Annotated in this window: 62 protein-coding genes, 5 pseudogenes, 1 riboswitch and 2 other annotated features (2 of these 70 cut by a window edge); of the genes and pseudogenes, 49 read left to right on the forward strand and 18 right to left on the reverse strand. The window is 36.8% G+C overall.

What is annotated here, in order from left to right; all coding sequences use genetic code 11:
• From ACEWFJ_RS03385 to ACEWFJ_RS03410, 6 genes and pseudogenes are all read left to right on the forward strand, one after another.
• Positions 1–325: the 3' portion of a PadR family transcriptional regulator gene (locus ACEWFJ_RS03385; RefSeq protein WP_473690417.1), read on the forward strand. The gene continues 191 nt to the left of window position 1, outside the view; only the last 325 of its 516 coding nucleotides appear in the window; its start codon lies off the left edge, out of view; the stop codon is at positions 323–325.
• 784 nt (positions 326–1,109) lie between these two features.
• Complete coding sequence (locus ACEWFJ_RS03390; RefSeq protein ID WP_473690419.1) at positions 1,110–1,445, forward strand: heme oxygenase; 336 nt, start codon at positions 1,110–1,112, stop codon at positions 1,443–1,445.
• A 361-nt stretch (positions 1,446–1,806) separates the two neighbouring features.
• Entirely contained in the window at positions 1,807–2,397 is a 591-nt protein-coding gene (locus ACEWFJ_RS03395; RefSeq protein WP_473692334.1) for a class I SAM-dependent methyltransferase, read from the forward strand.
• Positions 2,384–2,999: pseudogene (locus ACEWFJ_RS03400) on the forward strand (DedA family protein). The gene ACEWFJ_RS03395 and the pseudogene ACEWFJ_RS03400 overlap by 14 nt, the downstream one beginning before the upstream one ends.
• Before the next feature lie 19 nt (positions 3,000–3,018).
• Positions 3,019–3,720, forward strand: coding sequence for a response regulator transcription factor (locus tag ACEWFJ_RS03405; protein WP_473690421.1), 702 nt, complete (start codon positions 3,019–3,021; stop codon positions 3,718–3,720).
• Positions 3,704–5,224: a sensor histidine kinase gene (locus ACEWFJ_RS03410; protein ID WP_473690423.1), complete on the forward strand. Its 1,521-nt coding sequence runs from the start codon at positions 3,704–3,706 to the stop codon at positions 5,222–5,224. The genes ACEWFJ_RS03405 and ACEWFJ_RS03410 overlap by 17 nt, the downstream gene beginning before the upstream one ends.
• Positions 5,225–5,307: 83 nt before the next feature.
• On the opposite strand, the gene ACEWFJ_RS03415 is transcribed toward ACEWFJ_RS03410, so the two are convergent.
• Positions 5,308–5,619, reverse strand: coding sequence for a heavy metal-binding domain-containing protein (locus ACEWFJ_RS03415; protein WP_473690425.1), 312 nt, complete (start codon positions 5,617–5,619; stop codon positions 5,308–5,310).
• Positions 5,620–5,927: 308 nt separating this feature from the next.
• On the opposite strand from ACEWFJ_RS03415, the gene ACEWFJ_RS03420 reads away from it, so the two are divergent.
• The 3 genes from ACEWFJ_RS03420 to ACEWFJ_RS03430 all read left to right on the forward strand — a co-directional run bounded on the left by ACEWFJ_RS03420 (position 5,928) and on the right by ACEWFJ_RS03430 (position 7,084).
• Positions 5,928–6,653, forward strand: coding sequence for a YwaF family protein (locus ACEWFJ_RS03420; RefSeq protein ID WP_473690427.1), 726 nt, complete (start codon positions 5,928–5,930; stop codon positions 6,651–6,653).
• Positions 6,654–6,890: a hypothetical protein gene (locus ACEWFJ_RS03425; RefSeq protein ID WP_473690429.1), complete on the forward strand. Its 237-nt coding sequence runs from the start codon at positions 6,654–6,656 to the stop codon at positions 6,888–6,890.
• A 71-nt stretch (positions 6,891–6,961) separates the two neighbouring features.
• Positions 6,962–7,084 carry a DUF4023 domain-containing protein gene (locus ACEWFJ_RS03430; protein ID WP_429719272.1) on the forward strand — a complete coding sequence of 41 codons (123 nt, stop codon included), beginning with the start codon at positions 6,962–6,964 and terminating at the stop codon, positions 7,082–7,084.
• A gap of 250 nt (positions 7,085–7,334) precedes the next feature.
• Here ACEWFJ_RS03430 and ACEWFJ_RS03435 read toward each other — a convergent pair whose 3' ends face one another.
• On the reverse strand, positions 7,335–7,949 hold the full coding sequence (locus tag ACEWFJ_RS03435) for a DedA family protein (RefSeq protein ID WP_473692337.1): 615 nt from the start codon (positions 7,947–7,949) through the stop codon (positions 7,335–7,337).
• A gap of 196 nt (positions 7,950–8,145) precedes the next feature.
• Here ACEWFJ_RS03435 and ACEWFJ_RS03440 point away from each other — a divergent pair, with 196 nt between their 5' ends.
• From ACEWFJ_RS03440 to ACEWFJ_RS03455, 4 genes are all read left to right on the forward strand, one after another.
• The gene (locus ACEWFJ_RS03440; RefSeq protein ID WP_473690431.1) at positions 8,146–9,033 is read left to right on the forward strand and encodes a thioester domain-containing protein; all 888 of its coding nucleotides are present in this window, start codon (positions 8,146–8,148) and stop codon (positions 9,031–9,033) included.
• Positions 9,034–9,189: 156 nt separating this feature from the next.
• Entirely contained in the window at positions 9,190–9,456 is a 267-nt protein-coding gene (locus ACEWFJ_RS03445) for an ArsR/SmtB family transcription factor (protein WP_253630820.1), read from the forward strand.
• 463 nt (positions 9,457–9,919) lie between these two features.
• Complete coding sequence (locus ACEWFJ_RS03450) at positions 9,920–11,350, forward strand: alanine/glycine:cation symporter family protein (RefSeq protein WP_473692339.1); 1,431 nt, start codon at positions 9,920–9,922, stop codon at positions 11,348–11,350.
• 305 nt (positions 11,351–11,655) lie between these two features.
• Positions 11,656–12,837 carry a NupC/NupG family nucleoside CNT transporter gene (locus tag ACEWFJ_RS03455; protein WP_473690433.1) on the forward strand — a complete coding sequence of 394 codons (1,182 nt, stop codon included), beginning with the start codon at positions 11,656–11,658 and terminating at the stop codon, positions 12,835–12,837.
• 580 nt (positions 12,838–13,417) lie between these two features.
• Here the strand turns inward: ACEWFJ_RS03455 and ACEWFJ_RS03460 are convergent.
• The 4 genes and pseudogenes from ACEWFJ_RS03460 to ACEWFJ_RS03475 form a co-directional block, all read right to left on the reverse strand.
• The gene (locus ACEWFJ_RS03460) at positions 13,418–14,596 is read right to left on the reverse strand and encodes an NAD(P)/FAD-dependent oxidoreductase (protein WP_473690435.1); all 1,179 of its coding nucleotides are present in this window, start codon (positions 14,594–14,596) and stop codon (positions 13,418–13,420) included.
• A 44-nt stretch (positions 14,597–14,640) separates the two neighbouring features.
• Positions 14,641–15,081 (reverse strand): DUF1641 domain-containing protein, encoded by a 441-nt coding sequence (locus ACEWFJ_RS03465; RefSeq protein ID WP_253630818.1) that lies wholly within the window; start codon positions 15,079–15,081, stop codon positions 14,641–14,643.
• Between the two features lie 549 nt (positions 15,082–15,630).
• Positions 15,631–16,137 (reverse strand): ferritin, encoded by a 507-nt coding sequence (locus tag ACEWFJ_RS03470; RefSeq protein WP_098308918.1) that lies wholly within the window; start codon positions 16,135–16,137, stop codon positions 15,631–15,633.
• Positions 16,138–16,193: 56 nt separating this feature from the next.
• Positions 16,194–16,513: pseudogene (locus ACEWFJ_RS03475) on the reverse strand (MazG nucleotide pyrophosphohydrolase domain-containing protein).
• Between the two features lie 72 nt (positions 16,514–16,585).
• On the opposite strand from ACEWFJ_RS03475, the gene ACEWFJ_RS03480 reads away from it, so the two are divergent.
• Entirely contained in the window at positions 16,586–17,164 is a 579-nt protein-coding gene (locus ACEWFJ_RS03480) for an LOG family protein (protein ID WP_429719956.1), read from the forward strand.
• A 197-nt stretch (positions 17,165–17,361) separates the two neighbouring features.
• Here ACEWFJ_RS03480 and ACEWFJ_RS03485 read toward each other — a convergent pair whose 3' ends face one another.
• Positions 17,362–17,802 carry a Dps family protein gene (locus ACEWFJ_RS03485; RefSeq protein ID WP_098308912.1) on the reverse strand — a complete coding sequence of 147 codons (441 nt, stop codon included), beginning with the start codon at positions 17,800–17,802 and terminating at the stop codon, positions 17,362–17,364.
• Positions 17,803–17,994: 192 nt separating this feature from the next.
• Here ACEWFJ_RS03485 and ACEWFJ_RS03490 point away from each other — a divergent pair, with 192 nt between their 5' ends.
• The 4 genes and pseudogenes from ACEWFJ_RS03490 to ACEWFJ_RS03505 all read left to right on the forward strand — a co-directional run bounded on the left by ACEWFJ_RS03490 (position 17,995) and on the right by ACEWFJ_RS03505 (position 21,551).
• Positions 17,995–18,429: a DUF3920 family protein gene (locus ACEWFJ_RS03490; RefSeq protein ID WP_473690438.1), complete on the forward strand. Its 435-nt coding sequence runs from the start codon at positions 17,995–17,997 to the stop codon at positions 18,427–18,429.
• Positions 18,430–18,539: 110 nt separating this feature from the next.
• Entirely contained in the window at positions 18,540–18,953 is a 414-nt protein-coding gene (locus ACEWFJ_RS03495; protein WP_473690440.1) for a MarR family winged helix-turn-helix transcriptional regulator, read from the forward strand.
• Positions 18,954–19,001: 48 nt separating this feature from the next.
• Complete coding sequence (locus ACEWFJ_RS03500) at positions 19,002–19,700, forward strand: pirin family protein (protein ID WP_098308906.1); 699 nt, start codon at positions 19,002–19,004, stop codon at positions 19,698–19,700.
• Positions 19,701–19,902: 202 nt separating this feature from the next.
• Positions 19,903–21,551, forward strand: a pseudogene (locus ACEWFJ_RS03505) (M4 family metallopeptidase).
• 45 nt (positions 21,552–21,596) lie between these two features.
• Here ACEWFJ_RS03505 and ACEWFJ_RS03510 read toward each other — a convergent pair.
• Both ACEWFJ_RS03510 and ACEWFJ_RS03515 read right to left on the reverse strand, forming a co-directional pair.
• Positions 21,597–21,911, reverse strand: a complete 315-nt coding sequence (locus ACEWFJ_RS03510; protein ID WP_473690442.1) for a metal-sulfur cluster assembly factor — start codon at positions 21,909–21,911, stop codon at positions 21,597–21,599.
• Between the two features lie 219 nt (positions 21,912–22,130).
• Positions 22,131–22,931 carry a class I SAM-dependent methyltransferase gene (locus ACEWFJ_RS03515; protein WP_473690444.1) on the reverse strand — a complete coding sequence of 267 codons (801 nt, stop codon included), beginning with the start codon at positions 22,929–22,931 and terminating at the stop codon, positions 22,131–22,133.
• 145 nt (positions 22,932–23,076) lie between these two features.
• Positions 23,077–23,349 (forward strand) — a binding site (T-box leader).
• Positions 23,350–23,401: 52 nt separating this feature from the next.
• Between ACEWFJ_RS03515 and metG the strand changes: the two genes are divergently transcribed.
• Positions 23,402–25,036 (forward strand): methionine--tRNA ligase, encoded by a 1,635-nt coding sequence (gene metG, locus ACEWFJ_RS03520; RefSeq protein WP_473690446.1) that lies wholly within the window; start codon positions 23,402–23,404, stop codon positions 25,034–25,036.
• A gap of 213 nt (positions 25,037–25,249) precedes the next feature.
• Positions 25,250–25,864 (forward strand): DedA family protein, encoded by a 615-nt coding sequence (locus ACEWFJ_RS03525; protein WP_473690448.1) that lies wholly within the window; start codon positions 25,250–25,252, stop codon positions 25,862–25,864.
• Positions 25,865–25,948: 84 nt separating this feature from the next.
• Here the strand turns inward: ACEWFJ_RS03525 and ACEWFJ_RS03530 are convergent, their stop codons facing one another.
• The 3 genes from ACEWFJ_RS03530 to ACEWFJ_RS03540 all read right to left on the reverse strand — a co-directional run bounded on the left by ACEWFJ_RS03530 (position 25,949) and on the right by ACEWFJ_RS03540 (position 27,553).
• Positions 25,949–26,326, reverse strand: a complete 378-nt coding sequence (locus ACEWFJ_RS03530; RefSeq protein ID WP_429719260.1) for a DUF3938 domain-containing protein — start codon at positions 26,324–26,326, stop codon at positions 25,949–25,951.
• Positions 26,327–26,494: 168 nt separating this feature from the next.
• The gene (locus ACEWFJ_RS03535; RefSeq protein ID WP_473690450.1) at positions 26,495–26,638 is read right to left on the reverse strand and encodes a hypothetical protein; all 144 of its coding nucleotides are present in this window, start codon (positions 26,636–26,638) and stop codon (positions 26,495–26,497) included.
• 21 nt (positions 26,639–26,659) lie between these two features.
• Positions 26,660–27,553: a YitT family protein gene (locus ACEWFJ_RS03540; RefSeq protein ID WP_473690452.1), complete on the reverse strand. Its 894-nt coding sequence runs from the start codon at positions 27,551–27,553 to the stop codon at positions 26,660–26,662.
• Positions 27,554–27,758: 205 nt separating this feature from the next.
• Between ACEWFJ_RS03540 and ACEWFJ_RS03545 the strand changes: the two genes are divergently transcribed.
• From ACEWFJ_RS03545 to ACEWFJ_RS03560, 4 genes and pseudogenes are all read left to right on the forward strand, one after another.
• Complete coding sequence (locus ACEWFJ_RS03545; protein ID WP_098308893.1) at positions 27,759–28,052, forward strand: hypothetical protein; 294 nt, start codon at positions 27,759–27,761, stop codon at positions 28,050–28,052.
• A gap of 22 nt (positions 28,053–28,074) precedes the next feature.
• A complete protein-coding gene (gene yidC / locus ACEWFJ_RS03550) occupies positions 28,075–28,878 on the forward strand; it encodes a membrane protein insertase YidC (protein WP_473690454.1) in 804 nt (267 codons plus the stop codon).
• A 249-nt stretch (positions 28,879–29,127) separates the two neighbouring features.
• Positions 29,128–29,365 (forward strand) — a binding site (T-box leader).
• A gap of 68 nt (positions 29,366–29,433) precedes the next feature.
• Positions 29,434–30,761 (forward strand): annotated as a pseudogene (locus tag ACEWFJ_RS03555) (APC family permease).
• A 104-nt stretch (positions 30,762–30,865) separates the two neighbouring features.
• Positions 30,866–31,039, forward strand: coding sequence for a hypothetical protein (locus ACEWFJ_RS03560; protein WP_473690456.1), 174 nt, complete (start codon positions 30,866–30,868; stop codon positions 31,037–31,039).
• A gap of 22 nt (positions 31,040–31,061) precedes the next feature.
• Here the strand turns inward: ACEWFJ_RS03560 and ACEWFJ_RS03565 are convergent, their stop codons facing one another.
• On the reverse strand, positions 31,062–31,820 hold the full coding sequence (locus ACEWFJ_RS03565; RefSeq protein ID WP_473690458.1) for a TrmB family transcriptional regulator: 759 nt from the start codon (positions 31,818–31,820) through the stop codon (positions 31,062–31,064).
• Between the two features lie 52 nt (positions 31,821–31,872).
• Here ACEWFJ_RS03565 and ACEWFJ_RS03570 point away from each other — a divergent pair, with 52 nt between their 5' ends.
• The gene (locus ACEWFJ_RS03570) at positions 31,873–32,061 is read left to right on the forward strand and encodes a hypothetical protein (RefSeq protein ID WP_473692658.1); all 189 of its coding nucleotides are present in this window, start codon (positions 31,873–31,875) and stop codon (positions 32,059–32,061) included.
• Between the two features lie 189 nt (positions 32,062–32,250).
• Here the strand turns inward: ACEWFJ_RS03570 and ACEWFJ_RS03575 are convergent, their stop codons facing one another.
• Positions 32,251–32,880 (reverse strand): adhesin, encoded by a 630-nt coding sequence (locus ACEWFJ_RS03575; protein ID WP_440602998.1) that lies wholly within the window; start codon positions 32,878–32,880, stop codon positions 32,251–32,253.
• Between the two features lie 333 nt (positions 32,881–33,213).
• Here ACEWFJ_RS03575 and ACEWFJ_RS03580 point away from each other — a divergent pair, with 333 nt between their 5' ends.
• From ACEWFJ_RS03580 to ACEWFJ_RS03590, 3 genes are all read left to right on the forward strand, one after another.
• A complete protein-coding gene (locus tag ACEWFJ_RS03580; protein ID WP_090998954.1) occupies positions 33,214–33,516 on the forward strand; it encodes an MTH1187 family thiamine-binding protein in 303 nt (100 codons plus the stop codon).
• A 158-nt stretch (positions 33,517–33,674) separates the two neighbouring features.
• Entirely contained in the window at positions 33,675–33,920 is a 246-nt protein-coding gene (locus ACEWFJ_RS03585) for a YusU family protein (protein ID WP_098308883.1), read from the forward strand.
• 393 nt (positions 33,921–34,313) lie between these two features.
• Positions 34,314–35,231, forward strand: a complete 918-nt coding sequence (locus tag ACEWFJ_RS03590) for a proline dehydrogenase family protein (RefSeq protein ID WP_429706883.1) — start codon at positions 34,314–34,316, stop codon at positions 35,229–35,231.
• A 24-nt stretch (positions 35,232–35,255) separates the two neighbouring features.
• Here the strand turns inward: ACEWFJ_RS03590 and ACEWFJ_RS03595 are convergent, their stop codons facing one another.
• Complete coding sequence (locus ACEWFJ_RS03595) at positions 35,256–36,095, reverse strand: D-alanyl-D-alanine carboxypeptidase family protein (RefSeq protein ID WP_473690460.1); 840 nt, start codon at positions 36,093–36,095, stop codon at positions 35,256–35,258.
• Positions 36,096–36,178: 83 nt separating this feature from the next.
• On the reverse strand, positions 36,179–36,325 hold the full coding sequence (locus ACEWFJ_RS03600) for a YuzL family protein (protein WP_090916082.1): 147 nt from the start codon (positions 36,323–36,325) through the stop codon (positions 36,179–36,181).
• A gap of 261 nt (positions 36,326–36,586) precedes the next feature.
• Here ACEWFJ_RS03600 and ACEWFJ_RS03605 point away from each other — a divergent pair, with 261 nt between their 5' ends.
• The 10 genes from ACEWFJ_RS03605 to ACEWFJ_RS03650 all read left to right on the forward strand — a co-directional run bounded on the left by ACEWFJ_RS03605 (position 36,587) and on the right by ACEWFJ_RS03650 (position 47,086).
• Positions 36,587–38,968, forward strand: coding sequence for a 3-hydroxyacyl-CoA dehydrogenase/enoyl-CoA hydratase family protein (locus ACEWFJ_RS03605; protein ID WP_473690462.1), 2,382 nt, complete (start codon positions 36,587–36,589; stop codon positions 38,966–38,968).
• A 15-nt stretch (positions 38,969–38,983) separates the two neighbouring features.
• Complete coding sequence (locus ACEWFJ_RS03610) at positions 38,984–40,159, forward strand: acetyl-CoA C-acetyltransferase (RefSeq protein ID WP_473690464.1); 1,176 nt, start codon at positions 38,984–38,986, stop codon at positions 40,157–40,159.
• A 131-nt stretch (positions 40,160–40,290) separates the two neighbouring features.
• A complete protein-coding gene (locus ACEWFJ_RS03615; protein WP_473690466.1) occupies positions 40,291–42,075 on the forward strand; it encodes an acyl-CoA dehydrogenase family protein in 1,785 nt (594 codons plus the stop codon).
• Between the two features lie 133 nt (positions 42,076–42,208).
• Positions 42,209–42,931, forward strand: a complete 723-nt coding sequence (locus ACEWFJ_RS03620; RefSeq protein ID WP_473690468.1) for an MBL fold metallo-hydrolase — start codon at positions 42,209–42,211, stop codon at positions 42,929–42,931.
• Positions 42,932–42,934: 3 nt separating this feature from the next.
• Complete coding sequence (locus ACEWFJ_RS03625; RefSeq protein ID WP_473690470.1) at positions 42,935–43,492, forward strand: TetR/AcrR family transcriptional regulator; 558 nt, start codon at positions 42,935–42,937, stop codon at positions 43,490–43,492.
• 99 nt (positions 43,493–43,591) lie between these two features.
• Positions 43,592–44,167, forward strand: coding sequence for a permease (locus tag ACEWFJ_RS03630; RefSeq protein WP_473690472.1), 576 nt, complete (start codon positions 43,592–43,594; stop codon positions 44,165–44,167).
• A gap of 253 nt (positions 44,168–44,420) precedes the next feature.
• Positions 44,421–44,606 (forward strand): hypothetical protein, encoded by a 186-nt coding sequence (locus ACEWFJ_RS03635; RefSeq protein ID WP_429706869.1) that lies wholly within the window; start codon positions 44,421–44,423, stop codon positions 44,604–44,606.
• 13 nt (positions 44,607–44,619) lie between these two features.
• Complete coding sequence (locus ACEWFJ_RS03640; RefSeq protein ID WP_098308863.1) at positions 44,620–44,868, forward strand: spore coat protein; 249 nt, start codon at positions 44,620–44,622, stop codon at positions 44,866–44,868.
• Positions 44,869–45,101: 233 nt separating this feature from the next.
• Entirely contained in the window at positions 45,102–46,052 is a 951-nt protein-coding gene (locus ACEWFJ_RS03645) for an L-lactate dehydrogenase (RefSeq protein WP_473690474.1), read from the forward strand.
• A 20-nt stretch (positions 46,053–46,072) separates the two neighbouring features.
• The gene (locus ACEWFJ_RS03650) at positions 46,073–47,086 is read left to right on the forward strand and encodes a PTS sugar transporter subunit IIC (protein WP_473690476.1); all 1,014 of its coding nucleotides are present in this window, start codon (positions 46,073–46,075) and stop codon (positions 47,084–47,086) included.
• Positions 47,087–47,180: 94 nt separating this feature from the next.
• Here ACEWFJ_RS03650 and ACEWFJ_RS03655 read toward each other — a convergent pair whose 3' ends face one another.
• A complete protein-coding gene (locus ACEWFJ_RS03655) occupies positions 47,181–47,819 on the reverse strand; it encodes a phosphatase PAP2 family protein (protein WP_473690478.1) in 639 nt (212 codons plus the stop codon).
• Positions 47,820–48,421: 602 nt separating this feature from the next.
• A complete protein-coding gene (locus ACEWFJ_RS03660) occupies positions 48,422–48,868 on the reverse strand; it encodes a DUF3978 family protein (RefSeq protein WP_473690480.1) in 447 nt (148 codons plus the stop codon).
• A 369-nt stretch (positions 48,869–49,237) separates the two neighbouring features.
• Between ACEWFJ_RS03660 and ACEWFJ_RS03665 the strand changes: the two genes are divergently transcribed.
• The 11 genes and pseudogenes from ACEWFJ_RS03665 to sufD form a co-directional block, all read left to right on the forward strand.
• Positions 49,238–49,603 (forward strand): arsenate reductase family protein, encoded by a 366-nt coding sequence (locus tag ACEWFJ_RS03665; RefSeq protein ID WP_473690482.1) that lies wholly within the window; start codon positions 49,238–49,240, stop codon positions 49,601–49,603.
• A gap of 41 nt (positions 49,604–49,644) precedes the next feature.
• Positions 49,645–50,028, forward strand: a complete 384-nt coding sequence (gene gcvH, locus ACEWFJ_RS03670; protein WP_098308851.1) for a glycine cleavage system protein GcvH — start codon at positions 49,645–49,647, stop codon at positions 50,026–50,028.
• A gap of 210 nt (positions 50,029–50,238) precedes the next feature.
• Positions 50,239–50,583 carry a toprim domain-containing protein gene (locus ACEWFJ_RS03675; protein ID WP_098308849.1) on the forward strand — a complete coding sequence of 115 codons (345 nt, stop codon included), beginning with the start codon at positions 50,239–50,241 and terminating at the stop codon, positions 50,581–50,583.
• 11 nt (positions 50,584–50,594) lie between these two features.
• On the forward strand, positions 50,595–50,894 hold the full coding sequence (locus ACEWFJ_RS03680) for a thioredoxin family protein (protein WP_230574691.1): 300 nt from the start codon (positions 50,595–50,597) through the stop codon (positions 50,892–50,894).
• A gap of 142 nt (positions 50,895–51,036) precedes the next feature.
• A complete protein-coding gene (locus ACEWFJ_RS03685) occupies positions 51,037–51,381 on the forward strand; it encodes a hypothetical protein (protein WP_253631193.1) in 345 nt (114 codons plus the stop codon).
• Positions 51,382–51,507: 126 nt separating this feature from the next.
• Positions 51,508–51,615, forward strand: a riboswitch (SAM riboswitch).
• A 161-nt stretch (positions 51,616–51,776) separates the two neighbouring features.
• Positions 51,777–52,802, forward strand: coding sequence for a methionine ABC transporter ATP-binding protein (locus ACEWFJ_RS03690; RefSeq protein ID WP_473690485.1), 1,026 nt, complete (start codon positions 51,777–51,779; stop codon positions 52,800–52,802).
• The gene (locus ACEWFJ_RS03695) at positions 52,795–53,460 is read left to right on the forward strand and encodes a methionine ABC transporter permease (RefSeq protein WP_473690487.1); all 666 of its coding nucleotides are present in this window, start codon (positions 52,795–52,797) and stop codon (positions 53,458–53,460) included. Before ACEWFJ_RS03690 ends, ACEWFJ_RS03695 begins: the two co-directional genes overlap by 8 nt.
• 101 nt (positions 53,461–53,561) lie before the next feature.
• Positions 53,562–54,374 carry a methionine ABC transporter substrate-binding lipoprotein MetQ gene (metQ, locus tag ACEWFJ_RS03700; RefSeq protein WP_473690489.1) on the forward strand — a complete coding sequence of 271 codons (813 nt, stop codon included), beginning with the start codon at positions 53,562–53,564 and terminating at the stop codon, positions 54,372–54,374.
• Positions 54,375–54,474: 100 nt separating this feature from the next.
• Positions 54,475–55,287: a methionine ABC transporter substrate-binding lipoprotein MetQ gene (gene metQ, locus ACEWFJ_RS03705; protein ID WP_473690491.1), complete on the forward strand. Its 813-nt coding sequence runs from the start codon at positions 54,475–54,477 to the stop codon at positions 55,285–55,287.
• Positions 55,288–55,522: 235 nt separating this feature from the next.
• Positions 55,523–56,308 carry a Fe-S cluster assembly ATPase SufC gene (sufC, locus tag ACEWFJ_RS03710; RefSeq protein ID WP_429716193.1) on the forward strand — a complete coding sequence of 262 codons (786 nt, stop codon included), beginning with the start codon at positions 55,523–55,525 and terminating at the stop codon, positions 56,306–56,308.
• A 15-nt stretch (positions 56,309–56,323) separates the two neighbouring features.
• Positions 56,324–56,489: pseudogene (gene sufD / locus ACEWFJ_RS03715) on the forward strand (Fe-S cluster assembly protein SufD); it runs 1,128 nt beyond the window's last position.

The raw sequence follows: 56,489 nt of genomic DNA on the forward strand, positions 1-56,489 counted from the left end.
ACCATCGCGCAAGGTGTATTCTATTAATGAAAATGGTAAGCAATATTTTTATAAATTGTTATTGGACAACTTATCTTCAGCCGAGAGTGTTAATTATCAAGGCGATATAGGGTTAATGTTTATTGATTTTCTACCATTAGAAAAATCGTTGCCTGCTCTAGAGGAACGATTAAATAAAAATAAGAAGTTCATTCATATTTTTAAACAAACTCCAGCTCATGAGATGAGGATTGGAGTCAACCTGGCAATAGAACATAAAATAACAATGTTAGAAGCAGAAATTGCGTTTCTTGAAAAAACTGTTCAAACTCTTAGTTCTAACTAACCTCAATAATGCGAAAGACAAGGGAACCTCTATATAGTAGGTTCTTTTTTGTTATCCCGCATTAACGGGCAGTAAGACCCCCACCTCAAGAATTAGAGAGAGGCGTTGTCCAGCTCTAGCGGCTAGATTCTCCGGTCGTTTCGCCCCCTCGGACAAGGCAAAAAGCGCCTCTCTGTCGGGTGCTCCAACGTCCTGCGATTCTGGGCGAGCCGCTTCCGCTTTTCTACAGAAGATAGGTGGGGGATGAAGAAAACCCCCACTGACGGAAGTTTCACTTTATATATGTGAGTGTTTCTGCTGCATATCCTGTTGATATAATTACCCTAAATATAACAATTTAATTTATAGTCATGTTTTTATTAGTCACGGTTGACTAATAAAAATGTTGTGTATATAATAATCTTAATTAGTCACACGTGACTAATTATTTTAAAACTAAAGGAGTGACTTATATTATTTCTCGCACTGTCATGGACAGTTCATATACTATTTTAGTAGATGAATCGAGAGTAAGTTTTGATATTCAGAGAATCTATGAAGTCGTCCAACTATCGCAAAAGAAGTAAAATTTAGAAATACAGTAACTATTAGGGTAACACATGATGAATGAATGCTGTGACAAAGTCTACCGAATGACAGATGGTAAACTAGAGCAAGCTAATTATTATTTAGCAAGAAAGTAGAAACAGAGATCATTCTAGCATTAGGATGAATGAAAAAAGTATATATGTAATGTAGATATTCAATTCGAAGAAGTTTCTAAACATTAAGGAGGTTTTTGAAGATGATCGTTGTTACAAACAGAATTAAAACAAAAGTAGGATTTGCAGAAAAGATGGCTCCAGCATTTACTCGTCCAGGTGCACTGCAAAAAATGGAAGGCTTTGTGAAAGTTGAAGTTTTAATTACACAAAACTTACCTGAGCATGACGAAATCAGTGTAAACACGTACTGGGAAGATATGGATAGCTTTACGAACTGGAGAAATAGTGATGCTTTTAAAGAATCACATAAAAGACCAGAGCCAGGTTCTCACGAAGCACAGCAAGAATCACCGATTTTAGGTAACCAAATTATTGTTGCAGAAGTTGCAGGTGTAATGGAGGCACTTTCTGAGTAAATATGTTTTTTAATAGGAATGGATGTATCCGTTCCTATTCTATTATTTAAATGTGTGTCCCAAAACGAAAAAGTAGTATCTTTTTCGTTTTGGGACATTTTTATTTTCTTAAGAAAATCTTAAGAAACCTCCTCGCTATTTTTTAAGAAACGCTATTTATACTGTTTAATACAAAGTGAAAGTACAGAGTGTTGCAAGGAATTCGTCTATAGCATGAGTGCATAAAAAGAGGCTTGCAAGCCTCTGCACTTGTCACTGCAATTCTCTGCACTTTCTGCTTGCAAAAACCATACCTATACTTAGAGCTATCTTACACAATAGTGATTAAGTGAGGAGATATTTTATGCAGAGGGGATATTTTATGCAATTGATTACATTCTTAAGTGAGTTTATTAAGCACCCGAAAAACACTGGGGCGATTGCTCCGAGCTCGAAAATATTAGCGAAAAAAATGGTAGATGCTATCAATTTTGAAGAAGCGAAATATATTGTGGAATTAGGACCTGGAACAGGATCTTTTACAAGAGAAATAATGAAGAGAAAAAAGAAACATACTACATTGATTCTTATTGAAATTAATGAAGTGTTTTTCAAAGATCTACAGAAACAGTTTGAGGATGATCCAAGCGTTTTTGTTGTACATGGATCGGCTGAAAATATTCAAAAGTACATCAAAGAGTTAAATATAGAAAAAATCGACTATGTATTATCTGGATTACCGTTCACTTCTTTACCGGTGGAAGTATCATTGCGTATTTTAAGCAATGTTATGGAAGCATTACAAGAGAATGGTGAATTCATCACATTTCAATATTCGCTCGTAAAGAAAGCATTTATCCAGAAGTTCTTTCCAGCGATATCACTTAAAAAGGTGTGGTTGAATTTCCCGCCAGCTTATGTGTTTTGCTGTGGAAAAGAACAAGGGAGGGCTGTAGCGAATGGACTTACATGAATTGTTATTATATATTCAACATTACGGTTACGGTGCTTTGTTTTTTGTTTATGGTTAGGAATTATTGGGATGCCAGTTCCTGATGAAATGGTTGTGATGAGCGGTGGATTTGTTTCATCGATGGGTATATTAAAACCAATTCCAGCTTTTATGTTAACGTATTTAGGTGTTGTGTCAGGACTCTCTTTAGGATATATACTTGGAAAAATATTTGGTTCGAAAATTCTTGATACACTCATGAAAAAGAAGAAGATGAAGTATCTTTTAAAATCACAAGAACTACTGAATAGATACGGACGTTATGCACTGGTAACAAGCTATTTCATACCAGTAGTGAGACATATTGTGCCCTATTTAGTTGGAATCAATAAAATGCCATTTAAAACGTATGCCAAGTACTCATACGTTACAGGATTTGTTTGGACATTGTTATACTTTATAATTGGGTTTATTTTTGGAGGAAACATAGAGCGTATTGTAGAACTCACAACTAAGTATGGTGTGTTTTTGGAGTAGCTATCGCTGTTGCATTCGGTATTTCTTATTTATATATGCATCGAAAAGAATCGAAGGAATCATGCAATGAAGATTTGATAGGCTGAAAATGTTGGAGGGGCTATTGTGAGCAAAGAAACAATACTTGTCGTAGATGATGAAAAAGAAATTAGGGATCTCATTACGATTTATTTGAAAAATGAAGGGTACGAAGTATTACAGGCTGGGGATGGTGCAGAGGGATTAGAGCTAGTAAAGAAACATCAAGTGCACTTAGTCGTATTAGATATCATGATGCCAAAAGTAGACGGTATTCATATGTGTATGAAAGTAAGAGAAGTGGCTGAGATGCCGATCATTATGTTGTCTGCTAAAACACAAGACATGGACAAGATTTTAGGATTAACAACAGGGGCAGATGATTATGTAACTAAGCCTTTTAACCCATTAGAATTGATTGCGCGAATTAAATCGCAGCTTCGCAGATATATGAAAATGAGCGGGGGCTTTATACAAAACGAAAATGAAATTGAAATTGGGGATATGAAAATGAATGTTGCAACACATGAGGTGATTGTTGCAGAGGAAGAAGTGAAATTGACACCGAGGGAATTTTCGATTTTAGAGTTACTTGCCAGAAATCGTGGGATGGTATTTAGTGCGGATCAAATTTATGAGCGAATATGGAATGAACAGTCCTTTCAATCTGATAATACTGTAATGGTACATATTCGAAAAATACGTGAGAAGATAGAAGAAAATCCAAGGAAACCTCGTTATATAAAAACAGTCTGGGGAGTGGGATATAAGATTGAAAAGGATATTTAAGCCATTTAATTATATAAATAAAAAAATAAAAATGGTAATAAGTAAAATGATAAATGAAGTTCGTCGTAGTATTAGAATTCAATTAATTACTACGTTTATTTTTTGTGTCCTGTTAGGCTTTTTTACCACAAGATTATCAGCTCCATTTTTTGAAAAAGCAAATCAACATGCGGTAATTGATTATAGCAGTGGTATGGAGGAAATTAATGAGGAAGCAAAGCACACAGCAGAGACAATAGCGAGAGAAAATACAGTAGATGCGTTGCAAAACATGATTGATATGGAAAATCAAAATGCAGAACATGGACAGCATGCTTTAAAAGTGCTAGTTACGGATGAAACTGGTAAAGTTTTGTATAAAACAAAACACGCAGAGGAAGAGCAAATTAACTTGCACGATACAATCCGAAATGTGATGTCTTTTGCGATTAACCGTCCAATTGATGATAGTGGTTCAAGAGAAATTGAGGACTTGCATAAAGAATTTATCACTTTTTATCCAGTTACAATTGAAGGTAAGAATTTATATATGTTCGTGGGCGGTATTCCAAGAGGAGATGTTATATATAGCACGACAGAAGGGCCTTTTCCGTATCTTATTGGCGTTATCGTATTTATCTTTTCTTTCTTCTATATAACGAAGCGAAAGATGAAGCAAATTGAAGCGATGGCACAAGGAGTGAAAGAGATTGCGAAGGGAAACTTAGCGTATCGAATTGAGGAAAAGGGACAAGATGAACTGGCCTTATTAACAGAAAATATTAATCATATGGCAGAAGAGATTAGGGCGAATATTGAAAACGAACGGAAAATTGAAAAGCAAAAAAGTGAATTGATTACAAATGTATCGCATGATTTGCGAACGCCGCTTACTTCTATTATGGGGTATTTGCGTTTGCTTCGTGATGGCAAATATGAAAATGAAGAACAATATGATGAGTATGTAAGAATTGCATTTTCAAAGTCAGAGCAGTTAAAGAATTTAATAGAAGATTTATTTGAGTACACAAAGTTAACAAATGAGAAAATCACATTAGAAAAGCAAGAAGTATGTGTAAACGAACTTCTTGATCAATTAATCGAAGAACTTGTACCCCCAGCAGAAGAACATAATCTTTCGTTTGTGAAAGTATTTCCTGAAGAGCGTCTGTATGCCGCCTTGGATTCGGAAAAAATTGTTCGTGTGTTTGATAATTTATTAATGAATGCGATTAAATATAGTAAAGATGAGGGAGAAATTACAGTTTCACTTCAAAAGCAGCGTCGCAATATTTTCATTTCTGTTGAAAATCATAGCGAAGAATTTACAAAAGAAGAGCTTGAGAACGTATTTGAACGCTTTTATAAAAAAGATCAATCGAGAAGTAGGGTTTCAGAAGGTTCGGGACTTGGTCTTGCGATTGCGAAAAGTATTGTGGAGTTGCAGGGCGGAGAAATTCGAGCAGAATATGAGAATGGGATTGTTCGGTTTATTATTACATTACCGATTGTAGCGGCGGAGTAAAGGGTTTAAAAGTATGAATGGAGTTTCGCTTTATATATAAGAAACAGCACCTCGTTGATTGAGGTGCTGTTTCTTATATATATTTACACACATACAGCTGTACCGCTTACGGCAACCATTAACATTCCATCACGAACAACTTCATAGTCTACATCAACACCAACAATCGCATTTGCACCTTTTTGCTTCGCAAGATTTTTCATTTCTTCCATCGCAATATCACGTGCTTCTTTCAATTTACTTTCATATGCACCAGAACGGCCACCGACAACGTCACGAACAGAAGCGAATATGTCACGTACAATATTTGCCCCCATAATTGCCTCACCATTTACAATATCAATATACTCAATAATTTCTTTTCCTTGAATAACAGAAGTTGTTGTTACGATCATTACCGACACTCTCCTATAACATTTAAAAATTTATGATTGTTTCTTATGCTTTTATTATTACATTGAAACAGTAAAGTAACTATCTAATAACATTACATAAAGGTGACAGTTTCGTAAGGTTTCATAAGTGAAAAATGAAAGTGAAATTTTATTTAAAAGTTGGTGGGTGGTTCACGGCATGTCTATGAACTATTCATTTTGTTGGAAAAATGGATAACAAAACAAAGAAGGGGGATAGACTTAGAAGAGTTTGTCTTATACTAAGAATACTTAAGTATAAAATTAGCTCAGATAATGGAGTTATTGATATGCAAAAATTTTTTCAATTTCATTCAAAATTGGATCCATTTCGTCTTTTTTCCAGGGAGCACTTATTGACGCTCGGAATCATTTTAACCCTCGGTGTTCTTCTGGTTATTTTTAGAAAACAGATTCAAGAGCAGGGAAGAGAACGGCTTTTTCGTTTCTCTCTAGCGTTTCTCTTATTGGCTTTTGAAGTTTTTAATCATCTCTGGCTCGTGTATGAGAATGCTTGGTCGCCTAAAACAGCTTTGCCGCTTCAACTTAGTGATTTAGCTGTCATTTTGGCCATTGTGATGTTACTGACGCGTAGCCTCAGACTTTTTCAATTTATGTATTTTGCGGGATTAAGCAGTTCTATTCAAGCTATCATTACACCTGATCTTGGGAAATTTTCGTTTCCCCATATTCGATACATCGAGTTTTTTGTTTCGCATGGAGGCGTGGTGATAGCATGTTTGTTTATGGTGGTGGTCTGCAAATATCGGCCGACCATTCCTTCCATGTGGGTAACCATTCTCATTGTTAACCTTTATGCAGCTTGCGTATTTTTTCTTGATAAGTGGTTAGGAGCGAACTACCTGTATATCATGAAAAAGCCCAAAAGCGCTTCTCTTTTAGACTATCTCGGACCGTGGCCGTGGTATCTTCTCTCGCTGGAGTTAATGATGATTGTAAGCTTTTATCTTCTGTACAGTCCATTTTGGTTAACAAGGAAAATAGGAAGAAAGTAATTGAGTCGCCTTAAGAAGATGAAGGATTCGGCTTATATAGATAAGGAGTTTCACGTTATAAAGGGAAGTACTGTGAAAGTATTAGATAAGGAAAAACTACAATTTCAAGCAACGTTTCAATTGGACGGAGAGTATGGCGTGAAGAATTTCAGCTTAAATGATTATGTATTAGAAGTGGGGATGTCGCCGTTTCACCCTGAGAAAACATTGCCGCCAGTTCAGGTTAAATTAAAGTAAAACTATACTTCATGATTTGACATGCAATTGGTTATAGTAACAAAGGAACGATAATCAAGGAGGCTACTTTAGTGGATAACACAAGTAATTTTGTAGAGAAATTGCACGATACACAAGAGAAAGCTGAAAGAAATAAAAAGCGTCAAGGCAAGGGAAACCCAGGCAAAAAAAAGCCAAATAAAACGCATAAATAATCACGAAAAGTTCATGTGAAAAAACACCTCCGTATTGAGGAGGTGTTTTTTCTTTGTTTTTAGTCTCTTTCTCAGCTTTATCTCGTGGAAGTTTCACTTCATCCCGCATTAACGGGCAGTAAGAACCCCACCTCAAGATGCAGAGAAAAATGAAGAAGGTAGGTGGGGGATAACTGCCCGTAAAAGCCCGATTGGTTCAACTAACCATCAGTGGGGGATGAAGAAAACCCCCACTGATGGAAGTTTCACCTTATGTGCATCGCTTCGCATTTGCTTTTTTATTGCGCACATATAGAAAAACCAAAACGAAAAGCGCGAGAACGAGTAACACCAATAATAAGATAGAAGCATAACGGTGAATGGAATGGCCGATTAAATGCCAATCTTTCCCGAATATCATTCCTAATTTAATAAAAGTGAAACTCCATATGAATGCTCCCGTGTAAGCGTAAAGGCAAAATTTACGAAAGCTCAAACGGGTAATACCAGTTAAATAGGCGGTAACATGCCTAACTCCCGGAATAAAGTAACCAAAAATCAATAAAGGTGGACCAATTTTTTGAAAGAGAGTTCGTGTTCGAGCGATTTTATTTTCTGTAATGTGCAGTTTAGGACCAAATTTCTTTAAGAAGGGAAGTCCAAGTATTTTTCCTAATATATAACTAAGTGTAATACCAATTGAAGAGCCAACCCATGCAGTTAGTAAGGCAAGAGAAAATATCATCTTTTTTTGAAATATAGAGTACCCTACAAAAGTTAATAAAGTTTCATCGGGTATCGGTAATCCGATAATTCCTCCAACTAAAGCAATGATCAGTCCGAAATATCCATAATGGGAAATGATATAAGTTAAGTGCTGTTCTATTTGTAATCACCGTCCGTCTCATATGCATTAAGAATTACTATGTATTCTTCCTAGTTTCACCCAATTACATGTAATCATTACTATACGGATCATTTACTTTGCATGAAATAGCATGTATAAAAACGCCCCGTAATTAAATACTAAACATATTAAATTTGCTATTTTCTTTATTATAATCCAAAAAGGGGCTGTAAGCATGATTTTAAAACAACCGTATAAGTTCTGGATTGCCTTCGTGAGCGCGCTATTCATCATCACAAATCTCGTTTTTCCGCTTGAAAAGGCATTCGCAGAAGTGATGGATCATACGAAGTATCAAATGGATTGGAGTTATAGTAAATCTTTAAAGAAACCAATTCGAACTGAGCTCATTAAAACAGCAGATGGAAAAATTGCCTTTTGTTTAAATGTGCATTTAAAATCACCAAGCGGTCAGGATTTACCTGAAATAGGAAAAGCAGATATTGGGGTATACCGTGTATTACTCAATGGATATCCGGTAAAAAGTCCGCAAGAGCTCGGTGTATCGACTTGGGAAGAAGCGCATTATGCAACGCAGTTAGCTGTATGGAATGCGCTGAAGCAAATCGATATTAATGATTTAGATCATCGCAATAAAAATGTAGGAAAAGCAATGAAAGAAATTGTTGCAAAAGCGGAGAGCAGCCAAGAAGTGCAAGAGATTACGATGAATGTAACTCCAACAGAAAAACAAACAGCAACGTTAAAAAATGATTTCTTTGAAACCGATTTGTATACAGTGGAAACAAATGCGACAAAAGGAACGTACCAAGTGCAAGCAACGAATGCACCTGAAGGTGTAAAGTTTGTGAATGAAAATGGCGAAGCAAAAACACAGTTTAACGTAGGAGAAAAATTTCGTGTTTTAATTCCAAAAGCAACAAAAACAGGAGAATTTAGTTTTAAAGTTGTTGCAAACCTTTCGAGGTTACAAGCTATTAAATATAAAGGTACTCCTGCAATCCAAGATGCAACAGTTCTTTTAGAACGAGGAGAAGAGAAAACAAGTCCTGACTTGTTAGTAAATTGGGAAGCGCCAGCACCTTCTAAAAAGAAAAGATAATAACAAATCCCAACGCTTCGAGTTAGTATGAAACGTTGGGATTTTTAATTTCTAAAATTTTTTTAAAAACGACGGACATAAAATCGTATGTCCTTTCGAATAATATAGTGTAACGTTGTAAACACAATATTTATATATAAAGAGGAGAGAGGGAACATGATAGAAAAATATGAAGATATCGCTGAAATATTAAAGGTATTAGCGCATCCTGTGCGTTTATGTTTAGTAGAAACCATGCTTGCAAAAGGCCCTACGAATGTAACAACAATGTATGAAAAATTGGGAATGCCTCAAAGTACAATTAGTCAACATTTAGCCAAGTTAAAAGCTGCTAAAATCGTTTCGGGCACTCGAAAAGGGTTAGAAATTTATTATGAAGTAGTGGATAATCGTACGAAAACGATATTATTAAACCTTGTGTAATTTTCTTGTCTTTGTAGTAAACGAGTGAAACGGAAACTGTGGAACTTGCTACTTTCGCAAAAGACATAAAACACCCCCAATTTGGGGTATCACATTCCGATCACTTTTTCAGTCTAATGCTATTTTTTAACAGTCTAATAATTTATCGTAGATTTTAAAATATTTCTTAATAAAATATTAGGCTGTTAACCGAATAATAGAGAAAAGAAAACAAAAATCATAAAAAAAGCGCAATTCTTTTAGAAGGAATTGCGCTTTTTTTATGTGCATTATATTTTTATGTCAGAAAAACTAACATGACTTATTTTTATGAAAGCGTTTGTATTATTGAGTATTCAGGAGAAAAATAGAGGATTAACGAGATAAATTTATATGAAATTGTTGTTTTGTCGAAAAATGTTGATTTTTGATTGATTTTAGGATACAATTCAATTTATGTGAAAAAAAGGGAGGGGACAATATGATTAGCATTTTAGAAAAATTCGTCGGAGTAACGAATGATATTCTATGGACTTATGTTATTATTGCCATGTTAATTGGCTTAGGCCTTTATTTTTCTTTTAAACTTAAATTCGTTCAAATTCGTCACCTAGGGGAAATGGTGCGTTTAATGACTGATGGATTGACAGGGAAGACGCGTAAAAAAGGTAGCGTTTCTTCTTTCCAAGCTTTCTGTATGAGTTCTGCAGCCCGTATTGGGATCGGGAACTTAGCAGGTGTAGCACTAGCGATTTCTTTGGGAGGTCCAGGTGCGGTATTTTGGATGTGGTTAATTGCGCTTATTGGGGCATCTTCAAGTTTTGTAGAGAGCACATTAGCGCAAATTTATAAAATAAAAGATGGCAGCGGGTTCCGCGGCGGTCCAGCTTATTATATGGAAAAAGGTTTAAATAAGCGTTGGATGGGAATTGTATTCTCGATCTTAATTACAATTAGTTATGGACTGATTTTTAACTCAGTACAAGCAAACACAGTTACACTTGCATTTAAGAATGCATTTGGTCTTGACCGTTATATAGTTGGAATTGCACTTTCTCTTTTAGTTGCAGTTATTATTTTTGGCGGTGTTAAGAGTATCGCACGTATGTCAGAACTGATTGTGCCACCAATGGCAATTGTATATATTGGAATTGCATTGTTTGTTGTGCTTAAAAACATCACATTGCTTCCAGATGTATTTACAGAAATCTTCACGAATGCATTTGGTTTACAAGAAGCAGTGGGCGGCGGCGTTGGTGCTGCGATTATGATGGGTATTAAGCGTGGTTTATTTGCGAACGAAGCAGGTATGGGTAGTGCACCGAATGCAGCAGCAACAGCGGACGTATCTCACCCTGCGAAGCAAGGATATATTCAAACGATTGGTGTATTAGTTGATACGTTTTTAGTATGTACATCTACAGCATTTATCGTACTATGCTCTGGTGCTTACAAAACGCCAGGTTTAACAGGTATTGAGTTAACACAAGTTGCGTTAAGTTCACAAGTCGGATCTTGGGCAAGTGGTTTCTTAGCGATTATTATCTTTTTATTTGCTTTTAGTTCTCTACTAGGAAACTATTATTATGGTGAAACAAATATTGAGTTTATTAAAACGAGCAAGACTTGGTTAACGGTATATCGTATTGCGGTAGTTGGAATGGTTATGTTCGGTTCTGTTGCAGCTGTACAAATTGTTTGGGACATGGCTGATTTATTCATGGGATTCATGGTAATCACAAACTTAATTGCAATTGCACTTCTTGGTAAATTTGCATTTGCTGCACTTAAAGACTATGTGAAGCAGAAAAAGCAAGGGAAAGACCCTGTATTCCATGCAAGCTCTATCCCAGGATTAAAGAATGCGGAATGCTGGGAAGATTCAGTTGCTGGAAAAGAAAAACAAGTAGGTTAGTGGTGCAAAAAGAACATAGAAGAAAGATTCTATGTTCTTTTTTGGCTATTTTTCCCTTTAAAAAATATATTGCATTTCTGAAAGATAACGCTTACAATTTGCTTATGGATAGAACAAAATGATATCATTCTCATATTCCACATGAACTATGTAGTATATAAATTTGCACAATGCAAACGCTTACTAGTGTAGGCGGTAATTTATTTTTAGAGGTACTTATTTTTTTAATCTGAATTGTCAGACGTCTATCGTTCAACGACTAATAGGGAATAATAGATGAAACGAAAAAAATGGAGGATTCACGTATGAAATTTGTTATGTTTCTTGTAGGATTAATTGCTGTATTTTTCCTAGCGTTTCTTGTAAGTACTGATCGGAAAAAGATTAAATATAAGCCAATTGCTATAATGCTTGTTATTCAATTAGGATTATCATATTTCTTACTAAATACACAGATTGGATATTATTTAGTTAAAGGAATTTCTGACGGATTTAGTGCAATTTTAAAATTTGCGGACGCTGGAATTAGCTTTGTATTTGGCGGGCTTGTAAATAAAGGAGAATATACGTTTTTCCTTTCTGTATTACTTCCAATTATTTTCTTAGCGGTGTTAATTGGAATTCTGCAACATCTTAGAATTTTACCAGTCATTATTAAAGCGGTCGGCTTCTTATTAAGTAAGATAAATGGCTTAGGTAAATTAGAATCTTATAATGCAGTAGCAGCGGCAATTGTTGGTCAAGGGGAAGTATTTATTACAGTTAAAGATCAACTAAGTAAGTTACCAAAAAATCGTTTATATACACTATGTGCATCTTCTATGTCAACAGTATCTATGTCAATCGTTGGTTCTTACATGAAAATGATTGATCCTAAATATGTTGTAACAGCACTTGTTTTAAACTTATTTAGTGGATTTATTATCATTCACATTTTAAATCCTTACGATGTAAGTGAAGAGGAAGATATTTTAGAGTTACAAGAGGACAAGCACCAAACGTTCTTCGAAATGTTAGGCGAGTACATTATGTTAGGATTTTCAATTGCAGTTACAGTAGCAGCGATGTTAATCGGATTCATTGCATTGATGGCAGCAATTAACGGTCTATTTGATTCTATTTTCGGTATTACATTCCAAACAATCTTAGGATATGTGTTCTCACCATTAGCGTTCATCATGGGTATCCCAGCATCAGAAATGGTAACAGCTGGACAAATTATGGCAACAAAATTAGTAACAAACGAATTCGTTGCAATGCTTGATTTAGGAAAAGCAGCAGCTCATTTAACACCTCGTACAATCGGTATTTTATCTGTATTCCTTGTATCATTTGCGAACTTCTCATCTATCGGAATTATCGCAGGGGCAACGAAGAGTATCGATGCAAAACAAGCAAATGTTGTATCTTCTTTTGGATTAAAGCTTGTATACGGTGCAACGTTAGTAAGTATCTTATCAGCGATTATCGTTGGGGTAATGCTATAATATAAAAGAAAAAGCAATGAGCAGCGGGCTCATTGCTTTTTTGTTGCGTGCCCAGCTAAGCTGGGCACTGCTCACTGGTGAAAGTCCGGTCTAGGTAAGAATCAAGCCGCCTAGTAACTGACAGGCAATCGGGGGAGAAATTCTAAGATTGAAGCCCTGTGACAAAGTAACTTCTTACTAGAAATGCGAGCGAATTAGCAGACCGTAACATAAAGTGAACCGTGCCGCCTCGTCAAGAGCACCCTAGCAATAGGAGAAGTCGAGCCTAGAGTTAATAGGTGAAGACCATGGAAGATGTGAAGAACTTGGAAAGGCAACATCGAAGAATCCCTCGGGGTAAGGAGGACGGTATGCCTCACCCTTCTCATTCCTTGAGGAAGGGGAATTCTTTTGGAAGCATGTTAAAAAGAAAGAGGAGTACATAGATTATTTACAATACACAAAATCGTAACAAAGTAGACAGTATATTTAGAGATTTCAAAAGGTGTATGTCACTTTCTTGTTGAATAAGTTATGTAGAGAATTTTGATTAAATAAAAACCCGAATCATAGATAAACATGATTCGGGCTATCATTCAGATTAGTAAGCTAAGCTGAATAATCCTTTAATGTGTGATAAGTAACGAACGTTACTTGCTTCTTTCATTAATGATGCTGGTAAGCCTTTAAGTGGAGTTGAGCTTGCTCCGATTGAAGCAACAGCATCTTTACGTCCTAGACTTGCAAGTGTTCCAGAGTTTACTGGTGCGAACTCTTCGAATGCTTTGCCTTCTAGTGCTGCGTATAAGTTGTATCCAATTAACTCACCCATTTGCCAAGCGATTTGTGCAGTTGGTGGGTATGGACGACCGTCTGGAGCGAAGACAACAGCGCTGTCTCCAGCAACGAATACGTTTTTGTGAGAAGTAGATTGTAGGTATGCATCAACTGTTGCACGACCACGGTTTACTTCAAGACCTGATTCACCGATTAATGGGTTACCTTGTACGCCGCCTGTCCAAACGAATGTGTTAGCAACGATTTTTTGACCGTCTTTTAAGTCGATTTCATTGCCAGCAACGTTTGTTACAGGAAGACCTGTTAAGAATTTAACGCCGCGTGCTTCTAAGCTAGTAGTTGCACGTTCAATTAAATGGTCAGGTAATACTGGAAGGATTTTTGGACCTGCTTCAACAAGAAGAAGTTTAACTTCTTTTGGATTTACGCCGTGGCTTTTTGCAAGTTTAGGCATAATGTCAGCAAGTTCACCAACTAGCTCAACGCCAGTTAATCCGCCGCCGCCGATTAAGATTGTAGCATCAGCTTCGTTTTTCGTTTTAGCGTATTCACGAATACGGTCTTCAACGTGTTTGTAGATTTTGTTTGCATCAGCAGCAGATTTTAATACCATGCTGTTTTCTTCTAGTCCTGGAATACCGAAGTAAGCAGTTTTACTTCCTAAAGCAACTACAAGTGCATCGTAAGATAAAGTAGTGCCACCAGCTAGTTTAATTTCTTTGCTATCAACTGAGAATGACTCAACTGTTGCAATTTTAAGATCGATGTCTTTACCTTTGAAAAGTTTTTCAAGTGGCATTGCAATTGCTTGCTCAGAAACGTTACCTGCTGCAAGGCGGTGTAGTTCCGTAATAATTTGATGTGTTGGATATTGGTTGATAACTGTAACTTGTGCTTCTGATTTGCTGTAATGTTTACGTACATTTAAAGCTGCAAGCAGTCCGCCATAACCAGCACCTAAGATGACAATTTGTTTTGACATAGTATGATATCCCCCGTCTTTACTAATTGTTGTGTAAGAAAGAATTATTTATGATTGCGTTCTGCAGTAATTTGAAGATAAGCGTTTACAAAACGAAACATTTTTTGTGCTTGCGGATCTTTTAGCATTCTTAAAAGGCCAAAAAGACCGATAACTTCGTTGCTTTCTTCAGCGCGATCTTTCGCTTCGATAGCAGTTGCAGCAATGGCTTTCACTGTATCTTTTACAGGTTCTGCAAGTTCTTGGATTGCTCCAACAGTATCATTTTTTAATACTTCATCAGTAGCGACTGCTTGAGCGAAATCATAAGACTTTGTTAAAATGTTAACGAGCTCAGTTAACTTTGGAAGTTGTTCTACTAATGTAGTTAAAGACTCTTGAACTTCAGGCTTTAATAGCTGATCAAGTACATCAAGCTGTCCTTGACTAGCAGAAATTTGTAATGATTCTTGTTCAGGCTTTGTTTGAGTGATTGTTTCTGGCATCTCCAATTCTCCTTTACGATAGCAATACTTCTTAAATTTTTGGGAATGAAAGAAGATTCCCCATTACAGGTAAGATTTCTTCGTCCGTAACAACTCGAGGAAATTTGTAAAAATTTACACAAAGATTTAGAGCAAGCTGCTCTTAAAGTTACTATTGCCGGTGAATATGTCTTTTCAAACCGTTGCAATATTCGAATGAACTATAAGTAATCACCGAATCTGAAATAGTAAATTTTAAAAGGCTAGTTGCGTCCTCTAGCTTATGGACTTGTCCAGTAAAAGACTTTGCCTACCAACTGAGTATATTATATACTGTAATACACCTATGTTAACATAAAAATGATTATTAAGCATTCGATTTTAATGACTATAATCTAAGAACCTACAGGGCGTTATATCTGTTTTTTTATTCCAATTTTACAATGTAAGAAGCATAAATTGACGAAAGCGGTTGATTTATGCTTTTTTTGTTTGCGTACCCAGCTAAGCTAGAACAGAAAAGAGATGGCAAAGCCATCTCTAAGACATCTGTTTCAGTTTTCTACTCTACTACTCAGCTGGTGGAGTAAACGTGCGTTTTTCTAATTCAGCATCTAACATAAATAATGCATTTGAATCGTTTGTAATTCGCTTTAATTTTTGAATGGTGCTATCGAAAGATGCTTCTTCTTCAACTTGTTCGTCAACAAACCATTTTAAGAAGGTGATTGTAGCATGCTCGCGCTCATCCCAAGCAATATCAGATAGGTGATAAATTCGTTTTGTGACTTCGCGTTCATGTTCGAGACCGATTTCAAAAGCAGCTAAAATGGATTCGTACTCGTTATTTGGATGATCGAATCCAGTAATGATCGCACGCTCACCGCGATCATTAATATAATTGTAAAGCTTCATGGCATGGAAACGCTCTTCCTCTGCTTGTACAAGAAAGAAGTTGGCAAATCCATCATAGCTTTCTGATGTACAGTAAGCCGCCATTGCCATATACACATGGGCGGAGTAAAACTCAAAGTTCATTTGATCATTTAGTGCTTCACGTAATTTTGGAGATAACATAAAAAGACCCCTTTCATATTATTACGATATAATCATATCATAATTGAAAATAATTCTCATTTATATTCGAATCGCTTGGAGAGTTTCTTAACATGCGTTTCCATAATGTCTTGTAGATCTAAATTATATTTTTGCGCTAAAATAATAAGATTTCCTAACACATCTCCAATTTCTTCTTTTAACTCAATTGTTAATTCTTCTTCGCTTTTTTTCGTTCATCTGGACGATCACGACCAATTTCAATAGCACGCACGACGCGAGAAACTTCTCCCACTTCCTCCGCTAAAAAATTTACGCGAATAAAGGAATTATATTGTGCCCAGCCCCGCTCATAATAAAATTGTTCCACCCAGCTTTGAAATTCATTCGTGCTCATCCTTTTCCCATCCTCCCAATATGTAGTATGATTACATTGTAGCATAACAATATGTAGTTTTGGGGTGGAGTAATGAAACGTATTTGTGTATTTGCAGGATCGAATGTTGGAGAGCGTCCAGAGTTTCAAGCAGAAGCTCGACAGCTTGGAGAAATACTAGTTCAAAATAATATAGAGCTTGTATATGGAGGCTCTTGTGTTGGATTAATGGGAGAAGTAGCAAATCAAGTATTAGAGCTAGGCGGCCGTGTAACGGGTGTCATGCCTCGTGGATTATTTAGAGGAGAAATTGTTCATCAAGGTTTAACAGAACTAATTGAAGTGGAAACGATGCATGAGAGAAAAGCAAAAATGAGTGAACTTGCTGATGCATTTATTGCACTTCCAGGCGGTTATGGAACGTTTGAAGAGCTGTTTGAAGTGGTATGTTGGTCACAAATTGGGATTCATGAAAAGCCTGTTGGCTTACTGAACATTGCAGAATTCTACACACCGTTATTACAAATGGTGGACCGTGCAGCAGAGGAAGGCTTTATGAATCCATCGAATAAAGAATTGCTTGTATCTGCAAAAACGGCTAATGAGTTAATTCCTAAAATGAAAGAGTACAAACGACCAGTGATGGGGAATAAGTGGAAGCAGTTAACATAAATAAATAAGTAAATAAATAAAAAACCGAGCGGAATTGTCCCGCTCGATTTTTTGATGTGATATTTGTCGAATATGGTCGAAAGGTCTTTATATTGTGTCGAATCGCCGTTATATTAGAAAAAACGCCGATAAATGATGCCTTTGCGCCGATATATTATGAAAAGCGCCGATATATTGCTAAGCTGCTGCCGTTTTTCTTATTGATTCAAGAATGCGCGTAACATCCATGCGTGTTTTTCAAGTTCTGTGTAGATGCCAAGTAGTAAATCAGATGTCGTTTCATCGTCTGCATCTTGTGCGATTTCCATGCCTTTTTTGAGCTCAAGAAGCATTGCTTCATAGTCTTTCATAATTGCTTCAACCATTGCTTCTGCAGTTTCTCCGTAAGCTGCTTCTTGAACAGAAGATAGTTCTAAGTATTCTTTCATTGTTGCTACTGGTTTGCCGCCGATTGCTAAAATACGTTCTGCAATTTCATCGATGTGCGTAGCTGCTTCTGTATAAAATTGTTCGAATTTCTCATGTAATGTAAAGAACTGAGGTCCTGTTACGTACCAGTGGTAGTTGTGTAATTTTGTAAATAAAACGTTCCAGTTTGCTACTTGTTTGTTTAATACTTCAATAACTTGTGTATTCATAATATCAATCTCCTTCACGTTTTTTTGTTTTGTATCAATTACTAATTTATAATTATTATAATCTAATAGATGGTATAAAATCAACCCATTTTGCATATATAATTTTAAACATTTTGTGACGCAGGTGTAGGTTTAAAACAGGAGATAATGTGACATATAGATAAAAGAGAATAAATAGAAAGGAGAATGAAGATGCAGCTTCTATCTCAAAAGATATATCAACAAGCTGGAGACTGGTATGTACTTGATGAAGATTTTCCATGGGATATAAATCAAGTGCAGAGGGATGTGTTCTCATTAATTGAACGGCGTGAGGTATCTGTATTTTTCTGTGATACGTGTGAAACAAATGATGTGTTAGTCCGACTAGGAGAAGAGGAAGAAGAATTTTTATTTCCGCTGAACGGATTTTATCATAAAGAAAAGCGTTTAATTTTCGTTTGTATGTGGGAGAAGTATGAGTGCTTATTGGAAACATTGTTGCATGAGTTTCGGCATGATATGCAGCATGAACGGAAGTTATTATATGTCGGTAATGAAATGTATGAAAAGCGGTGGATTGAGAAGGATGCAAGAGTGTTTGCGAAGAGAAAGATGAGAGAATATAGGAGAAGGTGTGCAAACTAAAACATAGTGAATCCGGCACTATGTTTTAGTTTTACCTACAAAAAGAAAGTAGTTGACATTTCTATAGTTTAGTTCTAAACTATAGTTACAAAGCTTAGCGAGGTGATGGAATGAAAACAGATGAACGACTTGGTTTATTAGTATGGTTTCGTTTATCACGCTTTTACAACCAAAGTATTAGAGAAACGAATCAGCATTTAAAAAAATGGGATTTGTCTGCTGCACAATTTGATGTATTAGTGCAAGTTGGAGCAGGAGATCGTTTAACACAGCAAGAATTAGGGCAAAAGCTTTTCGTTACAAAAGGAAACGTTACGCAGCTTTTGAGTAAAATGGAGCAGCTTGATTTGATTCAAAGAGAGCAAGACGGAAAAACGAAATATCTTTCCTTAACAGAGAAAGGTAAAGCACTGTATGAAGAAGTTGTTCCGCCCCAAGAAAGATTTCAAGCAGCGCAATTTTGCAAGTTGGATCGCGAGGAACAGAAACAGCTGCTAGCATTACTTCGTAAATTACAATCATAAAAATTTTAAATAAATATCTCGAATTCGAGATAAAATGAGGTGAAGGATATGTTCAAAAAAATTGATCATAAACAAATGGGAAGAGCAAATCACGGTTGGTTAAATACACATTTTCATTTTTCATTTGCAGATTACTACAACCCAAATAATATGAGATTTGGTGCACTTCGCGTAATTAATGATGATTTAGTAGCAGCACAAACAGGATTTGATACGCATCCACACCGTGATATGGAGATTATTTCTTATGTAGTGGACGGGGCATTAACGCACCAAGATAGTATGGGAAACCGCGGGACAATTGAGCGCGGTCATGTGCAATACATGAGTGCTGGAACAGGTGTCTTCCATAGTGAGCACAACTTAGGAGATGAAACATTGCGTCTTCTGCAAATTTGGATTTTACCAGACCGTGCTGGTCATACGCCAAATTACGGTGAATTTAAATTTGATTGGAATAAACGTGAGAATACATGGTTCCACATGGTTTCACCAATTGATGGCGGTGCACCGATTGAAATTCATCAAGATGCAAATCTGTACTCTCTTGCTTTAGAAAAAGGAAAAGAGATTACATTCCCAGTTGGTGAAGGGCGTCAAGCTTATTTGGTTCAAATTGAAGGAAGCGGCATTGTGAATGGTGAAACGTTAGTGATGAGAGATGCAGCAGAAGTCATTGAAGAAGATATCCACATTCAAGCAGCAGAAACAGCTCATTATTTAGTAATTGAGATGAAGAAACAATAATTAAGTGAAACTTTCAACAGTGAGGGGGCGGCTTACTGCCCGTTAATAAAAATATGCCACGAGTAGCGTCTATAGATAGCGCTGCTCTTTTTTTGTATGAATTTTCTGTCGAAATTTTCTAAAATTTAAACGGGAGGTTATTACTATTATCTCTAGAATTGTATAAAAGTGTCAAAACATTAGGGGATGGGGAGTGTTGTTTTTGAAAAAGAAGGTATTATCTTCAACGTTAGCTTTATCTCTAGCTTTAGGGGATTTGCGACATTTGGTACGTCACGTACATATGCAGCAGAGCAAAAAGTTCAATATAACCAAGAATTTCAGACACCATCTTATATTGGGGAAGAGTGGAAAGCACCGGAAGGACTAGATAAAAAAGAAACGGTGTTTGAGTATTTAAAGAGTAAGAAAGACATGTTTAAATTAGCAGGAAATATGGAGAAACATTTTGAAATCGTTGGAGAAGAAAAAGACGCAGAAGCGGGAACAACGCATGTGAAGCTTATTGAAAAATATAATGGTGTTCCTGTATATGGCTCTGATCAAACAGTAGCAATTGATAAAGATAATAATGTGAAAGCATTTTTCGGACAAGTTATACCGAATTTAGAAAATAAAAATATCCCAGAAAATGCAAGTATTTCAGAAGATGAGGCTGTAAATATTGCAAAAGCTGGTATTGAGAAAGAAATTGGAAAAGTAGACAACTATGATGGTATTAAGAAAGATTTATATGTATATGAAAAAGATGGGCAATATTATCTGTCTTATCTTGTAAAAGCATCTACTTCAAAACCGGCACCAGGCTATTGGCATTATTTCGTTGATGCAACAAACGGAAATGTCATTGAGAAGTACAATGCGATTGATCATATTACTGGATTTGGTTACGGTGTAGCGGGAAATCGAACAAGTTTTGAAATGGCACAGGACTCAAAAACTGGAGCTTTTTATTTATTCGATGGGACACGTGGAAAAGGTGTTCATACATTTGATGCAGAAAATATGGATGAAAATTGGTTCAACTTATTCTCACAATGGCTTGGATATACCGGTGAGGAAATAGAAAGTAAAAATAAATTCTTCGAGGATAAAGCAGCTGTTGATGCGCACGCTAATGCTGAGAAAGTATACGATTATTATAAGAAAACATTCAATCGTAATTCCTTTGATAACAACGGAGCGAAGTTAATTTCTACTGTTCACGTAGGGGAGAAATGGAATAATGCAGCGTGGAACGGTGTCCAAATGATGTATGGTGATGGTGATGGAAAAGTATTCATTCCATTATCAGCTGGACTTGATGTTATTGCGCATGAGCTGACTCATGCAGTAACAGAATACTCCGCAGATCTAGTGTATAAAAACGAACCTGGTGCATTAAATGAATCGTTATCTGATATTATGGGCGCAATGGTGGACCGTGATGATTGGGAGATGGGAGAAGATATTTATACGCCAGGTAAAGCGGGAGATGCACTGCGTTCTTTAAGCAATCCTGCAGCTATTCCAAATCCATTAAAGCCAACTGAAGGCTATCCAGATCATTACAGTAAACGCTACACAGGAACGGTTGATAATGGTGGTGTTCATATTAATAGCAGTATTAACAACAAAGCTGCATACTTAGTTTCTGAAGGTGGCACTCATTACGGTGTTACTGTAAATGGTGTTGGCCGCGCAGCAACAGAAAAAATTTATTACCGTGCTCTTACAAAATATTTAACTGCAAACTCAAACTTTAGCATGATGCGCAAAGCTGCAATTCAAGCGGCTACAGATTTATACGGCCAAAATTCTAAAGAAGTACAAGCTGTAACAAAAGCATATGATGCAGTAGGTGTAAAATAAGAAATAAAGAAGACCTGACTTTGATAATGTCAGGTCTTTTTTTATCTAATCGCGAATTCCTAGTGCGATTTTTGCCATGCGGGACATACGTTCTTTGGACCAAGGAGGATTCCAAACAACATTTACTTCTATTTCATTTACCTCTGGAACATTTGTCGATAATACCTTTTTTACATCAGATACAATTTGTCCAGCCATTGGACAACCGATAGAAGTCATTGTCATTGTAATAACAGCATTATTGTGTTCGTCAGTTGTGACATCATATACTAGCCCAAGGTTTATAATATCTACGCCAAGCTCAGGGTCAATTACAGCTTCTAAATTGGCATATACTTTATCTTCTAAAGTTTGAGACATATGAAAACACCTCTATTCATGATTGATATTTATTCTCATTATACAAGATGGAAAGAGAAGATGCAGTGATTGAGCTCACAGCATTTTTTTCTAGATCAAAAAAGTATTCCTCATAAAGTTTCACTTTATCCTATTTAATCACGCTTTAGTAATCCCCAACTTCGACTTATACGCGCTATACATAGAAGAAAAACTCTCTTCATTTTAAAGAGAGTTTTTCTATATATTTTTGGCGATCAGTGTATATAGTCCAGGAATGCGACGTTCAATTCCTTCCGGCGCGTGAGGTGGAAAGACCCATTTTTGCTTTGCCCCACATTCTTCTGTGAGCTCTTCGATACGGAGTCCAGCTTGGGCGATTTTTGTTACAATTTCTCCTAACGTCCATCTGCGAATCGTATTTTTAGGTAAAGAGGAGCGCTCTGCTTCTGATAAGAGCATACTGTATGCTACATCTACTTCGATTACATCTTCATAAAAGTAATTTCCATTTGCGATTGCTTGGTTATCTTCTATTTGTAGAAGTTTTGTATACATTGGGTGATAGTCGCGTAAAAGGAATGTTCCACCTTGTTTTAGCAATTGAGAAATAAGTGTAAATAAAGGCTCTAAATCTATGAAATAGTGGAGCACACCAAGCTCAAGTAATACTACGTCGAATGAGCCTATTGTCTCTGGTAAATCTAGTACATCAGACACGATGTATTCAATATGTGTTTTAGCGGCTGCGGCAAGTTCTTTAGCATATTTCGCATTGCTCTCTGAAATATCGACAACCGTTACTTCTGCCCCTAATAATGAAAGGGCAACCGCCTTACTTCCTTTTGATCCCATTAAATTTATAATTCGTTTTCCTCGCATTTCACCGATGTAAGGCAAATAATAAGCGACCTCGGCAGTAGGGTTTTCCCGTATTTGCTTGCCAAAAGAATGCGGCGTTCCGTGGCGATTTGTCCAAGCTTCATAAGCGGCTTTACTCCAGCCCGCTTTATTCTTTGCGCTTAATTGCTGTTGATTCAAAATGATCTCCCCTTTCCATGAAGATGTATAAGTTCTTCGTAAACATGGAATTTCCTTTCAATGGAATGAATTGTAATTTTTTTTGAAATAAAACGAACGAATAGTTTGATTTTTCTGTATAATATTATAAAATGTAAATTACATATGAAAAGCGTTGAAGAGGAAAAGTAGAATGAAATCATTCTTTCCAGAGAGCTTCGGTAGCTGAGAAGAAGCAAGAATACTCATTTGAACAATGGCCTCTGAGCTTCGTCCTGAACTTATCACTTGATAATAGTAGGCGACGACGAGTGTTGGCTCTCGTTATCAAAGTCACAGTATACGAGCAATAGTTGCTCCGTACTTGCAGAGGTCAGTCGTGTGAGCGATTGACGAAATAAGGTGGTACCACGACTGTATATACAGCCTCGTCCTTATCTTTTTAAAAGATAGGGGCGAGGCTTTTTTATTTTTAAAGGGGGGCATGTAGGATGAATATTTTTATTGGAGGCGCTTGGCCATATGCAAATGGTTCATTGCACCTTGGTCATATTGCTAGTTTACTGCCAGGAGATATTTTAGCGCGTTATTACCGTTTAAAAGGAGACAATGTGTTATATGTATCAGGAAGTGACTGTAACGGTACACCGATTGCAATTCGTGCTAAGCAGGAGAGAGTAAGTGTAAAAACAATTGCGGATCGCTATCATGAGGAATTTGAACGATGTTTTCAGAAGTTAGGTTTTTCCTATGATTGCTATACACGTACTGACTGTGTTCATCATCATGAAGTAGTTCAGAACATTTTCTTAGAGCTTTTAGAAAAGGGGCTTATTTATAAAAAGAAGGTGGAGCAAACATATTGTGAGACTTGTGCGCAGTTTTTGCCGGACCGTTATGTGGAAGGGATTTGTCCGCAATGCGGCGCACAGGCGCGTGGTGATCAGTGCGATGCATGTTCTGCTATTTTGGATCCGATAGATTTATTAGAGAAAACATGTAAGTTGTGTGGCAGTGTGCCAACAATTAAGGAGACAGAGCATTTTTATTTTGCACTAACGTCATTACAGAAGCAGTTAGAAGAGTATATAGAAACGGTGAAACAGAATGGCACGTGGCGTGAGAACGCCGTGCAGCTGGCGCAGCGATATTTACAAGAAGGATTACAAGACCGTGCTGTTTCAAGAGATTTGCCAATTGGAGTAAGCGTTCCGGTTGCTGGGTACGAAGAGAAGAAGGTGTACGTTTGGATTGAGGCTGTGTCTGGTTATTATTCAGCAAGTAAACAATGGGCACAAGAAATAAACTGTGATGATACACCATTTTGGCAAGCGGATACACGGACGTATTATGTGCATGGCAAAGATAATATTCCATTTCATACAATTATTTGGCCAGCTATTTTGCAGGGAATACAAGCGAAAGCATTACCAGAATATATTGTTTCTAATGAATATTTAACGGTGGAAAAAAGGAAGTTATCTACGAGTAGGAACTGGGCTGTATGGATACCAGACATGTTAAAGGAATATAATCCTGATTCGATACGCTATTTTTTAACTATAAACGCACCAGAAAATCGAGATACAGATTTTTCGTGGCGAGAGTTTATTTATAGTCATAATAGTGAATTGTTAGGAGCATATGGAAACTTTGTTAATAGAACGCTGAAGTTTCTTGAAAAATATTACGAGAATACTGTACCAACTGGACACATCAATCAAGAAATTGAAGAAAAGCTAAAAGGATTATATATGGAAGCAGGGCGATTGATTGAAAAAGCGCATTTTAAACAAGCACTAGAACTAATTTTTGAAACGATTCGTTATGCTAATAAATATTTCGATGAGAGACAGCCTTGGAAACAAATAAAAGAGGACAAGAGAGCCTGCGATGAAACAATGCGAAATTGCGTTCATTTCATTATAAACTTTGCACAAGTATTAGCGCCGTTTCTTCCGTTTTCATCTGCACAAGTACAACAAATGTTAGAGGTTTCTCAGAGCAAATGGAATTACATCACTGAATGTCCAGCTTATATTTCGAATGTATCACCGTTATTTGAACGTATCGATGTGAAGAAAATTGAGGAAGAAGTGGAAAAACTGTATGGGTCTTTAATATGAAAAAATATATAATCACTTTCTTTTGTTCTGCTTGAAACGTTTTACAGCAAACAAAAGAAAGTGATGAATTATATACAAAGCACTTTCCTTACAAAAATGTAATCTTATTGTAAGCCATTGCGATAGTAGTTTCGACAAGGTTTTTATACAATAAAGATACAAAATCAGTACGTGCTAGAAGAATGGGTATCAATAAGAAAAGGAGAGCGAGAGATGGAATGGATTCACGACTTATTTCAACAGCATGCCTACTATGTTGTACTTATTGGATTGATGCTAGAGTATATTGCATTTCCGTTTCCGGGAGAGCCAACATTAGCGTATGCAGGGTATTTGGCACATACCGGTGAGCTACATCTAGTGCCGCTAATTTTTTTATCTTTTGTAGGAACAAGTGTAGGTATGACAATTCAGTACTTTGTCGGAAACAAGCTTGGGATGCCATTTATACAAAGGTACGGAAAATATGTCTTTTTAACACAGCGCAAAATTGATTTAACGAATAAATGGTTTGATAAGTACGGTTATTTTTTAATCTTTATTGGTTTCTTTATTCCTGGTGTGCGTCATTTTACAGGATACTTTGCAGGAATTATTAATTTACCATTTCGCCGCTTCGCGATGACGATTTATTCTGGAGCATTGCTTTGGGTATCATTCTTTTTAGGGGGCGGTTATTGGTTAGGTGGAAACTTAGATAATATTTTTAGAGCGGTTGAAGGCCATATTGGAAAGATTATTATCGGTGTTGTTGTGGTCGTGGCAGCAGGTGCAGCGGTAGGATTCCGTAAACAAATTAAACGTGTGTTTGCTCAGACAATAAATTAAAAATATCCATTCTATGTCGAAAAAGGTGGTCTCTGAAATGTACCCTTTACAAAGGGCACATTTCAGAGACCACCTTCTTTTTTATTACGAATTACTTTCCATTTGAACATGGCTTTCATCTTGTAGTAAATCAAAGATATCTGCTAAGCAAAATGCGATAAACCAAGTCCAAAGACCATGGAAGAAAGCTGTACTAAGTTGCAGAGGTAAATCATAAGTTGTTGTTGAAAATGAGATACAACCGCCGACAATTCCAATCATCGTTAAAAGTGTTGTTTTTCTTGCGTTCTCTTCCGGATTGAAAAGGAAGAAAGTAAACGAGCCTAAAATTGAAGCGCTTACAATAGAATCGATTCCATTCATATATAAATTTTCACCAGTATGAGTATTTGTCCAAAAGCATACGAGACCGCCTGCTACGGCAAATAATGTAGCAATTATAAATCTAATTCGTTTGTTCATACGTTCATCTCCTTTATCGTCATCATTTGAACAGGAGGACCTGAATTTTAATTAATAAAAATTAAATAAGAAGATATAGTTATTATCTACTTTTATGATATATACATAGTATAACATGTTTTAGATTTGAATAAAAATAATTATCTGATATTTCTAGTTTTTGATGTTTCACATAGCTATAAACATCTTTCCATTTCCTTCTATATCATAAAGTGAAACTTCCATCAGTGGGGGGTTTTTCATCCCCCACTGATGGTTAGTTGAACCAATCGGGCTTTTACGGAACTCTTTTATATGCAAATAAAAACGCAAGGATTTCCTCCTTGCGTTTTGTTATATACGTTTAAATCGTCCAACCACTTCTACTGTTTCTGTAATGTTAATAAAAGCATGGCTATCAACGTGTCGGATTAGACGTTTAATTTCTCCTAATTCATAGCGCGTAACAACTGTGTAAATCATTTTTTTCTTATGATCTGTATATCCACCGACAGCATCAACCATTGTTACACCGCGAATTCCGTTTTGTAGTAATGCTTTTTTAATGGCACTTCCTTTTTCTGTAACGGTCATCACTGTTAATTTAATGTGCTTTGTATGAATAGAATCGATGACTTTACTTACAACAAATCGGCTGATAAGTGTGTAAAGTGTAATATCCCATCCAAAAATAAAACCACCGACTGCAAGTAGAATAAGGTTAAAGGCAAAAATAATGGATCCAATAGAAATATCTCTATGTTTTGCTACAATTAACCCAATAATATCGAATCCACCTGTCGAAGAAGCAAAGCGGAAAATGATTCCTGTTGCAGCTCCGCATAATACACCACCAAAAACAGAAGACAGCAAAACATCCTCAGAAATTTGATGAACTGGAATGATATTCATTGCAAGAGTCGATACAGCAAGAAAGTATGCTGTTAAAAAAGTTGTTTTCTTTCCTAGATAAAAATAGCTAAGAAAGAGCAGTGGAATGTTTAATAAAAAGATGAGTGCACCAATGCTATAGTGCATTAAGTAACCGATAATCATCCCAACGCCAGCAAAGCCGCCACTAATCATGTGGTGTGGAATAAAAAACATATTCATTGAAATTGCATAGAGGATTGAAGCGACTGAAATAACAACAAGTTGAATGATGAATTCTAAATGCAATGTTTTTGCGGCTGGGAATGCTAAAAAGGCGGTATCGGGAACGTAATCGGCGTCTCCTAGTTGGCCCATAGTCTGTTTTCATCTCCATATTCGTTTTTGATTACAAGAAGAGAATAATGCTTTTTTCAAACACTGGCAATAGTTTTATTATTATACGAAAATTTTATAAAATTTTTACAATTTAAGTGTATGAATAAAAACATGAATATGTAAAATATAAGGAATTTACATGTGGAAGCAGTATGATATAATCCTGTCATAAGGATGTGAAGAGATGGAATTCCTATTGCAAGATGCAATGTTATGTATATCTGTTGTAACAACGGCACTTTGTTTATTAGAAGTCTTATTTCTCACTAATGTTTCACGTTTTGTACGTCAGCAAACATATAGAGGTAGACAGAAAGCTTTCGCAGTCGTTGAAACATGTGAGGAGCATATAGGGAATAGTTTACTTTTCTCTATCTTTTATAAACATGGAATGGCCCACTCAGTTCGCAGGCAAGAAGCAAGCGGAGAGAGTGACGATGTAGGTCCGTATATAACCAATGTTTCGTTAACGAATTAAGAAACATTGGAGGAATATATATATGTTTAAATCATACCGAGCTTGGCTCGTAAGTTTATCTTTATTACTTGTTGTTGTTTTATCTGGTTGTAGTAATGCGAATGCAAATGCAGGACCAGTTGATGCGAATAGTCCAGGATTTTGGAATCACTTTATTGTATATCCAATTTCTGTTATGCTGCAGTTTGTGGCGCACCATTTGCCGAATCATAGCTTTGGGATTGCCATTATCATTATTACGATTGTAGTTCGTACGATATTACTGCCGCTGACGATTACGCAATATCGCAGCCAATTAAAAACGAAAAAAATGCAGCCAAAGCTTCAGAAATTGAAGGAAAAGTATGGCGATACGACGAAGAATCCGGAAAAACAAAAGCAATATCAACAAGAAATGATGACTTTAATGAGAGAGGACGGTGTAAACCCGCTGATGGGTTGTTTACCGTTGCTGCTGCAAATGCCGGTCTTCTCAGGATTGTACTATGCAATTAGTCACACGGAAGAGATTCGTTCATCTTCTTTCTTATGGGTAAATTTAGGACATGCAGATCCTTATCACATTTTACCTGTCCTTGCTGCTATGACAACATTCCTGCAAATGAAAGTATTTCAGTCTAATATGACAGGAGAACAAGCTCAAAGCCAAGTATTAAAAGTCCAGCAGTTTATGATGCCGGCAATGATTTTATTTATGGGATCTGCTGCACCATCAGGACTTGTCTTGTATTGGATTACAAGTAACCTATTTACTGTGGTTCAAACTATAGTATTGAAGAAAGTCATGGATCGTGAAGATGTACAAGTGCAAGGGCAAGGGGCATAAGAAAAATTTATTTTTATAAATAAGACAGTGCTTGTGAGAGCACTGTCTATTTTTGTGATTTCGATATACGAAATTGATGCATGAATGTAATGACCACTTGTTATCGGCTTGATTATGAAGGGGCTTGGGGGTTAATAGAGAGGAACTTTACATCTGTTATATTATACTGAGATAATTTGTATGTGTAATATAAAACACGCTTGCATTTTTTCAAAAATTCAATATAATGAACAGTAACAACAACATTCGACAAAAGTATTGATAAGGACATGATCTATTTTTTACGATTCTCAGAGAGGGAAGTCTTAGGCTGTGAACTTCCTAATACGAAAGAATAGTTTACCACCTTTGAACTGCAGCAGTGAACGAGCATCTAGTAATTGTTTGCCGGCAACAGCCGTTATCTGAAACTTGAGCAATTGGCGCTTTGTGTCTTCGTGTCAATTGGAACAAGGGTGGAACCGCGAATCAAACACTCGTCCCTTTTTTAGGGAGGAGTGTTTTTTTATTTTATTTTATTTAGATCAAACTAGGATTAGAGGGAGGAGACGCAGTATGCATCACGATGACAAAAATAAAATTGGCCTAACAGTCGCATTATCAATCGTTGTCGGAACAATTATCGGCTCTGGGGTATTTATGAAGCCAGGTAAGGTACTGGATTACGCAGGAAGTTCTAACATGGCAATCTTTGCTTGGGTAGTAGGGGGATTTTAACCTTAGCAAGTGGTTTAACTGTTGCAGAAATTGGAGCGCAAATTCCGAAAAATGGTGGCTTGTATACGTATTTAGAAGAGATTTACGGAAGATTTTGGGGTTATTTATCTGGATGGATGCAAACACTTGTATATGGACCAGCAATTATTGGAACATTAGGATTGTATTTTAGTTCGTTAGTTTTAAACTTTTTCCATATTGATAAAGTGTGGAATTTACCAATCGCGATTGGAACAGTTGTATTTCTTGGTGCTGTAAATAGTGTTGGAACAAAGTATGGGGGTATTGTTCAAACTGTGACAACAGTTGGGAAAATGATCCCGGTTGTACTTATTATTGTGATGGGATTTTGGAAAGGGGACAGCGATATATTTAACGTCGTTGTACCAGCGTCCGCAAATCAAAGTATTGGGATGGCAATTTTGGCAACATTATTTGCATATGATGGTTGGATTTTACTAGCGTCTATCGGCGGTGAAATGAAAAATCCAACAAAGCTATTGCCAAAAGCGCTGACAATTGGAATCCTTGTGGTAACAGCAGCGTATGTGTTGATTAATACGGCATTATTAAAAGTGTTACCAGCCCCGCAAATTGTTGCACTTAGTGAGAATGCAACAGCAAAAGCGGCTGAAATGTTATTAGGTGAATACGGTGGGAAATTGATTAGTATTGGGGTTATCGTTTCAATTTTCGGATGTTTAAATGGAAAAATTTTAACATTCCCACGCATTCCAGTATCAATGGCGGAACTTGGTCAGCTACCGTTTTCAAAATTTATTGCGAAAATTAATGATAAGTTTAAAACGCCAGCAAATGCAATTTTTGTAGAGATTCTACTTGGTATTATTTTAATGATTGTAAGTGACCCGAATAAATTGTCCGAGATTTCCGTATTTATTATTTATATTTTCTATGTGATGACATTTATCGGTGTATTCATTTTACGAAAACGTAATGCAGGACAAAAACGTGAATATAGTGTTCCTTTATATCCAATCGTACCAATCATAGCAATTTTAGGATCATTCTTTGTAATTGGAAGTGCGATTATTAATGATCCAATCAGTTGTTTCTTGTCAATTGGTATCGTATTAACTGGATTACCAGTGTATTGGTATTTGAATAAGAAAGAGGTAAAGTTGAATAAGAAAAAGGTAAGTTAGTCGATAATGAATTTTGAAATAGGCATCTTTTGGAGATGCCTATTTTTTTGTGCAAGGATGTTGAAAGAGATTGTGGAATATGTTGTTAAAAGGAGGTGTTTACAGTGTTAACGTCTGCTGTCGAATTTATCTTTATGATTGCACCACTTGCATTGCTTGCCTTTGTGTTTCGATGGATTCGTTTTATTTATATAAACTCAGAAGAACAAATAAAACAAAATGAACAAATTATTTCGTTGTTATCGGATATAAAGAATCAAAATGAAGAACGGACATGAGTGGGAATACATGTCCGTTTTTTTAATAACGTAATTTCATTAATATGCTTCGAATTTCTTCATCGTTCATAAATAAATCATGATGCTTTTCTGTAATTTTCGCAAGGGCAACGTCATGATAGAAAAATTCTGTGAAAAATTTAACGAATGGCTGAGACATTGTTTTCATTGCTTGCCATGAGTTTTGCTCAACACCTGCAAATAAAATTTCATGATCATCGATAATGATGAGTAAAAAGCGTTCAAGTGCATCATGTTCTTCTGTTGGGATGAGAAGGTGAATTTGTTCTAGTGTTGTATCAAGATTCCCTACAACAAGTGCTTCTATCTCTACACCTTGCTTTTTCTTCTCTTCTAATAACGGCATATATTCTAGGAACGTATCATTCCATGCAGACATACGGATGGATTTCTTTGCTTCCTGCACAAGTTGTTTACTTTGCGCATGAATGGAAGACTGCATTTTTAAGCTCCAAACACGGTCATCTGTATATATTTTTTTCGATACGCTGTTTTGTAACTCTTCAATATTTGATTGAAATTCTGCGGTTAACTTTTCGATAGCAAGCTGCAGCGGCAAGGCGATATATAGTTTTTTCTTTTCAGAAACAGAATCCATCACCATGCCTTTATCAATAAGACGTGCCAATACTTCGTATATCTTTGCTTTCGGAACACCAGAATACTTCACGATGCTCGTTGCATCAAGCGGCTCTTCGCTTGAAACGAGGACTTCGTATGCTTGACTTTCATATTGTGAAAAACCGAATCTTTGTAACATAGTTCCTCCTGAACGAAAATTTCTTCTTTCTTAAGAATAAGGAACTCTCTTCGTGAATACAAGGGAAGAAGCTTCTTCTCTTGTGATTGAAACAGAAGCGGCAGCTGTATCAGAAGAAGTTAATGCAGCGACAGAAACACAGGTAACTCATTTAGAAAAAGTGTCAGGAACGATGAAGCAATTAACAGTGGAAATGAGCGATTTGGAAAAGCTAGTAGAACAGTTTAAAATAGAAAATTGAACTTTAGGCTGTCGGGATTTTCCCGACAGCCATTTTTTGAGGTGAATTTCTGTTGTATATTGTCGGAAGGTCTTTATCCCGCATTAACGGGCAGTAAAGGATGGAGAAGAGAGGGGAAGAAAACTGCCCCACTTCCGCCGATATATCGTGAAAAACGCCGATATATTGAGATTGTAACTCTTTTCATATTTAATTATGGACAGCTTGGAATGTGAGGATGCCGTTACTTTCTGTTACCATTAATGTCCCGCCAATAGCTTGTGTTGTATATTGATGAGATGTGCGATCAGTTAATCCAAGTTGTTCTAAAATAGACATAACACCTTGCTGACCAAGAGAAGGGTCTAAGCTCAAAATAACAAGACCTACCGTTGCATAAAAGGCTGAAGTGTCTTGTTCAGAAGCATCTGAACCGACAACAGCAACAGCACCGATATTGCCGTTAGATTTATAAATTGTCATGCCAAATCCTAAACCATTGCTGAATGTTCCATTGTACGTAACAGTTGCTTGATCCTCTGTGAATAGCTTAACATTTCCTAAGTTATATCCGGATGGCTTTCCAAGACGGTTAAAAGTGGAAACATATTCTTGGATAGTTCGAGTTGTCTCAGCTTGTGCTGGTTGATGTGGATTAGGTTGGCCTGGTTGAGGAGCAGGTTGTGGGTTTGGGGTAGGAGCTGGGGCTGGTATTTGTTCTGGTGGAACTGGCTTTTCAACTGGAGGAGAAGAAGTTGGTTTGTCTTTCTCTTTCTCACACGCTGTTGTTCCTAGCAGAAGACTTCCTGCTAATAATAAGGTAATAAATAAACGTTTCATAATCCACTTCCTTTCAAAGTTGCGAAAATGCGATTTCTTGCAGAAGTCATATCAATATATGCAGGGCGGACAGAAAAGAGTTACGGTAGATAAGCATATTCTGGGAAAATAAAGTAAAATTTCCATCAGTGGGGGCATCCCCCACTGATGGTTAGTTGAACCAATCGGGCTTTTACGAGCAGCCATTTTTTGAGGTGAATTTCTGTCGTATATTGTCGGAAGGTCTTTATATTGTGTCGAAGCGCCGATATATTGTAAACAGCGCCGATATATTTTTAGTTATGGAGAAAATTTTGTACAATAGTAAAGAATCTACAGAAGAGGTGAACAGAAATGGCAATTGTTGATGTTACCATTATTCCAGTTGGAACAGGCACTACAAGTGTAAGTGAGTATGTAGCGGAAATACAAAAAGTACTTGAGAAAAATGCAGATCGCGTGAAGTATCAATTAACACCAATGAATACAATTATTGAAGGAGAACTTCCGGTGTTATTTGAAGTCATTCAACAAATGCATGAGGTTCCATTTTCTAAAGGCGCAGGTCGCGTAGCAACAAATATTCGTGTTGATGATCGCCGTGATAAAGTCAGCTCCATGGAGAAGAAGTTACAGTCTGTACAGTCGAAGTTATAGAGTGGAACTAATCGGGATTTTACTGCCCGAATAGGAGAAGCAGCTAAATAAGGCTGCTTCTTTTTTAATACGACTTAAAAAAGTAGGACAAGAAAATTGTTTCTATCTTTAAATTTATTTACTATCAAATATGAAGAAATGAGAAGGGAGCTAGAGGGATGAGTGACAAATTTCAAGAACAGTTTGACGGCTTGCTACAGAAGTATACAGAGCTATTATTAGGAGAGAGCAACGAAGAATATAAACAAAAGGTTGAGAAATGGGCGTTATATTCGTATATTGCTAAAACGATGCCAGCTCTTGTAAAGCATTGGAATGAAACGTATCCAGATGCAAAAGAAGAGATGGTAAAGTTAATTACAGAGATTAAAAAGCGAAATGATGAGCATAGACAAAATAAGTGAAAAATAGGAAAAGGCTACTTGTATAAGTGGTCTTTTCTTCTTTTTGATGAATATGCATATGAGTTATTTTTATATAATGTTTGTTTATCTGTATGCCATTTTTTATATGAAATGAAAGAAGTGTTTATAGAGAGGAGAAGATGTTAAAAAACATTTGTCGAAATTATTTTTCGAAGAAGGCATTTTACTATATTGTTACCCACACCCCTGAAATTTCTGTATGTCGAAAAAATTTCATTTCGTATTTTTCCTTTTAAAATTCAATTATACATACATTCTTGTATTATTATGTTAATTATCTAAATAATTATTTGTATCAAATAATTTTAAACAATGATATAATTTAGAAGAGGGGTAAAAAACAGACAAAGTACAGTCATAGGGGTGAAATACATGGAACAATTAATGCGTAACTCTTTCTTGTTTTTATCAAAAAATAAAGCGATGACAAAACTAGCGAAAAAATACGGTTTACGTTTTGGAGCAGGACGCTTTGTTGCGGGGGAAACAATTGATTTAGCAGTAGCTGCAATTAAAGATTTAAACAAACAAAACCTTTGTGTTACGATCGACTATTTAGGGGAATTTGTTGATAACGAAGCAGAGGCAAATGAAATGGCGGATGAATCGATTGAAGCGATTCGTGCAATTGGTCGCGAAAAGCTAGATTCTCAGCTTTCATTAAAAATGACTTCTATGGGTTTAGATATCTCAGAAAATTTAGTTATGAACAATATGCGCCGTATTTTAGATGCAGCGAAAGAAAACGGTGTGTTTGTAACAATTGATATGGAAGATTATTCACGTTGCGGAAAAACAATTGATATCTTCATGAAATTAAGAGAAGAATATGATAATGTTGGTACAGTAATTCAAGCGTATTTATATCGAACAGAGAAAGATATAGATGATTTGAATGCGTATCATCCAAATTTACGTCTTGTAAAAGGGGCGTATAAAGAGTCTGAAGAAGTTGCATTCCCAGAGAAGAAAGATGTAGATGATAATTATAAAAAGATTATTAGAACGCACTTATTAAATGGTAATTATACAGCAATCGCTTCACATGATGATGCAATTATTGAATATACAAAAAAACTTGCTGAAGAATACAACATTTCTCGTGATCAGTTTGAATTCCAAATGTTATTCGGCATTCGTACAGAGCGTCAACTTGAGCTTGTGAAAGAAGGATATAAAATGCGCGTGTATGTACCATATGGAAACGACTGGTACGGCTACTTCATGCGTCGCTTAGCAGAACGTCCAGCTAACGTAGCATTCGTATTAAAAGGAATGATTAAAAAATAACCAAGGAAGTATAAACTTCCTTGGTTATTTTAATTGTTCAAAAGCATAGTCCGCCATCTTTTTTGTATCAGGGTACAGTGTTTTGCGGCCAGAAGAGAGGACAACGGTAATAACCCTTTTCCCGTCTTTCTCATCTATTGTGACGACTGTATATTCTGCTAATGTAGAAAGACCACTTTTACTTCCAATCGCATGTGAATCAGCGTACAATTCTTCACGTCCATAGTTTGCGATTTTTTTCGTTTGCATGGATGTATGTATAGTTGTATGAATGGTATTCATATCCTGTAAGACTTCTGGATACTTTAATACTTCTTTTGTAATAAGTGCTAAATCATATGGTGAAATTTTATTTCCAAGCGCATCAGCCCCGCTTGCATTTTTAAACGTTGTATGTGTCGCCCCGAGCTGTTTTGCTCGTTCATTCATCATTTTTGCGAATTTTTCTTTGGAACCGGCGATATGTTCTGCGATCGATTCAGCGATTGGATCGGCGCTAATAACCAGCATCAACTTTAATGCCTCATCGCGCTTTAGCTTTTCTCCAGCATGTAGTGTAATTTTTTTACTTTGGCTTTCTGTTTTTATTGCATGTTCTGTAACGGTAATTTCTTCATCTTCTTTTACATTTTCTAGTAGAAGAAGAGCAGTCATCATTTTCGTTACACTTGCTGGGTAGGAGCGTTCATGTTCACGTTTTCCATATAAAACTTCTCCTGTATTTGCATCAATTGTCACGCCGTACTTTCCGTATATATCAGGCTGGGCAGCCCTGGCTACTTTTTGTCTGTGCGCATATAAGGAAAAGATCATCGCAATAAATAATGTAGCAGTAATAACAAGTAGTGTAATCGTTCGTTTCATTCTGTACCCTCTTTTATGTATGGAATAGGCAGCGATATAGCCTATTTTTCATTATGCCACGTTCGCTGCCTATAGTTGTACTCTTATTTTTCACCCATGTTTTGTTTTTTATATTGCTGATTGTTTCCTTGTCGGCCTTTTTCGATGCCGCGATCAACTGGACCAGCATTTCCTGTTACGCTTGTAGAACTAATACCTGCTTTTGATGGGTTTTTCTTAATTTTAGCCATAAGTTATGCCTCCGTGTGATCAAATTTCTGGATTTTTAAAGTGTAACTAACCTTTTTAGGAGAAAGTGTTTTAAGAAAGGAAGTTCACTACATATCATGCCCAAAATATAAAAAAGAAATAAGTTCAGAAAATTTTATCTTTAAATATATTGCGAAAATTTAAACAATATCATATATTTATTAGTAGAGGCTCATTCATAGATTGCGACGTTTGTCGAAAAATTGAATGAGCATTCATTCAAGAATAAGGGGGAGAATTGGATGTTCCAAATTAAAAAGGCTGCAGTTCTTGGTTCTGGTGTAATGGGTTCTGGAATTGCTGCGCATTTAGCTAACATCGGTATACCGACATTATTGCTTGATATTGTACCGCCAACGCTTACAAAAGAGGAAGAAGCGAAGGGACTTACATTAGAACATAAAAGTGTACGAAATCGTTTCAGTAGCGGAGCGCTGCAAAAATTGTTAAAGCAAAAACCAGCTCCTCTTACAATGAAAGAAAACTTAACGTTAATTGAAGCTGGCAATATGGAAGATGATATGGAACGCCTTGCTGACGTTGATTGGATTATCGAAGTTGTTGTTGAAAATTTGGAAATTAAAAAGAAAGTATTTGAGAAAATAGACGCTGTTCGCAAGTTAGGTTCTATTGTTAGCTCAAATACATCGGGTATTTCCGTTGAAAAAATGGTAGAAGGGCGTTCAGACGATTTCAAAAAACACTTCTTGGGAACGCACTTTTTTAACCCTCCACGTTATTTAAAACTTCTTGAGATTATACCGACCAAAGAAACGGCTCCTCATGTGTTAGACTTCATGAAATTATTTGGCGAAGATGTACTTGGAAAAGGTGTTGTTGTTGCAAAAGACACACCAAACTTTATTGGAAACCGCATCGGTACGTATGGATTGCTTGTAACGCTGCAAGAAATGCTAAAACGCGGTTATAGCATTGGCGAAGTAGATTCAGTAACAGGTCCGTTAATTGGCCGTCCGAAAAGTGCAACGTTCCGCACATTAGATGTTGTCGGATTAGATACGTTTGTTCACGTTGCAAATAACGTATATGAAAACGTACAAGAAGAAGAGCGTGAAGTCTTCAAAGTGCCAGCTTTCATGCACGACATGTTAGAACGAAAATGGCTTGGAAGTAAGACAGGTCAAGGCTTCTTCTTAAAACAAGGAAAAGAGATTTTAGAGTTAAATCCTGAAACGATGGAATACGAGGCTCGTAAAAATCTGAACGCGGCTTCTGTTGAATTAAGTAAACAGGAAAAAGGATTAGCAAACAAATTGAAAGCGCTTGTATACGCAAAAGACCGCGCTGGCGAATTGTTATGGAACATTATTACGCCAACTCTGCTATATTCAGCAAAGCTTATGAAAGAAATTGCTGATGATATTGTTGCAATTGATAATGCAATGAAGTGGGGCTTTGGCTGGGAGCAAGGACCATTTGAAATTTGGGATGCAATTGGCGTTGAGAAGTCCGTTCAGAAAATGGAGGAAGACGGTCAAGTTGTTCCAGCTTGGGTAAAAGAAATGATCGAGAAAGGCATTACATCGTTCTATAAACATGATAATGGTGAGAGCTATTACTATGATAACGGTGAATATAAACAAATCGTTCGTAATAAAAAGGCAATTTCTCTAAAACAACTGAAAGAGAAAAATGGCGTACTGAAGAAAAATAGCGGTGCGAGCCTTATTGATTTAGGCGATGGCATCCTTTGCTTAGAATTCCATTCAAAGAGCAACGCAATCGGTATGGATATTACGCAAATGATTAATTACGCTGTCGATGAAGTTGAGAAGAATTATAAAGGACTTGTCATTGGAAACCAATCGAAGAATTTCTGCGTCGGTGCGAACCTTGCGATGATTTTAATGGAAGCGCAAGATGACAATTATTTTGAAATTGAGTGGGTCGTGAAAAACTTCCAAGATGCAATGATGAAAATGAAGTACTGCTCAAAACCAGTCGTGGCAGCGCCTTATGGGATGACACTTGGCGGCGGTACAGAGGTTTGCTTACCGGCAGCTAGCATTCAAGCGTCTAGTGAAACGTACATGGGATTAGTAGAAGTTGGTGTTGGTTTAATTCCTGGCGGAGGCGGCAACAAAGAGTTATACATTAAACATTTGAACAAAATGGCAAATGGTGTTGAATTTGATCTGCAAAAAGTTGCAAACAAAGTGTTCGAAACAGTAGCGATGGCGAAAGTTTCAAGATCTGCACAAGAAGCAGCTTCTCATAACTTCTTAGGCGATAAAGATGGTATTAGCGTCAATGGCGATCACTTACTATATGATGCAAAACAAAAGGCACTTGCTTTATATGAAGCGGGCTATAAAGCACCAATTCGTAAAAAGATTCCAGTTGTCGGTGAAACAGGATATGGAACGCTCGTACTTGGGGTAGAAGCAATGCACTTATCTGGCTATATTTCCGAATATGACCTGCACATTGCGAAAAAACTCGCATACGTCATTGCTGGCGGAAAAGTCCCATATGGAACAGAAGTTGATGAGCAATATTTATTAGATGTGGAACGCGAAGCATTTATCAGTTTAGTGAGCGAAATGAAATCACAAGCAAGAATGCAGCACATGCTTGTAAAAGGAAAACCATTACGTAACTAAGGAGGACGAGTGTTCATGAGAGAAGCTGTTATTGTTGCAGGGGCAAGAACGCCAGTTGGGAAAGCGAAGAGAGGATCATTAAAAACAGTACGTCCCGATGATTTAGGGGCATTGGTTGTAAAAGAAACATTAAAACGTGCGAATAACTATGATGGTCCAATTGATGATTTAATTTTTGGCTGTGCGACGCCAGAAGCAGAACAAGGTTTAAATATGGCGCGTAATATCGGTGGATTAGCAGGACTTTCTTATAATGTTCCAGCTATTACAATTAACCGTTACTGTTCTTCTGGACTGCAAAGTATCGCTTACGGTGCAGAGCGTATTATGCTTGGTCATTCAGAAGCAGTATTATCTGGCGGCGCTGAATCTATGAGTTTAGTGCCGATGATGGGACACGTTGTTCGCCCGAACAACCGTCTTGTTGAAGCAGCTCCAGAATATTATATGAGCATGGGACATACAGCGGAGCAAGTAGCAGTGAAATATGGAATTTCCCGTGAAGAGCAAGATGCATTTGCAGTAAGAAGCCATCAGCGTGCAGCAAAAGCATTAGCGGAAGGAAAGTTTGTGGGTGAAACAGTACCGGTGGATGTAACACTTCGCACTGTTTCGGCAAATAACAAGTTACAAGAAGAAACAATTGTGTTCTCACAAGATGAAGGTGTAAGAGCAGATACGACGTTAGATGTGCTTGGGAAACTACGACCAGCATTTAACGTGCGCGGTTCAGTAACAGCTGGCAATTCTTCGCAGCTGAGCGACGGCGCAGCAGCAGTACTACTGATGGATCGTGAAAAAGCAGTAAGCGACGGACTAAAGCCGCTTGCAAAATTCCGCTCCTTCGCAGTAGCTGGTGTACCGCCAGAAGTAATGGGAATCGGTCCAATTGCAGCGATTCCGAAAGCGTTAAAATTAGCAGGCTTAGAACTATCTGATATCGGCTTATTTGAACTAAATGAAGCATTCGCTTCTCAATCGATTCAAGTTATTCGCGAACTTGGACTAGATGAAGAAAAAGTAAACGTAAACGGCGGTGCGATTGCACTTGGACATCCGCTTGGCTGTACAGGATCGAAACTAACATTATCTCTTATTCATGAAATGAAGCGCCGTAATGAGCAGTTTGGTATCGTGACAATGTGTATTGGTGGCGGAATGGGTGCTGCTGGAGTGTTTGAATTATTGTAAAAGCGAAATCACTATAAATAGATAACATTTCAAAATGGAAGCGACTAAAGGGTATGAAAACAAACAAAGAGGGGCTAGCTTCTCTCACAACAAGAGAAGCAGCCTATGAAAATATGAAGGAGGAAATTTTTATGGAAAAAATAGTAGGAAGTGCAGTAAAAGGTGGCAGCTTTTTAGTTGATGATTTTACAATTGATCAAGTGTTTACACCTGAAGATTATACAGATGAGCATAAAATGATCGCGAAAACGACAGAGGACTTTATCGTAAATGAAGTACTGCCAGAGCTTGAATATTTAGAGCAGCATGAGTTTGATCGTTCTGTTCGTTTATTAAAAGAAGCAGGTGAGCTTGGATTATTAGGTGCTGATGTACCAGAAGAGTACGGCGGTATTGGCCTTGATAAAGTTAGCTCTGCGTTAATTGCAGAGAAATTCTCGCGCGCGGGCGGCTTTGCGATTACGCACGGTGCTCACGTAGGGATTGGATCGTTGCCAATCGTATTATTTGGTAACGAGGAGCAAAAGAAACAATATCTTCCTGCATTAGCAACAGGCGAAAAGCTAGCTGCGTACGCATTAACTGAGCCAGGATCTGGATCTGATGCATTAGGAGCAAAAACAACGGCTCGTTTAAATGCGGAAGGTACACACTATGTATTAAACGGTGAAAAACAGTGGATTACAAACTCCGCTTTCGCTGACGTATTCATTGTATACGCAAAAGTAGATGGCGAACATTTCACGGCGTTTATCGTAGAGAGAGAATACGCTGGCGTATCCACAAGCCCGGAAGAAAAGAAAATGGGTATTAAATGTTCTTCTACTCGTACGTTAATTTTAGAAGACGCATTAGTGCCAAAAGAAAATGTGCTTGGTGAAATTGGGAAAGGTCACGTAATCGCATTTAACATTTTAAATATCGGCCGTTATAAATTAGGTGTTGGTACAGTTGGTTCGGCTAAACGTGCTTTAGAAATTTCAGCACAATATGCAAATCAACGTCAGCAGTTTAAGCAGCCAATTGCTCGCTTCCCATTAATTCAAGAGAAGCTTGCAAATATGGCAGCGAAAATTTATGCAGCGGAAAGCTCTGTATATCGTACAGTTGGTTTATTTGAAAGCCGTATGAGTACATTATCAGAAGAAGAAGTAAAAGACGGTAAAGCTGTAGCAGCTTCTATCGCTGAATATGCAATTGAGTGTTCTTTAAATAAAGTATTTGGTTCTGAAGTATTAGATTACGTAGTAGATGAAGGTGTTCAAATTCATGGTGGTTACGGATTTATGGCAGAGTACGAGATTGAAAGAATGTACCGCGATTCTCGTATTAACCGTATTTTCGAAGGTACGAATGAAATTAACCGCTTAATCGTACCAGGTACGTTCCTGCGTAAAGCAATGAAAGGTGAATTACCACTTCTCGAAAAAGCACAAAAACTACAAGAAGAATTAATGATGATGATGCCGGAAGAAGTAGGCGATGAGCCATTAGCACTGCAAAAACATTTAGTGAAGAATGCGAAGAAAATCGGCTTAATGGTAGCTGGATTAGCTGTTCAAAAGTATGGTAAAGCTTTAGATAAAGAACAAGAAGTTCTTGTGAATATCGCTGATATTGTAAGCAACCTATACGCAATGGAATCAGTAGTTCTTCGTACAGAAAAAGCAATTAAAACAACTGGCCTTGAGAAAAACAAACAAAAAGTTCTATACACTGAAGTATTCTGCCAAGAAGCGTTTAATCAAATCGAAGCAGATGCGAAAGAAACAATTATCGCTGTAGAAAATGGCGATATGCTGCGCATGATGTTATCTGCGCTTCGTAAATTCACTCGTCACACACCGCTTAACGTAATTCCGAAGAAACGTGAAATTGCGGCGAAAGTGTTAGAGGATGAGCGTTATACAGTTTAATATGTAAAAAGCAGGAGTCGTTTAGAGCGACTCCTGCCTTTTTTTGCCCAAAAATGGAATTTTCAGTGACAAAAACTAATACCATTAGTATAATAAAACTAACACCATTAGTTTTTAAAGGGGAGCTGGAAATATGAGAATGATGCATGAGAAAACGGTATATCAATTGTCATTTTTGCCAAGAGTGTTTCCTGTGAATTGTTACTTTGTGGAGGAAGAAGACGGTTTAACTTTAATTGATGCGGCGCTGCCATATAGCGCAAAAGGCATTTTACAAGCAGCTCAAAAAATCGGAAAGTCGATTACTAATATTGTATTAACACATGCACATGATGATCACGTTGGTGCGTTAGATGCATTAAAGGAAGTACTTCCTGATGTTCCTGTTTATATTTCTAAGCGGGATGCGCGTTTGTTAGAAGGGGATACGACATTACAAAGAGATGAACCAAATACGCCAATAAAAGGCGGTGTGCCTAAAAAAGTGAAAACGAGACCGGATGTTTTATTAGAAGATGGAGATCGAATTGGTTCGCTTCTTGCAATCATGACACCGGGACATACACCAGGTTCTATGTCATTTCTTGATACGCGAAATAACGCCCTTATTGTTGGTGATGCATTTCAAACAAGAGGAGGCATGGCTGTTTCGGGACAAATGAAATTTTGGTTTCCGTTTCCTGCAATGGCAACGTGGAGTAAAGAAGTAGCATTACAGAGTGCAGAGAAGCTAAGAGAATATGAGCCTTCCTTACTTGCGGCAGGGCATGGGAAAATGATAAAGGATCCAGGCGCTGCAATAGACAGTGCCATTGAGGAAGCAAAGCGGAATGTAGAAAGTATGAAAGAGGGTTAATTTATGTCACCGAGAATCGGACTTACATTACAGAAAATTGTAGACACAGCGGCAGAAATCGCAGATACAAATGGAATACAAGAAGTAACATTAGCGTCATTATCGCAAAGGCTGGGAATACGTTCCCCCTCTCTATATAATCATGTGAAAGGGTTACAAGACGTACGAAAAAACCTTGGTGTTTACGGAATAGAGCAGCTGCATGAGGCGCTGAAAGAGGCGGTAGAGGGTAAAAGCATGGATGAAGCAATTCATGCATTAGGAGAAGCGTACGTGTCGTTTGTCCGAAAACATCCTGGATTGTATGAAGCAACTTTTTTACGAGATGAAGAAGTGCAACAAGCAGGTGATGGAACTGTAGAGCTTTGCCTTCATGTTTTACAACACTATGGTTTAGAAGGTGAAAAAGCACTTCATGCGACGCGTGGACTAAGAAGTATTTGTCACGGATTTTCGTCGATTGAACAGCAAGGTGGATTTGGGTTGCCGCTGGATTTAGATACAAGTTTACATTTATTACTGGAAACGTTTATTAAGGGACTGCATGTAATGAAAGAATAAAGAAGGAGAGAGAAACCATGAATTTTTTGCTGTTCATGCTTCTTTTTACAGTAGGTTACGGCTTGTTAGAGATGAAAGTGCAAAAGGATGTGAAGTGAAATGTTTGCAGGACATTTTGGCTTAGCTGCAGCAGTGAAAGCAAAGTCACCGAAAATACCGCTTTGGGCTCTCATGTTAAGCACACAATTATTGGACGTGATCTTTGTGCCGCTTTATGTTTTAGGAGTAGAGACAATGGTACCTATTGGTGGTAATGGTTATGGTGAAGTTGTGATTCATGCGGATTATTCACATTCTTTAATAGGAGCACTGTGTATTGCCTTTTTTGCAGGAATAGTGGGTATGAAGTTTTGGGGAAGACGAAGTGGCTTTGTTATTGGAGCGGTAGTTTTTAGTCATTGGATCCTTGATTTACTTGTGCATCGTGCTGATTTGCCGTTACTTCCTGGGAATTTCGGAGACTTTCCTTTGCTGGGTTTTGAGCTATGGAGATTTCCAGTTATAAGCATTGCATTGGAATGTATTCTTATTGCATTAGGTGGTATATTATATTTCCGATTTGTTGTTTCGAGTGTAGAGCAACAAAAGAAATCTATAGCAAGAGTAGCCGGCGGTGTAGTAGTTGTGTTATTAATTCTTTCGTTAATTACAGATGTATTTGGTTTTGCGGCCTGAGTATAAAGTGAAACTTCCATCAGTGACGCTTTTTTCACTGATGGTTAGTTGAACCAATCGGGCTTTTACGGGCAGTTATCCCCCACCTATCTTCCTCGCTTCTCTCTCAATCTTGAGGTGGGGGTCTTACTGCCCGTTAATGCGGGATAAATGAGAGGAAACCTTAGAAGCAATTCTAAGGTTTTTTAGTGCATACAATTCAAAAATAAATAGATACTAAATGTTGAATGAACAAAGAAAGGAAGGCTGTTAGATGCAAAATTTAAACGAGCTTGAAGTGGAGAATTTACGTCATCTTATTGGCGGGCATGCAACAGTTATTAACAAATTACAAGAGTATGCACAGTCATGTACGGATCCGCAGTTGAAGCAGATGCTGCAAAAAGATGTGCAAGATGCACAAAATACGAAGCAACAATTAATGTCTTTTCTAGGATAGGAGTGTAAAGAACATGAATGAAAAAGATATGGTAAATGATTATTTAGCTGAATTAAATGCAAGTTTAACAGGCTATGCGAATTACATTGCTCAAACGAATAACGATCAATTATATCAAACGTTAATTCAAATTCGTAATCAAGACGAAATGCGTCAACGTAATCTGTATCAATTCGCAAAGCAAAAGAATTATTATCAACCAGCAGCTCCTGCTAATCCAACGATTGTTCAGCAGTTGAAGAATCAACTAAGTGCGCAATAAGAAAAGAGAATTTTTTAAAACGGGTGACGTAACCGAGACGTTACCTGTTTTTTTTGTGAAAGTAAAATGTTCGTGACTTTGTCGAAATTATGTGCAAGGGGACATAAAACGTCCATATTATTTGTGATATATTTCACAAAATGTACATGGTTTCCATGGTAAAAACTTCTATAATAAAAAGTGTAAAGAACACAGCACAAAGAAAATTACACTAAGAAGCAGGTGAGATTGTCATGAATAGAAACACAAGAAAGATTGCGATTATTGGTACTGGATTAGTTGGATCAAGCTGTGCGTATTCTATTGTGAATCAAGGAATCTGTGAAGAATTAGCGTTAATTGATCTCAATCATGAACGAGCAGTTGGCGAAGCAATGGATTTATCACACTGCATTAATTTTACAAATACAAGAACAAAAGTATATGCAGGAACCTATGAAGACTGCAAAGATATGGATATTGTTATTATTACAGCGGGACCTGCTCCAAAGCCAGGTCAAAGTCGCCTTGATACTTTAGAGGCAAGTGCGAAAATTATGAAGAGTATCGTACCAAGTGTAATGGAGAGCGGATTTGATGGCATCTTCCTAATCGCATCAAACCCAGTTGATATTATTACTTATCAAGTTTGGAAATTATCAGGTTTGCCAAGAAATCGCGTCCTTGGTACTGGGACATCATTAGATTCTTCTCGTTTAAGAACAATTTTATCTGAAATGCTGGAAGTTGATCCTCGTAGCATTCACGGTTACTCATTAGGTGAGCATGGCGATTCACAAATGGTTGCTTGGTCACATGTAACAGTAGGTGGAAAGCCTGTCTTGCAAATTTTAGAGGAGCAAAAAGAGCGTCTAGGTGAAATTGATTTAGATGAAGTTGTGGAAAAAACAGCAAAAGCTGGTTGGGAAATTTATAGACGGAAAGGAACTACTTATTACGGTATTGGGAATGCGTTAGCTTATATTGCACGTTCTATTTTTAATGATGATCACTGTATTATTGCTGTATCAGCCGTTTTAGACGGTGAATATGGTGAGTATGAAATTTCCACAGGTGTACCAGCTATCATTACAAGAGATGGTATAAAAGAACTTGTTGAACTGAACTTAACAGAAGCTGAAGAAAGCCGATTTGCAAAATCAAATGACATTTTACGCGACTACATGAAAACAATCGGTTACTAAACTAGAAGAAGGTGAAACAGATGAAGGAATATATCATGCCTCGTATATTCAAAGGATCTGCAGGAATTGCACAAGGTATTTTCGTATCTCTTGGAATTGGTTTGCTCATCGAAAATATAGGAAGAATTGCTGATATTCCTATGTTAATTACAATCGGAGTTGTTGCGAAATCACTTATGGCGCCAGCAATTGGAGCAGGAATTGCTTTTATGCTCGGAGCAAATGGACTTGTCATTTTCTCAGCGATGGTTGCAGGAACGATTGGAGCTGGATCAATTTCGATTACTGCAGCCGGTTTGATGATTAAAACTGGTGAACCAATCGGTGCGTTATTAACAGCAACACTAGCAGTTTATATCGGTAAACGATTAAGCGGAAAAACTGCTGTAGATATGATGCTTGTTCCGTTTGCCGCAATATTAGGTTCAGGTTTAGTAGGTATTTGGTTATCTCAAAATATTAGCCCAGTCTTAAATGCAGTTGGAGCATTTATTAAAGATAGCTCAGCTGGCAGCCCATTTATCGCTTCTGTTGTACTTGCGGTTGTTTGGGGATTGTTATTAATTTCTCCAGCGTCATCAGCGGCGCTAGCAATTGCACTTAGCCTAGACGGAGTGGCAGGCGGTGCTGCCCTTGCAGGATGCGTCGCTCAATTTATCGGATTCGCTGTTATCTCTGCGAAAGAAAATAATTTAGGTGGTATTTTAGCACAAGCCCTTTGTACACCGAAAGTACAGCTTCCGAATATTACTAAGAACCCGATGATTCTTGTACCAACTGTTGTCGCCAGTGCAATTGTAGGTCCTGTATCGGCGCTTGTATTCCAAATGACAGCGGGGAAAGAAATTGCGGGTCTTGGACTTAGTTCTTTAATCGCACCAATTAACTTAATTTCAAGCAAAGGATTGAGTGTTGTTCCAGCGATGGTAATTACTTATATCATAATTCCAGTAGCTGTTTCTTATATACTGTATATGATTTTGAAAAAAGCAGGTCGCATTAAACCTGGCGACATGACTGTACCACAATCTTAGAGACTATAATATACCAATTTGAAAATCTCTTCTTACATAGATAAAAGCAGACTGAAGAAGCCGCAGTCTGCTTTTGTTTTCATAGATTATACGATCATCCAGCAGGGGCTTTAACCTTTTGTTTACGTAATTCAAATACAGATTGCATAGCAGCATAAAGAAAGCTTGCTACTACGATGCCTGTTATTACATCTATAAAGGCGTGCTGTTTTGTAAACAAAGTAGATAAAATAATGAGTACGCCAACAAATGTTAATAGACCATATTCCCATTTGTTTTGCTTTTTTCTCTTATATGCTGTAATCATAATGACAAATGTTGTGAGCACGTGAATGCTAGGAAAACAATTTACAGGTTGATCGATACTGTAAATAAAGCGAACTAAATTAGCAAACACATCATTGCCAATCACTTCAGGACGTGTTACCGTTGTTTGCCACATATAATAAATGCTAAAAGAAAGAAGGTCACCTAATATAACACTACTTAATGTAACATAGTAGAGCTTTCGGTCAGCAAAGCAGTAATAAATTAGAGCACCGTATAGATAGGGAAACCAAAGTAAGTATGGAACGATAAATTCTTTTGTAAAAGGAATCCATGCGTCTATTTTTGTTGTTACATTCACAGCACCTACTGTTGATTGATTGAGCTCGTCATAAAGAAAGCTTACAAGTATGAGTAGCAATATATAACATAATGGAAGAAAGGATGAACGTTGATTATTCTCCATAGCGGTTCTCCTATTTCTAATGTAATGAGATGAAACTTGAGAAATTATAAATAGAAAAAATGTAAATGAGCTATTAATTTTCATTAAAGCGTTTTCACTACATCATATTGTAAGGTGACGATATTATTCATTTGTATTTTTGATAAAGAGAAGCTGTCAGTAAACAAAAGTTTGTTTAAGAGGTATGTTCGAGTTTATCCCGCTATTCGCGGGCAGTAAGACCCCCGCACTGATGAAAAATTATAATAGAAAAATATAAATGAGCTATCGATTTTCATTAAAGTGTTTTTACTATAATATATTCTGAAATTAAGATATAGCTCATTTGCATTTTCAATAAGAGAGAATTGCCATTAAATAAATGTTTGATTAAGACGTACGTTCGATTTTGTGGTCTTAATCAAACGTTTGTTTAAGAGGTATGTTCGATTTTATAATACTAATTAAACGTTTGATTAAGATATATGTTCTATAATGCTGCGCACCTTGTTTGAAAAAATAAAAAAACACTTCTCAAAAAAAATGAAGTGTTTTTCTGTCTCTAAATATATTATAATAAAAATAGTTAGAATTTTATTATTTCAATAAAATATCATATAAGCTTAAATAGATGGATTATATTCATTTATGTATTTAGTTACGCTTTCATTTAATGTTGCAAAAAAGTCTGGGAATTCTGAACTATTTGTGCGAATATTATCTATATGTTGTAAAGAGAGTTTTTCGTTTAAGAGAAACTCACCGTGATGTCCAAATACCTGTATATTAGCATTCATTTGTCCTGAATCTTCTTGTGTTGATACGAGAATGTAGTGAAATGCTTTTACAGGAATGACATATGTTTTGCGATATGTATTCGTACTGTTTATTCCGGTTTGCTTTATCACTTGAAACTGGAGAATGTCTTTGTTTATAGCAACAGACAATGTTGTTGACTTTAACTTTGTGTCTGTTAATTCATCAAGTTCTTCAAGTTGAAAGTGGATTGTAGTTTGATCTGAATGATGTTGAATTTGTTGCTGGATGACTGAGTGAATTTGTAGGTCCATATAGTTAAATAATCTCCTTTTCTTTATGTACTATCAAAGACAAAAATATAGAACAAAAGAATTAATATAACAGTTTCAAGCAGTAAAAAAGATTAAACATTTTTATTCTTCCTTAAAGAGAATACATGACGAATTACTAAAAAACAATATAAATTGATTTAGTATTTCGTGTTTTAAAAACCATATATTTAACATAGTTAATATTATGTTAAATAATTTCTTTAGGGTAGTAAAGTATTTTTTGAGAATTTAAGAAAAATAAAAGATTTTGCAGGATAAAAGAAATTCTTAGCGAATTAAGTTAAAGTTTGAAATGAAAAAATATTTTCTATATGATAAGGTAAAGGTTAGTGAAAAGTAGGTGAATGTATGCCAGTAACATTTTATTCATATCCAAAATGTGGAACATGCCAAAAGGCAAAAAAATGGTTAGAAGCAAATGATGTAGCATATGAAATGATTCATATTGTTGAAAATCCACCTTCTAAGGAAGAACTTCGCAGTTTATGTGAAAAAAGCGAATTGCCATTAAAAAAGTTCTTTAACACAAGTGGAATGCGTTACCGCGAGCTTGGTTTAAAGGATAAGCTAAAAGATGCAAGTGAAGAGGAAATGTTGGACATGCTCGCTTCTGATGGCATGTTAATCAAACGACCAATTGTAACAGGCAGTAATCATGTAACAGTTGGCTTTAATGAAGAGCAATTTGAAAGCGTGTGGAAAAAGTACCGATAAGGTATTTTTACATAATTAATACATTCATTGGAGGTACAGACATGAGCATTCCAAAACAATTACGTTACTCTGAAGAACACGAATGGGTAAAAGTTGATGGCAACCAAGTTGTTATCGGTATTACAGATTTCGCACAACACGAATTAGGAGATATCGTATTCGTAGAACTTCCTGAAGTTGGTGCAACAATCGAAGCTGACGAGCCATTCGGAAGCGTAGAATCTGTTAAAACAGTTTCTGAGTTATACGCACCTGTAGCAGGTAAAGTTGTAGCAGTAAACGAAGAATTAAATGACAAGCCAGAGCTTGTTAACGAATCTCCATACGAAGGTGCATGGATGATTAAAGTTGAGATTGAAGATGCAGGTCAAGTGGATAACTTATTAACTGCAGAACAATACGAAGAAATGATCAATCAAGACTAAGATGGAAAGGGCAGCTAATAGCTGTCCTTTTTTATTTGTGTCAGCTCTAGTAGCTAGAATGTTCGGTGGCTTCACTTCTTCCTCACATTCTGAACGAGCCACTTCCGCTTTTATTCACAAAAATAAACAGGAAACAACATTGAAATATCGAATATACTATATACTAAAGGTAAGGTTGTATCATAGTATATGGTGATCGGGTGATGCCAAGTGGTCTATGTGGAAAAAGTAATTATTGTTGAAGGTAAATCAGATAAGAAGAAGATTGAAACGATTATTAGAGAACCGGTGGAAATTGTTTGTACAAATGGTACAATTAGTTTGTCGAAAATGGATGAACTTATTGATCAGCTGTACGATAAAGAAGTGTATGTGCTTGTGGACGCAGATGATGCAGGAGAGAAGCTACGCAAACAATTTCGCCGAGAATTTCCACATGCTGAACATATTTATATTGATCGTTCGTATCGTGAGGTTGCAACTGCACCATCAAATCATTTAGCGAACGTTTTATGGGGAGCTGACATTGACGTTTATACAGAATTTTTACGGTAAGGAATGGTAGAATGATCGATTTGACAGGAAATGAAGCTGTAGCTGCAGTTGAAAATCAAGATAAAACGGTGTTATACGTATATACGCCAATGTGTGGTACGTGTCAACTTGCTAAAAAAATGTTAACAGTTGTTGAAGCCGCATTACCTCATTTGGAAATTGGGATGCTAGATTTAAATTACGCACCGCATTTTGCGCGGGAGTACGAAATTGAAAGTGTTCCGTGTTTACTTATATTTGAGAAAAATCAACTTATGAAGAAAATATATGCATTTCAATCTGTGGAATATTTATATATGGAATTACAATAGGCGGCAAATACTTTGCCGCCTCGACATATTTCTTGGGAAATATAAGCAACAAGCGATTTTTTGTCGAGAGAAAGATACAGGAGAGCCCGTTATAGAAATGGAATGGTATTATGTAAAACGTGATATGAGGAGTGTGACGGAGATGAAATTGTATTCACTGCTTCAATCATTTGTAACATATGCCAATACGCAATATCATTTAGAACCGCTACTGCCGCAATTTGAGCGGACTGTTTGTTTTACTTTTCAAGATGAGCGTTATTCATTGAAAATTTCAAGAGATAAAATTGAGCTTACGAATGGTGCAATGGGAACGGAAGAACTTGTTTGTTTTCAAGAAGATGACTTGCAGTTATTAATTACAGGACAAGTTCGTTTGCAGTCACTATTGCGTAGAAAGGCCATTACATATAGAGGGACATACCAAACAATGTTATTATTAGAATCTGTATTTCATATTTGTAAGCCGCTACGAATAGGTGCTTAAATTTCAGAAAGTTCCTTCTTTGCGAAAATTTCTGTTGACATCTATTTCATGCGTTGATACAATTCAAAACATGAAATAACGAAAACTTCATAACGACAAAATCAGACGAAATTTATATCTGATTTTCTCTTATCAAGAGAGGTGGAGGGACTGTGCCCTATGAAACCCGGCAACCGTCAACTTATGTTGAAATGGTGCCAATTCCTGCAAAGCGAATGCTTTGAGAGATGAGAGGAAAGGATAATAGTAATTTATGTATATAAACCTTTCTGCTCATTTTAAAGCAGAAAGGTTTTTTTGTTGTTTCAGTGTAGGAGGACGCTCAAACGACAAATCGTTTTTATAGTTATAGCGGCGAGCCGCTTACGATTTTTAACTAAAAAGGGGTGACATCAATGATTGTGTTAGAAAATGTAAAGAAAATATATCGCTCCAAAACCGGCGATGTTACTGCTGTTGATAATGCGAATTTACAAATAGAAAAAGGTGAAATTTTCGGGGTTATCGGATATAGCGGTGCCGGAAAGAGTTCCTTAATTCGCTTGTTTAATCAATTGGAGAAACCAACGTCTGGAAAAATTACTGTTGGAGAGCGTTTGATTTCAGCAATTAGAGGAAAAGAACTGCGAGAAGCGCGTCAAGAAATCGGGATGATTTTCCAGCATTTTAACTTGCTTTGGTCACGAACCGTTCGTGAAAATATTGCTTTTCCGCTTGAAATTGCTGGAGTGACAAAAGAGAAAAGAACACAGCGTGTAGATGAATTGATTCGTCTTGTTGGTTTAGAGGGACGGGGAGATGCGTATCCATCTCAGCTAAGTGGTGGACAAAAGCAGCGTGTTGGTATTGCGAGAGCATTAGCAAATAACCCGAAAGTATTATTATGCGATGAAGCGACATCAGCACTAGATCCAGAAACAACAGATCAAATTTTAGATTTGCTTCTCGATATTAATAAACGCCTCGGTTTAACGATTGTACTCATTACACATGAAATGCACGTTATTCAAAAAATTTGTAACCGCGTTGCTGTTATGGAAAAAGGAAAGATTGTTGAAAGCGGCAGTGTGTTAGAAGTATTTCGTAATCCGCAGCAAGACATTACAAAGCGTTTTGTTAAGCAAATAACAGATTCTGAAGATACAGATGAAGCAATTGAACATTTAGTAGAGAAGTACCCGGAAGGAAAAGTTGTGAAACTGCAATTTATTGGTGAAGCGGTAGAAAGACCAGTTTTGCAGGAGTTAATGAAGCAAGATGGAGTGGAAGTGAGCATTCTGCAAGGGAATATTGCTCAAACAACAAACGGGGCGTATGGAAGTTTAATTGTTCATTTAAAAGGTGACGAAGATATAGTTGCAGAGGCAGTTGCAACAATTCAACAAGAGCAAGTAGAGCTGGAGGTGATTGCACATGGATAATTTGTTTCAAAATGTCGATTGGGATCAAATGTTAGAAGCAACACAAGAAACGTTATACATGACGGCAATTGCCACGCTTGCAACGTTCGTATTAGGTCTTATTCTTGGATTAGTACTGTTTCTCACAGGAAAAGATAATCTGTGGGAGAACAAGCCAGTTAATATTGTGATTGGCGCGTTTGTAAATATTTTTCGTTCCATTCCGTTCATCATTTTAATCATTTTATTGATTCCGTTTACGAAGTTTCTTCTTAATACGATTCTTGGAGCAAGTGCCGCATTGCCAGCATTAATTGTTGGAGCAGCACCGTTCTATGCGAGAATGGTTGAAATTGCGCTTCGTGAAATTGATAAAGGCGTTATTGAAGCATCAAAAGCGATGGGAGCAAAGACGAGTACAATTATCTTAAAAGTATTGATACCAGAATCTTTTCCAGCACTTATTTCGGGTATTACGGTAACGGCAATTGCACTTGTAGGCTACACAGCAATGGCTGGAGTTGTTGGAGCAGGTGGTCTTGGTACACTTGCTTATTTAGAGGGGTTCCAACGCAATAATGGTGATGTTACTCTCATGGCAACAATTCTTGTACTTGTTATTGTATTTATTATTCAAATGTTTGGTGATTTTCTTACAAAGCGACTTGATAAAAGGTAAAGAGAAGTTAGTTATTATTAGGATAAAGAGTTTTCGTTTCGTACGAAAACTCTATATAGACTTTATATTTTGAATATTGAAAAAAGAGGGGATGTTATAACATGAAGAAGGTATTATTTTCAGCACTTCTTGCTGTATTTGTGTTTGCATTAGCTGCTTGTGGCGGCGGCGGAAAAGATGAAAAGACACTTGTAGTTGGTGCTTCTAACGTACCGCATGCAGTTATTTTAGAAAAAGCGAAACCACTATTAGAGAAACAGGGTATCACATTAAAAATTAAAAAATTCCAAGACTATGTACTGCCAAACAAAGCGTTAGCTGATAAAGAAATTGATGCGAACTACTTCCAGCATATTCCGTACTTAGAGCAAGAAATAAAAGATAAAGGCTATAATTTTGAAATAGCAGGAAAAATTCACTTAGAACCAATTGGTGTATATTCTCAAAAATATAAAAGCTTAAAGGATCTTCCAGATGGGGCAACAATTATTATGAGTAACTCTGTTACTGATCATGGACGTGGGTTAGCAATTTTGCAAAAAGCAGGCATTATAAAAATTAAAGATGGTGTAGACCCTGTTAAAGCGACGACAAAAGATATTGCAGAAAACCCGAAACACTTGAAGTTCAAAACAGACATTGAGCCGGGCTTGTTACCACAAGTGTATAACAATAAAGAAGGCGATGCGGTTTTAATCAATTCAAACTATGCAATTGATGCGAAATTAAACCCAGAAAAAGATGCGATTGCGATTGAAGGCAATGATTCTCCATACGCAAACGTAGTTGTTGTTCGTAAAGGTGACAAAGATAAAAAAGAAATTAAAGCACTTGTAGAAGTATTACATTCAAAAGAAATTCAAGATTTCATTAACAAAGAATACAAAGGAGCTGTGCTTCCTTTAAGTGAATAAGGTGAAAAAAGGGCTGGTAAATGCCAGCTCTTATTTTGTAACCAGTAAGATGGATGTAGAAATGAGGTTCCGAAAATTACGAAAATAAAGGTGGTATTTTATGAAGAAAATTATATTCTCAATTTTTATAGCAGCCTTTGTATTTGCATTAGCTGCTTGTGGCGGCGGCGGAAAAGATGAAAAGACACTTGTAGTTGGTGCTTCTAACGTACCGCATGCGGTTATTTTAGAACAAGCAAAACCGTTACTTGAGAAAAAAGGTGTAAAACTAGAAATTAAAAAATTCCAAGACTACGTATTACCAAATAAATCATTAGCGGATAAAGATTTAGATGCAAATTATTTCCAAGGTATTCCATACTTAGAGAAAGAAATGAAAGATAAAAAATATGATTTTGAAGTAGCTGGGAAAATACACATAGAACCAATCGGTATATATTCTCAAAAATATAAAAGCCTAAAAGAGCTTCCAGATGGAGCAACAATTATTATGAGTAATGCAATTACTGATCATGGACGTGGTTTAGCGATTTTACAAAAAGAAGGTATTTTGAAAATTAAAGATGGTATAGACCCTGTAAAAGCAACCGTAAAAGATATTGCAGAAAACCCGAAAAATTTGAAATTCAAAACGGACATTGAGCCCGGTTTATTAACACAAATGTATAACAATAAAGAAGGCGATGCTGTTTTAATTAACGCTAACTATGCAATTGATGCAAAATTAAATCCAAGGAAAGATGCAATCGCGATTGAAAGTAAGGATTCTCCATATGCAAACGTAGTCGCCGTTCGTAAAGGCGATAAAGATAAGAAAGAAATTAAAGCACTTGTAGAAGTATTACATTCAAAAGAAATTCAAGATTTCATTAAGAAAGAATACAAAGGAGCTGTGATTCCTTTAAGTGAATAAGGTGAAAAAAGGGTTGGGATTTTTCAGCCCTTTTTTCTTTATATAAGTAGGAAGAAAGGTGTATCATAATATAATGTGCAGAAAATTCCTGCTCGTATTTGTAGAAAAATTGTTACATTTTTTAACGTTTGCGATATCATTTTATTTGATATAAAATTAGAATGAGAATAAAATGAGAATGTGAACGTTTTAGTAATTTTTAAAATGTATATAGATGATTAATGGAGGTATTGAGATGACTGGTTCTACATTAACGATTAAAGATTTACATGTATCAATCGATGGCAAAGAAATTTTAAAGGGTGTAAACCTTGAAATAAAAGGTGGAGAAATTCACGCAATTATGGGACCTAACGGAACAGGTAAATCAACTTTATCTTCTGCAATTATGGGACACCCAAAATATGAAGTAACACAAGGCAGCATCATCATCGACGGTGAAGATGTATTAGAAATGGAAGTAGATGAGCGCGCACAAGCGGGTCTATTCCTAGCAATGCAATATCCAAGTGAAATTAGCGGAGTAACAAACGCTGACTTCTTACGTTCTGCAATTAATGCACGCCGTGAAGAAGGCGATGAAATTTCTCTTATGAAATTTATCCGTACATTAGATAAAAACATGGAATTCCTAGAAATGGATCCATCAATGGCACAACGTTACTTAAACGAAGGTTTCTCTGGCGGTGAGAAAAAACGTAATGAAATTCTTCAATTAATGATGATTCAGCCAAAAATCGCAATCTTAGACGAAATTGACTCTGGTCTTGATATCGATGCATTAAAAGTTGTATCTAAAGGTATTAACGAAATGCGCGGCGAAGATTTCGGTTGCTTAATGATCACGCACTACCAACGTTTATTAAACTACATCACTCCAGATCATGTACACGTTATGATGAATGGTCGTGTTGTGAAATCTGGCGGTCCTGAGCTTGCACAACGTTTAGAAGCTGAAGGTTACGACTGGATTAAAAAAGAACTAGGTATTGAAGACGAAACAGAAGAGCAAGAAGCGTAAGAGAGGAGCATAAACATGACAATTGGTACATTACCTTTCGATCAAGAAACAATCCGTCAACGCGCAAGCGAAGCGAGATGAAGCTGCTTGGTTGACTGAGTTCCGCTTACAAGCTTTTGCAAAGGCAACTGAACTTCCAATGCCAACGCCTGATAAAACAAAAATTGATAAATGGGATTTT

The organism is Bacillus sp. EA-CB0995 (assembly GCF_055814245.1).

Bases quoted from the DNA above. Each gene is read 5' to 3' on its own strand.
- ACEWFJ_RS03640 (WP_098308863.1), top strand. From the start codon at position 44,620: ATGAATGAAAAAGATATGGTAAATGATTATTTAGCTGAATTAAATGCA.
- yidC (WP_473690454.1), top strand. From the start codon at position 28,075: ATGTTTAAATCATACCGAGCTTGGCTCGTAAGTTTATCTTTATTACTT.
- ACEWFJ_RS03605 (WP_473690462.1), top strand. From the start codon at position 36,587: ATGTTCCAAATTAAAAAGGCTGCAGTTCTTGGTTCTGGTGTAATGGGT.
- ACEWFJ_RS03390 (WP_473690419.1), top strand. From the start codon at position 1,110: ATGATCGTTGTTACAAACAGAATTAAAACAAAAGTAGGATTTGCAGAA.
- ACEWFJ_RS03480 (WP_429719956.1), top strand. From the start codon at position 16,586: ATGAAACGTATTTGTGTATTTGCAGGATCGAATGTTGGAGAGCGTCCA.
- ACEWFJ_RS03590 (WP_429706883.1), top strand. From the start codon at position 34,314: ATGGAACAATTAATGCGTAACTCTTTCTTGTTTTTATCAAAAAATAAA.
- ACEWFJ_RS03500 (WP_098308906.1), top strand. From the start codon at position 19,002: ATGTTCAAAAAAATTGATCATAAACAAATGGGAAGAGCAAATCACGGT.
- ACEWFJ_RS03625 (WP_473690470.1), top strand. From the start codon at position 42,935: ATGTCACCGAGAATCGGACTTACATTACAGAAAATTGTAGACACAGCG.
- ACEWFJ_RS03460 (WP_473690435.1), bottom strand. From the start codon at position 14,596: ATGTCAAAACAAATTGTCATCTTAGGTGCTGGTTATGGCGGACTGCTT.
- ACEWFJ_RS03650 (WP_473690476.1), top strand. From the start codon at position 46,073: ATGAAGGAATATATCATGCCTCGTATATTCAAAGGATCTGCAGGAATT.
- sufC (WP_429716193.1), top strand. From the start codon at position 55,523: ATGACTGGTTCTACATTAACGATTAAAGATTTACATGTATCAATCGAT.
- ACEWFJ_RS03455 (WP_473690433.1), top strand. From the start codon at position 11,656: ATGAAATTTGTTATGTTTCTTGTAGGATTAATTGCTGTATTTTTCCTA.
- ACEWFJ_RS03600 (WP_090916082.1), bottom strand. From the start codon at position 36,325: ATGGCTAAAATTAAGAAAAACCCATCAAAAGCAGGTATTAGTTCTACA.
- ACEWFJ_RS03565 (WP_473690458.1), bottom strand. From the start codon at position 31,820: ATGTTACAAAGATTCGGTTTTTCACAATATGAAAGTCAAGCATACGAA.
- ACEWFJ_RS03445 (WP_253630820.1), top strand. From the start codon at position 9,190: ATGATAGAAAAATATGAAGATATCGCTGAAATATTAAAGGTATTAGCG.
- ACEWFJ_RS03595 (WP_473690460.1), bottom strand. From the start codon at position 36,095: ATGAAACGAACGATTACACTACTTGTTATTACTGCTACATTATTTATT.
- ACEWFJ_RS03630 (WP_473690472.1), top strand. From the start codon at position 43,592: ATGTTTGCAGGACATTTTGGCTTAGCTGCAGCAGTGAAAGCAAAGTCA.
- ACEWFJ_RS03465 (WP_253630818.1), bottom strand. From the start codon at position 15,081: ATGCCAGAAACAATCACTCAAACAAAGCCTGAACAAGAATCATTACAA.
- ACEWFJ_RS03580 (WP_090998954.1), top strand. From the start codon at position 33,214: ATGGCAATTGTTGATGTTACCATTATTCCAGTTGGAACAGGCACTACA.
- gcvH (WP_098308851.1), top strand. From the start codon at position 49,645: ATGAGCATTCCAAAACAATTACGTTACTCTGAAGAACACGAATGGGTA.
- ACEWFJ_RS03575 (WP_440602998.1), bottom strand. From the start codon at position 32,880: ATGAAACGTTTATTTATTACCTTATTATTAGCAGGAAGTCTTCTGCTA.
- metQ (WP_473690489.1), top strand. From the start codon at position 53,562: ATGAAGAAGGTATTATTTTCAGCACTTCTTGCTGTATTTGTGTTTGCA.
- ACEWFJ_RS03690 (WP_473690485.1), top strand. From the start codon at position 51,777: ATGATTGTGTTAGAAAATGTAAAGAAAATATATCGCTCCAAAACCGGC.
- ACEWFJ_RS03660 (WP_473690480.1), bottom strand. From the start codon at position 48,868: ATGGACCTACAAATTCACTCAGTCATCCAGCAACAAATTCAACATCAT.
- ACEWFJ_RS03665 (WP_473690482.1), top strand. From the start codon at position 49,238: ATGCCAGTAACATTTTATTCATATCCAAAATGTGGAACATGCCAAAAG.
- ACEWFJ_RS03635 (WP_429706869.1), top strand. From the start codon at position 44,421: ATGCAAAATTTAAACGAGCTTGAAGTGGAGAATTTACGTCATCTTATT.
- ACEWFJ_RS03415 (WP_473690425.1), bottom strand. From the start codon at position 5,619: ATGATCGTAACAACAACTTCTGTTATTCAAGGAAAAGAAATTATTGAG.
- ACEWFJ_RS03680 (WP_230574691.1), top strand. From the start codon at position 50,595: ATGATCGATTTGACAGGAAATGAAGCTGTAGCTGCAGTTGAAAATCAA.
- ACEWFJ_RS03655 (WP_473690478.1), bottom strand. From the start codon at position 47,819: ATGGAGAATAATCAACGTTCATCCTTTCTTCCATTATGTTATATATTG.
- ACEWFJ_RS03685 (WP_253631193.1), top strand. From the start codon at position 51,037: ATGAAATTGTATTCACTGCTTCAATCATTTGTAACATATGCCAATACG.
- ACEWFJ_RS03615 (WP_473690466.1), top strand. From the start codon at position 40,291: ATGGAAAAAATAGTAGGAAGTGCAGTAAAAGGTGGCAGCTTTTTAGTT.
- ACEWFJ_RS03695 (WP_473690487.1), top strand. From the start codon at position 52,795: ATGGATAATTTGTTTCAAAATGTCGATTGGGATCAAATGTTAGAAGCA.
- ACEWFJ_RS03620 (WP_473690468.1), top strand. From the start codon at position 42,209: ATGAGAATGATGCATGAGAAAACGGTATATCAATTGTCATTTTTGCCA.
- metG (WP_473690446.1), top strand. From the start codon at position 23,402: ATGAATATTTTTATTGGAGGCGCTTGGCCATATGCAAATGGTTCATTG.
- ACEWFJ_RS03585 (WP_098308883.1), top strand. From the start codon at position 33,675: ATGAGTGACAAATTTCAAGAACAGTTTGACGGCTTGCTACAGAAGTAT.
- ACEWFJ_RS03495 (WP_473690440.1), top strand. From the start codon at position 18,540: ATGAAAACAGATGAACGACTTGGTTTATTAGTATGGTTTCGTTTATCA.
- ACEWFJ_RS03470 (WP_098308918.1), bottom strand. From the start codon at position 16,137: ATGTTATCTCCAAAATTACGTGAAGCACTAAATGATCAAATGAACTTT.
- ACEWFJ_RS03645 (WP_473690474.1), top strand. From the start codon at position 45,102: ATGAATAGAAACACAAGAAAGATTGCGATTATTGGTACTGGATTAGTT.
- ACEWFJ_RS03490 (WP_473690438.1), top strand. From the start codon at position 17,995: ATGCAGCTTCTATCTCAAAAGATATATCAACAAGCTGGAGACTGGTAT.
- ACEWFJ_RS03510 (WP_473690442.1), bottom strand. From the start codon at position 21,911: ATGTCTCAAACTTTAGAAGATAAAGTATATGCCAATTTAGAAGCTGTA.
- ACEWFJ_RS03545 (WP_098308893.1), top strand. From the start codon at position 27,759: ATGGAATTCCTATTGCAAGATGCAATGTTATGTATATCTGTTGTAACA.
- ACEWFJ_RS03440 (WP_473690431.1), top strand. From the start codon at position 8,146: ATGATTTTAAAACAACCGTATAAGTTCTGGATTGCCTTCGTGAGCGCG.
- metQ (WP_473690491.1), top strand. From the start codon at position 54,475: ATGAAGAAAATTATATTCTCAATTTTTATAGCAGCCTTTGTATTTGCA.
- ACEWFJ_RS03540 (WP_473690452.1), bottom strand. From the start codon at position 27,553: ATGGGCCAACTAGGAGACGCCGATTACGTTCCCGATACCGCCTTTTTA.
- ACEWFJ_RS03395 (WP_473692334.1), top strand. From the start codon at position 1,807: ATGCAATTGATTACATTCTTAAGTGAGTTTATTAAGCACCCGAAAAAC.
- ACEWFJ_RS03485 (WP_098308912.1), bottom strand. From the start codon at position 17,802: ATGAATACACAAGTTATTGAAGTATTAAACAAACAAGTAGCAAACTGG.
- ACEWFJ_RS03525 (WP_473690448.1), top strand. From the start codon at position 25,250: ATGGAATGGATTCACGACTTATTTCAACAGCATGCCTACTATGTTGTA.
- ACEWFJ_RS03420 (WP_473690427.1), top strand. From the start codon at position 5,928: ATGCAAAAATTTTTTCAATTTCATTCAAAATTGGATCCATTTCGTCTT.
- ACEWFJ_RS03610 (WP_473690464.1), top strand. From the start codon at position 38,984: ATGAGAGAAGCTGTTATTGTTGCAGGGGCAAGAACGCCAGTTGGGAAA.
- ACEWFJ_RS03530 (WP_429719260.1), bottom strand. From the start codon at position 26,326: ATGAACAAACGAATTAGATTTATAATTGCTACATTATTTGCCGTAGCA.